Annotated in this window: 44 protein-coding genes, 4 tRNA genes and 1 pseudogene (1 of these 49 cut by a window edge); 37 read left to right on the forward strand and 12 right to left on the reverse strand. The window is 62.9% G+C overall.

Features of this window, described 5'->3' with window-relative positions; all coding sequences use genetic code 11:
• Nucleotides 1–713 carry the 3' portion of a hypothetical protein gene (locus ONR57_RS05855; protein WP_265122087.1) on the forward strand. The gene continues 67 nt to the left of window position 1, outside the view, so the window shows 713 of its 780 coding nt (coding positions 68–780); the start codon falls outside the window, past its left edge; its stop codon occupies nucleotides 711–713.
• A 26-nt stretch (nucleotides 714–739) separates the two neighbouring features.
• Here ONR57_RS05855 and ONR57_RS05860 read toward each other — a convergent pair whose 3' ends face one another.
• A complete protein-coding gene (locus ONR57_RS05860) occupies nucleotides 740–2080 on the reverse strand; it encodes a lipase family protein (RefSeq protein ID WP_265122088.1) in 1341 nt (446 codons plus the stop codon).
• A 112-nt stretch (nucleotides 2081–2192) separates the two neighbouring features.
• Nucleotides 2193–3788 carry an AMP-binding protein gene (locus ONR57_RS05865; protein WP_265122089.1) on the reverse strand — a complete coding sequence of 532 codons (1596 nt, stop codon included), beginning with the start codon at nucleotides 3786–3788 and terminating at the stop codon, nucleotides 2193–2195.
• 97 nt (nucleotides 3789–3885) lie between these two features.
• Between ONR57_RS05865 and ONR57_RS05870 the strand changes: the two genes are divergently transcribed.
• The gene (locus ONR57_RS05870) at nucleotides 3886–5112 is read left to right on the forward strand and encodes a CdaR family transcriptional regulator (RefSeq protein ID WP_265122090.1); all 1227 of its coding nucleotides are present in this window, start codon (nucleotides 3886–3888) and stop codon (nucleotides 5110–5112) included.
• 101 nt (nucleotides 5113–5213) lie between these two features.
• A pseudogene (locus ONR57_RS05875) lies at nucleotides 5214–6692 on the forward strand (phytoene desaturase family protein); the annotation flags it as partial.
• 11 nt (nucleotides 6693–6703) lie between these two features.
• Here ONR57_RS05875 and ONR57_RS05880 read toward each other — a convergent pair.
• Genes ONR57_RS05880 through menE form a run of 3 tightly spaced genes read right to left on the reverse strand, consistent with a single transcriptional unit; the run spans nucleotide 6704 to nucleotide 9108 of the window.
• Nucleotides 6704–7066 carry a YrdB family protein gene (locus ONR57_RS05880; protein ID WP_265122091.1) on the reverse strand — a complete coding sequence of 121 codons (363 nt, stop codon included), beginning with the start codon at nucleotides 7064–7066 and terminating at the stop codon, nucleotides 6704–6706.
• Between the two features lie 11 nt (nucleotides 7067–7077).
• On the reverse strand, nucleotides 7078–7947 hold the full coding sequence (locus ONR57_RS05885) for a 1,4-dihydroxy-2-naphthoate polyprenyltransferase (protein WP_265122092.1): 870 nt from the start codon (nucleotides 7945–7947) through the stop codon (nucleotides 7078–7080).
• A 12-nt stretch (nucleotides 7948–7959) separates the two neighbouring features.
• Nucleotides 7960–9108, reverse strand: a complete 1149-nt coding sequence (gene menE, locus ONR57_RS05890; RefSeq protein WP_265122093.1) for an o-succinylbenzoate--CoA ligase — start codon at nucleotides 9106–9108, stop codon at nucleotides 7960–7962.
• 45 nt (nucleotides 9109–9153) lie between these two features.
• Here menE and ONR57_RS05895 point away from each other — a divergent pair, with 45 nt between their 5' ends.
• Nucleotides 9154–10491 (forward strand): hypothetical protein, encoded by a 1338-nt coding sequence (locus ONR57_RS05895; RefSeq protein ID WP_265122095.1) that lies wholly within the window; start codon nucleotides 9154–9156, stop codon nucleotides 10489–10491.
• A gap of 10 nt (nucleotides 10492–10501) precedes the next feature.
• Here ONR57_RS05895 and ONR57_RS05900 read toward each other — a convergent pair whose 3' ends face one another.
• Genes ONR57_RS05900 through ONR57_RS05910 form a run of 3 tightly spaced genes read right to left on the reverse strand, consistent with a single transcriptional unit; the run spans nucleotide 10502 to nucleotide 12631 of the window.
• Nucleotides 10502–11287 (reverse strand): LmeA family phospholipid-binding protein, encoded by a 786-nt coding sequence (locus ONR57_RS05900; protein WP_265122096.1) that lies wholly within the window; start codon nucleotides 11285–11287, stop codon nucleotides 10502–10504.
• A gap of 3 nt (nucleotides 11288–11290) precedes the next feature.
• Nucleotides 11291–11683 carry a VOC family protein gene (locus ONR57_RS05905; protein WP_265122097.1) on the reverse strand — a complete coding sequence of 131 codons (393 nt, stop codon included), beginning with the start codon at nucleotides 11681–11683 and terminating at the stop codon, nucleotides 11291–11293.
• Between the two features lie 18 nt (nucleotides 11684–11701).
• Nucleotides 11702–12631, reverse strand: coding sequence for a 1,4-dihydroxy-2-naphthoyl-CoA synthase (locus tag ONR57_RS05910; protein ID WP_265122098.1), 930 nt, complete (start codon nucleotides 12629–12631; stop codon nucleotides 11702–11704).
• 145 nt (nucleotides 12632–12776) lie between these two features.
• Between ONR57_RS05910 and ONR57_RS05915 the strand changes: the two genes are divergently transcribed.
• The 3 genes from ONR57_RS05915 (at nucleotide 12777) to ONR57_RS05925 (ending at nucleotide 16496) form a co-directional block, all read left to right on the forward strand.
• Nucleotides 12777–13676 carry a hypothetical protein gene (locus ONR57_RS05915; protein WP_265122099.1) on the forward strand — a complete coding sequence of 300 codons (900 nt, stop codon included), beginning with the start codon at nucleotides 12777–12779 and terminating at the stop codon, nucleotides 13674–13676.
• Between the two features lie 64 nt (nucleotides 13677–13740).
• Nucleotides 13741–15438, forward strand: coding sequence for an FAD-dependent oxidoreductase (locus ONR57_RS05920; protein ID WP_265122100.1), 1698 nt, complete (start codon nucleotides 13741–13743; stop codon nucleotides 15436–15438).
• Nucleotides 15435–16496: an o-succinylbenzoate synthase gene (locus ONR57_RS05925; RefSeq protein WP_374116402.1), complete on the forward strand. Its 1062-nt coding sequence runs from the start codon at nucleotides 15435–15437 to the stop codon at nucleotides 16494–16496. Before ONR57_RS05920 ends, ONR57_RS05925 begins: the two co-directional genes overlap by 4 nt.
• Here the strand turns inward: ONR57_RS05925 and ONR57_RS05930 are convergent.
• A complete protein-coding gene (locus tag ONR57_RS05930; protein WP_265122101.1) occupies nucleotides 16459–17055 on the reverse strand; it encodes a flavin reductase family protein in 597 nt (198 codons plus the stop codon). The genes ONR57_RS05925 and ONR57_RS05930 overlap by 38 nt on opposite strands.
• 89 nt (nucleotides 17056–17144) lie before the next feature.
• Between ONR57_RS05930 and menD the strand changes: the two genes are divergently transcribed.
• From menD to ONR57_RS05955, 5 genes are all read left to right on the forward strand, one after another.
• A complete protein-coding gene (gene menD / locus ONR57_RS05935) occupies nucleotides 17145–18794 on the forward strand; it encodes a 2-succinyl-5-enolpyruvyl-6-hydroxy-3-cyclohexene-1-carboxylic-acid synthase (RefSeq protein ID WP_265122103.1) in 1650 nt (549 codons plus the stop codon).
• Between the two features lie 63 nt (nucleotides 18795–18857).
• On the forward strand, nucleotides 18858–19292 hold the full coding sequence (locus tag ONR57_RS05940; protein WP_265122181.1) for a DUF3592 domain-containing protein: 435 nt from the start codon (nucleotides 18858–18860) through the stop codon (nucleotides 19290–19292).
• Nucleotides 19293–19372: 80 nt separating this feature from the next.
• The gene (locus tag ONR57_RS05945) at nucleotides 19373–20512 is read left to right on the forward strand and encodes a glycosyltransferase family 1 protein (protein WP_265122105.1); all 1140 of its coding nucleotides are present in this window, start codon (nucleotides 19373–19375) and stop codon (nucleotides 20510–20512) included.
• An 87-nt stretch (nucleotides 20513–20599) separates the two neighbouring features.
• Nucleotides 20600–21286, forward strand: coding sequence for a demethylmenaquinone methyltransferase (locus ONR57_RS05950; protein ID WP_265122183.1), 687 nt, complete (start codon nucleotides 20600–20602; stop codon nucleotides 21284–21286).
• An 82-nt stretch (nucleotides 21287–21368) separates the two neighbouring features.
• Entirely contained in the window at nucleotides 21369–22511 is a 1143-nt protein-coding gene (locus ONR57_RS05955; RefSeq protein ID WP_265122107.1) for a CaiB/BaiF CoA-transferase family protein, read from the forward strand.
• A 37-nt stretch (nucleotides 22512–22548) separates the two neighbouring features.
• Here ONR57_RS05955 and ONR57_RS05960 read toward each other — a convergent pair whose 3' ends face one another.
• Nucleotides 22549–23283 (reverse strand): TetR/AcrR family transcriptional regulator, encoded by a 735-nt coding sequence (locus ONR57_RS05960; RefSeq protein ID WP_265122109.1) that lies wholly within the window; start codon nucleotides 23281–23283, stop codon nucleotides 22549–22551.
• A 364-nt stretch (nucleotides 23284–23647) separates the two neighbouring features.
• Between ONR57_RS05960 and ONR57_RS05965 the strand changes: the two genes are divergently transcribed.
• Both ONR57_RS05965 and htpX read left to right on the forward strand, forming a co-directional pair.
• Nucleotides 23648–24625: a polyprenyl synthetase family protein gene (locus ONR57_RS05965; RefSeq protein WP_265122185.1), complete on the forward strand. Its 978-nt coding sequence runs from the start codon at nucleotides 23648–23650 to the stop codon at nucleotides 24623–24625.
• 144 nt (nucleotides 24626–24769) lie between these two features.
• The gene (gene htpX, locus ONR57_RS05970) at nucleotides 24770–25633 is read left to right on the forward strand and encodes a zinc metalloprotease HtpX (protein ID WP_265122111.1); all 864 of its coding nucleotides are present in this window, start codon (nucleotides 24770–24772) and stop codon (nucleotides 25631–25633) included.
• A 9-nt stretch (nucleotides 25634–25642) separates the two neighbouring features.
• Here the strand turns inward: htpX and ONR57_RS05975 are convergent, their stop codons facing one another.
• A complete protein-coding gene (locus tag ONR57_RS05975; protein WP_265122113.1) occupies nucleotides 25643–26134 on the reverse strand; it encodes a YajQ family cyclic di-GMP-binding protein in 492 nt (163 codons plus the stop codon).
• A 163-nt stretch (nucleotides 26135–26297) separates the two neighbouring features.
• On the opposite strand from ONR57_RS05975, the gene ONR57_RS05980 reads away from it, so the two are divergent.
• The 12 genes from ONR57_RS05980 to rplA all read left to right on the forward strand — a co-directional run bounded on the left by ONR57_RS05980 (nucleotide 26298) and on the right by rplA (nucleotide 32066).
• Nucleotides 26298–26379, forward strand: a tRNA-Tyr gene (locus tag ONR57_RS05980).
• 198 nt (nucleotides 26380–26577) lie between these two features.
• Nucleotides 26578–26650, forward strand: a tRNA-Thr gene (locus ONR57_RS05985).
• Nucleotides 26651–26710: 60 nt separating this feature from the next.
• A tRNA-Met gene (locus ONR57_RS05990) sits at nucleotides 26711–26783 on the forward strand.
• A gap of 73 nt (nucleotides 26784–26856) precedes the next feature.
• Nucleotides 26857–27021 (forward strand): 50S ribosomal protein L33, encoded by a 165-nt coding sequence (rpmG, locus tag ONR57_RS05995; protein ID WP_265122115.1) that lies wholly within the window; start codon nucleotides 26857–26859, stop codon nucleotides 27019–27021.
• Nucleotides 27022–27120: 99 nt separating this feature from the next.
• On the forward strand, nucleotides 27121–27546 hold the full coding sequence (gene hadA / locus ONR57_RS06000; protein WP_265122117.1) for a (3R)-hydroxyacyl-ACP dehydratase subunit HadA: 426 nt from the start codon (nucleotides 27121–27123) through the stop codon (nucleotides 27544–27546).
• Nucleotides 27546–27974 (forward strand): (3R)-hydroxyacyl-ACP dehydratase subunit HadB, encoded by a 429-nt coding sequence (gene hadB / locus ONR57_RS06005; protein ID WP_265122119.1) that lies wholly within the window; start codon nucleotides 27546–27548, stop codon nucleotides 27972–27974. The genes hadA and hadB overlap by 1 nt, the downstream gene beginning before the upstream one ends.
• A 51-nt stretch (nucleotides 27975–28025) precedes the next feature.
• Nucleotides 28026–29165, forward strand: a complete 1140-nt coding sequence (locus tag ONR57_RS06010) for a calcium/sodium antiporter (RefSeq protein WP_265122122.1) — start codon at nucleotides 28026–28028, stop codon at nucleotides 29163–29165.
• 160 nt (nucleotides 29166–29325) lie between these two features.
• Nucleotides 29326–29398 (forward strand) — tRNA-Trp (locus ONR57_RS06015).
• A 32-nt stretch (nucleotides 29399–29430) separates the two neighbouring features.
• Nucleotides 29431–29808, forward strand: a complete 378-nt coding sequence (gene secE, locus ONR57_RS23280; protein WP_265122124.1) for a preprotein translocase subunit SecE — start codon at nucleotides 29431–29433, stop codon at nucleotides 29806–29808.
• A 120-nt stretch (nucleotides 29809–29928) separates the two neighbouring features.
• Complete coding sequence (gene nusG, locus ONR57_RS06025; RefSeq protein ID WP_265122126.1) at nucleotides 29929–30672, forward strand: transcription termination/antitermination protein NusG; 744 nt, start codon at nucleotides 29929–29931, stop codon at nucleotides 30670–30672.
• Nucleotides 30673–30784: 112 nt separating this feature from the next.
• Entirely contained in the window at nucleotides 30785–31219 is a 435-nt protein-coding gene (rplK, locus tag ONR57_RS06030; protein ID WP_265122128.1) for a 50S ribosomal protein L11, read from the forward strand.
• Between the two features lie 136 nt (nucleotides 31220–31355).
• Complete coding sequence (gene rplA / locus ONR57_RS06035; RefSeq protein ID WP_265122130.1) at nucleotides 31356–32066, forward strand: 50S ribosomal protein L1; 711 nt, start codon at nucleotides 31356–31358, stop codon at nucleotides 32064–32066.
• Between the two features lie 74 nt (nucleotides 32067–32140).
• On the opposite strand, the gene ONR57_RS06040 is transcribed toward rplA, so the two are convergent.
• Nucleotides 32141–33124 (reverse strand): alpha/beta hydrolase, encoded by a 984-nt coding sequence (locus ONR57_RS06040; RefSeq protein WP_308198654.1) that lies wholly within the window; start codon nucleotides 33122–33124, stop codon nucleotides 32141–32143.
• Nucleotides 33125–33558: 434 nt separating this feature from the next.
• Between ONR57_RS06040 and rplJ the strand changes: the two genes are divergently transcribed.
• From rplJ to ONR57_RS06095, 11 genes are all read left to right on the forward strand, one after another.
• Entirely contained in the window at nucleotides 33559–34113 is a 555-nt protein-coding gene (gene rplJ / locus ONR57_RS06045) for a 50S ribosomal protein L10 (RefSeq protein WP_265122132.1), read from the forward strand.
• 94 nt (nucleotides 34114–34207) lie between these two features.
• On the forward strand, nucleotides 34208–34594 hold the full coding sequence (gene rplL / locus ONR57_RS06050) for a 50S ribosomal protein L7/L12 (protein WP_265122134.1): 387 nt from the start codon (nucleotides 34208–34210) through the stop codon (nucleotides 34592–34594).
• A 673-nt stretch (nucleotides 34595–35267) separates the two neighbouring features.
• Entirely contained in the window at nucleotides 35268–36083 is an 816-nt protein-coding gene (locus tag ONR57_RS06055) for an ABC transporter permease (RefSeq protein WP_265122136.1), read from the forward strand.
• Nucleotides 36080–36946: an ABC transporter permease gene (locus ONR57_RS06060; RefSeq protein WP_265122138.1), complete on the forward strand. Its 867-nt coding sequence runs from the start codon at nucleotides 36080–36082 to the stop codon at nucleotides 36944–36946. The genes ONR57_RS06055 and ONR57_RS06060 overlap by 4 nt, the downstream gene beginning before the upstream one ends.
• Entirely contained in the window at nucleotides 36943–38250 is a 1308-nt protein-coding gene (locus tag ONR57_RS06065; protein WP_265122140.1) for an MlaD family protein, read from the forward strand. Before ONR57_RS06060 ends, ONR57_RS06065 begins: the two co-directional genes overlap by 4 nt.
• The gene (locus tag ONR57_RS06070; protein ID WP_265122142.1) at nucleotides 38247–39269 is read left to right on the forward strand and encodes an MlaD family protein; all 1023 of its coding nucleotides are present in this window, start codon (nucleotides 38247–38249) and stop codon (nucleotides 39267–39269) included. Before ONR57_RS06065 ends, ONR57_RS06070 begins: the two co-directional genes overlap by 4 nt.
• Nucleotides 39266–40321: an MlaD family protein gene (locus tag ONR57_RS06075; RefSeq protein ID WP_265122143.1), complete on the forward strand. Its 1056-nt coding sequence runs from the start codon at nucleotides 39266–39268 to the stop codon at nucleotides 40319–40321. Before ONR57_RS06070 ends, ONR57_RS06075 begins: the two co-directional genes overlap by 4 nt.
• On the forward strand, nucleotides 40321–41436 hold the full coding sequence (locus ONR57_RS06080; RefSeq protein ID WP_265122144.1) for an MCE family protein: 1116 nt from the start codon (nucleotides 40321–40323) through the stop codon (nucleotides 41434–41436). The genes ONR57_RS06075 and ONR57_RS06080 overlap by 1 nt, the downstream gene beginning before the upstream one ends.
• Complete coding sequence (locus ONR57_RS06085) at nucleotides 41436–42461, forward strand: MCE family protein (protein ID WP_265122145.1); 1026 nt, start codon at nucleotides 41436–41438, stop codon at nucleotides 42459–42461. Before ONR57_RS06080 ends, ONR57_RS06085 begins: the two co-directional genes overlap by 1 nt.
• Entirely contained in the window at nucleotides 42458–43762 is a 1305-nt protein-coding gene (locus tag ONR57_RS06090) for an MlaD family protein (protein ID WP_265122146.1), read from the forward strand. Before ONR57_RS06085 ends, ONR57_RS06090 begins: the two co-directional genes overlap by 4 nt.
• The gene (locus ONR57_RS06095) at nucleotides 43759–44349 is read left to right on the forward strand and encodes a hypothetical protein (protein WP_265122147.1); all 591 of its coding nucleotides are present in this window, start codon (nucleotides 43759–43761) and stop codon (nucleotides 44347–44349) included. The genes ONR57_RS06090 and ONR57_RS06095 overlap by 4 nt, the downstream gene beginning before the upstream one ends.
• Nucleotides 44350–44747: the final 398 nt, after the last annotated feature.

Here is a 44747-nt window from a genome sequence, read left to right on the forward strand (position 1 = left end):
CCAACGGCACAACTCAAGAAGAGGCTGAGCTTACTGAGGCGCAATTAGACGCCTGCCAGGCCCTCATCGACCTCGGGATGTGGGAACCACCCGAGGAGGACGAACCCGCTGAAGCGGATCTCGTGCATTTCCGGTCGTTCTTCGAGCGCATCCAGGCGGGTGCGGAGGAGGAGTCACCTGAAGTCGCCGACGCTGCCGCATCGACAATTGCTGTGGTCAACGAGGTGATCGAGACTAGCAACTACGAGTTACTTGACGGTCCAGAAATCGGCGCGGGCATGGGGCAGGTTGGTTTGCTCGGCCGCGACGTCTGCGGCTACGACGAGATTGATTTGGGCGCCGAAGACACGCCTGAAGACGGGGAAGCGCCTGCGCGGTATGAGTTCACTGGAGTGCCAGACACGCTCGAGCCGGGCCGCTACAGCATCCAGCTCGAAAACGACCAGGAGAATTTTCACCTGGTGATCGTTGCAAAGGTTCCCGGCGACTACGAAGGCACAGTCGATGACTTTGCCCAGCTCGAAGAGGAAGCAGCGATTGAAACTGTGGAGTGGTACGCCGCCGGCGCGTTCGCGGAACCAGACGAGACCGCGTATCTCACGGTGGATCTCTCCGAGCCAGGGCGGTACTTCATTCTCTGCCCGGTGACGAGTGAGGACGAGGAGATTCCGCACCACGCGCTAGGCATGATCGAGGAAGTCACTGTCGGCTAGGTGCCAGATGCGTGACGTTCTGTAATTCAGGCACCAGGGAAGTCAGCGGGGAGTGGAGCGAAGTCTTCCTTGACTCTCGGTCCCGGTGGCAGCCCTCGCAGGATCTCGCTGATCCATACCAATGCAGGCGGGTGTCCGACGACGGCGTTCGTGATGTGTTCCGGTATTGGCGAGGTATAGAAACGCAAGTCCGCGCCGTTGTCCCAGTACTTTTGGACGGTCGGCAAGACAGTGGACTGCGGAACGAGTTCATCCCATACCGAGTGCCACCAGAAAACGGGACTGTCCGGAATGTGCTGGCCGAGGCTGTTCGCCCGAAGAACGTCAAGAACGGCTGGGGTAGCGGCGAGCGACTTTCCCGGCTGGAAGTACTCGTCGATCGGCCGGTACACACCGGTAAGGGCTGCTGTATACACGCAGCGGCTCTGCAGATCGGCTACGATCTGCTGGCCCTCGACAGTCAGAAGTTCGCTGGCGGCGAACGCATCCGGATAATGGTGCGAAAGGGCAGCGAACCCCAGCCACATCGTGAAGTTGGCGGTGCCAGTTAGTCCGGGCTGCGCCGTCGTGGCGAATTCGGCCAATGCCACGAGATCACCGGGAGTGCCCCCGATGGCGGTGCCATTCAAATGTACATCCGGTGCGTAGCTCTGCCGGAGTTCCGCGGCGCGGATCGATCCAGAGCCGCCACCGGAGTAGCCGTACAAAGCTATTGCTGAGTCCGACAGTCCTAACGTGGTGTCATTCTTTACCGCACGTAGGCTGTCGAGGACCATTTTTCCCTCGTCATATGTGTTAAATGTGTTGAACTTTCCGCCGAAGTCAGGAACGTTGATGGCGAAGCCCTGCGCTAGCCAACCGGCTAACAGCGGCATTTCCTTCATCGTGCCAACCTGGAGCGTATGCGAGGGGTTGCAGGACGAATCGGTCGAATCGATGGCTTCCTGAAACGACACAACTGGCCGAGGACTGCCGGTCCACGGAATGCCGGGAACGATAACCGACGTGGCGGTCACGATCGGATTGCCGTGCACGTCGGTGGAGCGAAACAACAGTTGTCGGGTGTGGACAGGAAACGGCACACCGAGTATCCGGGTTTGTACGTCCCGTGTTCGCACGATGTGGCCTGGAGCTAGTTCTGCCATATTCGGCGGGTCGGCGTACCACGGATCTTTGTCCGGGACCGGAATAGGGAGCACGTCGTAGAGCTCTGGTTCGGAGGGGAGCTGTGGCAGCTGATTCTGGCTGGGCGGGAATGTCGGAGGGAACTCCGGGTCGGCAGCGGCTACCCCGCCACCTGCCGCCACACCGATGACGGTGAGCAGGGCCGCCGTCCGTGTTGCACAGCGCCGACTCGTACGGATCATTTCGGGGTGTCTCCTATCTGTTTCCGAGTCCACCCTTCGGCGCCTCGCGTGGTGTGGATCGTTAGTGCGGGGGTTAGCGATCGGCAAAGAAATCGGTGACAGGGTCCGCTTCTCACGCATTTGGGATTTCGGCCGCGAGCGCAGACATCGCCCGACGATCGATCTTCCCGGTGGTGGTCCGCGGTATCTCGTCCACGAACACGACGTCGCGGGGAACCTTGAATCGCGCGAGTTCAGAGCGAATGTAATCGCGGACAGCGCGAGCATCCAGGTCTGGATTGGACCGGACAATCACTGCCGTCAAGCGTTGTCCGAACTCCTCGTCGGGCACCCCCGTGACGGCTGCCTCCGCGATTTCGGGATGCGCATATAGAGCGGCCTCCACTTCGCCCGGGAAGACGTTCTCTCCGCCGGAGACGATCATGTCGTCGTCGCGTCCATCCACGAACAGCAGTCCCTGTGAATTCCAATGCCCGACATCGCCGGTCGACATCAGGCCGTGAGCAACGCTCTTACTCCCGCCCGAGGAGTACCCCTGGAACGATATCGAGTTACCGACGTGGATGGTGCCTCTCTGTCCAGGTCTGTTAACGATCGTGCCGTCCACATCGATCAGTGCCACCGTGATGCCGAGCGGTGGCCGACCGACAGTTCCTGGCGCCGCGACCCAATCCTGGGGCGTAGCAATGGAGGCGGTGCCCGTCTCCGTGCACCCGTAGTAGTTGTAAACGACGGGTCCGAATTGAGCTATGGCACAGTCTCCGAGGCTTGGCGCTAGGGCAGCTCCGGCTGTGAATATGACTGAGACACTGTCGGTGCGTCGGCGGTTGATGTCGGGGCAGTCGAGCATGCGTCGAAGCATCGTGGGAACCAGCACGACTGCGTCACATCGGTAGGACTCTATTTGTTCTAAGGCAAGCGCGGCATTGAAGCGCCCGTGAAGAACGATCGTGCAGCCGAGATTCACGGCGATAATGAATTGGGACAGCGCAGTGCCGTGAAAAAGTGGTGCACACAGCAGCACAGTCTGCGCGCTGCGAAGCGGGACGCGGTCGAGGAACTGCGCGGAGGCGAAGGTGGATTCGACCGTGCGAGGGGCTCCTTTGGGAGTCCCTGTCGTCCCTCCTGTGAGGAGAACGAATTGGCCCTGTCTCGACGGACGGGAAACGGGGGCGTCGCTGTCCTCGACATCTCGCGACGGGGGTACCGCAATACTCAGCCTGGTGATATCCGGCGGAAGCGCGGCGACCATGTCGGTGAACTCGTCGTCGGATACCACCGCTGATACGTGTTCACGAGCCGCCACATCAACAAACTGCCTAGAGCTGAATCCAGTGTTCATGAGTACCAGCCCGGATCCGACTTTCGCGGCGGCGACCATCGTTTCCACAAGTTCTCGGTGATCTCTGCACATCACCGCGATCACCGACGTTTCATCGAGGCCGAGGGCGCGCCATCGGTGCGCGATCCTGTTGGTGAGAAGATCAAGCTGCCTATTGGTGAGAGTGCCTTCCCTGTCAACCAGTGCGATTCGATCACCATGCCACCGGGCACCGGTCGTGATTCCACTCGCGATTGGGCCGAGAGTCTTGATCGCGATAGATTTTTGCCGCACCCGCAGCGGACGTTTGAGGTCGATGATTCCACTACGCTGCATCACGGCAATCTGTTGTGCTCGCAGGCGGGCTGAGCTGACGAACGTGCGCATTGAGACCAAAGTGTGTACTCCCTCATGCCTGCCGATATCAGTTGCGGGAACCGCCTCCTGTGCAACTGATCACACCTCAGCCCGGTTCGTTCGGGCAATGACGAATCGACAAACCTGCGAAGTCGTGGTTGTGCACATCGCCAACGGCTGCGAGTGTGCAGTGATGGAGGCGAATGCGATGGCAGTGCCGAACTTGACACTGCGTACACGGCTGAAAGCCGCAATTGATTGGTATGCAAGCCAAGGCGGGCCTGCCTACAGGCGCGTGCCGAGCGAGTTGGTCGTAAGTGACTTCTTCGACGGGATCGCATACAACGCCGACGCGCTGGTCACATTCCTCGAAACTGGGAAGCTTCCGACGGCACACGACCTGCGTGCCATCACCGACCTGGCAATGACCCGTCTAGCCAGCGGTGCCACGCTCGGCGAAGTCACCGGTGCCTACCAGGAAGTGTCCGCTGCTTTGTGGCGTCGCGTAGTGGCTGACTCGAGTCCTTCCGATCGCGCCGCCCTGGCGGATTTGATACCGCGGGTAGCCGAGTACATTTTCCAGGTCGTGTCCCTCATTGCCACCGAGGCTGCGCACCGATCCGGTGACCCGCTGTCAGATGTGCGCGAGCGGAACCGCGCCGCTGCCGATGAACTTCTGCGCTCGGGAGAAGCCACGGGGTTGTTCGACGTCGGTCCGGGCGCGAACTACACGATTGCAGTGTTTCAGATCGCGGGCTCCTCAACGGCGGGATCGGCCCTGGGGGACTTGAAGGCTCGGATTGAGGCCTTCGCACATACGTATGTGCGCCTCGATTTGAACGGGTGGGTAGTCGTGCACTGGTTCTGGGGGGACGTCGCCGCCGCGGTAGCTCGCTTCCGTGGGAAGCTCGAACATGCGCGTGCGCACACATCTGTTCAGTGCTGGGCCGGCATTGCCTCGTCCACAACTGCCTACGGCGTTCCCGGAGCTTACCGTAGGGCAGCCGGTCTTGCGGCTACCGCGCAGAAGCTCCGGCGAGCGGATTTCGTGGTCGATCTAGGGCAAGTGGCGATCGAGTACCTCAGTGCAACAGCCGGACCGGACATTCCTGCACTGGTGGAGATCGTGGAGCCGCTCTCTCACTCCGATCCAGTTTTCGGGGAAACACTGCGCGTCTTCTTCGATAAGAACTGCAACCAACTTGCAACCGCCAGGGCAATGCACGTCCATCGAAACTCAGTCACTTACCGATTGGCGAAAGTTCACACCCTGACTGGCCTGAATCCACTGAACTTCGCCGAAGCAGCATCGTTACATGCTGCCTTGATCGCGTTGCGAATGGTGCAGGAGTAGCCGACCCTGCACGTTGTTGCTGAAATGCACAACTCGCCGACTATGAAATCGTATAGCCCGGCGCTGCCTCGCACCCTCCTGCTCTTACACGCTACGTTCGGTGTATGGCCATTGCGGATGAGTGTGACGCTGTTGTCGTCGGGTCGGGGCCGAACGGCCTCGCAGCAGCCGTGATCCTCGGCCGTGCGGGACTGCGCGTGAAGGTGCTCGAGGCGCAAGCCACTATTGGAGGTGGATCGCGCACTCTCGATCTCGGCATGGTGCCGGGGATGCGGCACGATGTGTGTGCCGCGGTCCACCCGCTCGCCGTGGGGTCACCGTTTTTCGCTGAATTTGACTTGCCCGCACGGGGAGTGAAGCTGCTGCAACCGGGCGCGGCCTATGCGCAGCCACTCGAGGGACGGCCCGCGGCAGTTGCCTACCGCAGCCTCGACCGGACCGCTCGCGAGCTTGAGTCCGACGGTGCGGCGTGGCGGTCCTTCTTCGCCCCGCTCGTTGAGAACCACGATGCGGTCGTGGCGGCCGCGCTTGGTGATAAGCGCAGTATTCCCCGCGACGTCCTGAGTCTGGCGGGCATCCGGTTCGGGCTGCGCGTAGCGGAGCAAGGCGGACCAGCGTGGAACCGCCGATTCTCAGGGGAGGCGGCCCCTGCCCTTCTCACTGGGGTGGCTGCCCACACCATCACGCCGATGCCGTCGCTCGCCTCGGCAGGCACCGCAGTCCTGCTAGGAACCCTCGCGCACAGCGCGGGATGGCCAATACCTGAAGGTGGCAGTCAAGCGATCGTCGACGCGTTGGTCGCCGATCTCGCCCGCCACGGGGGCACGATCGTTACCGACTGTCCCATCACCTCGGCTGACCAGCTCCCGAAGGCGAACACGTACCTTTTCGACACCACGCCTGCCGCGATCGGGCGGATCTACGGGCGCCAGTTGCCCCTCCGGTACCGGCGCCTCGCACGTCACTTCCGCTTCGGTAATGCCGCGTCGAAAGTTGAGTTCGTGCTCTCCGCTCCGGTGCCGTGGGCAGACCCGCGCGTGAGCGCCGCCGGGACGGTCCACGTCGGCGGCACGCGGGAAGAAATGGCGCTCGCGGAACACGCTATTGCGGAAGGCCACCACGCGAAACGCCCCATGACGCTGCTTTGTCAGCCCGCAACGATCGACCCGACACGCGTCGGCCCAGGGGGTGAACTCCCGTTGTGGACCTACGCGCACGTTCCGTCCGGCTCAACCGTCGATGTCACCGACGCGATCACGGCACAGATCGAACGGTTCGCACCGGGCTTCCGGGACGTGATCGTCACGTCGAAATGCACGACCGCTGCAGAAATGTCGCGGCACAACGAGAATTATGTTGGCGGCGATATCGCGGCCGGAGCGGTCAGCATGTACCGGATGGTGGCCCGGCCTGCGCTCAGTATGAACCCGTACCGCGTGCCGATTCCGGGTGTGTACCTGTGCTCGGCATCGACGCCTCCTGGCCCTGGTGTTCACGGCATGTGCGGCTATTTTGCAGCGAAGCGCGTTCTCCGTGAGCGATTTGGGATTCGGCAACTACCGAAACTCGCGCCAACGTGACGTGAAGCCGCTCAACTCTCTGCGGGCAGGATCCGCATCCCGGCGACCGCATTGACCACCACGGTCGTCACGAGGAAGGCAATCGACCACGCTGGTGAGAGGGTCAGCCACAACGCGTATGCGGCAGTACCGAAGACGAGGACCTTCACCAGCAGCCGCGCCGGTGGGTGATCGAAATAGGGGCGCTCCGCAGCGAAGAGGAACCACGCGGTCCCGGCGACAGCAACAGCGGCGAGCGTGAGGCCCGCGGCACCTGGGTAGCCTGCCAGGTCTGCGCCGAAGGACCAGGCCAGTGCGCCAATCGCGACGAGCGCAACTAGTTCGAGAAGAAGCAGCACGGCGAGAAGCGCGCCGACAGCAGCGGTGAGCAGCATAGTCCGTTCCTTCAGGTGAGGTTCAGGCCGACTGCGGCGAGAATGGACCAGGCCAGCATGGCCAGGCCCGTATCTCGGAGGACAGGGATGAGGGCAAGCCCCGACTTCCCCGTGCGTACGGGCATGTGGGCCCGAACCGCTATGGGTGCCGTGACGAGCGCGAGCAGGGCCCCGGCCCCGTCGAATGCCAGGGCCAGCGTGAGTGCGTATGGCACGGCCAGCAACGCTAAATGCAGCGTGCGTGTGCGTGTATCACCAAGCCGAACAGCGAGGGTGATCTTGCCGGAATCTGCATCGCTTTCTCTGTCGCGCAGGTTGTTAGCCACAAGCACCGCGCTCGAGAAACAGCCGACACTGATCGCCAGGAGCAAGCCGGCCCACGTCACCGTGTCCGCTTGCACGAACTGCGTGCCGAGCACCGCGACCAGACCGAAGAACACGAAAACCGCGACCTCGCCGAAACCCAGGTACCCGTAGGGCTTACGGCCGCCCGTGTAGTACCACGCGCCGGCGACACACGCCGCGCCGACAAGGAGTAGCCACCACGCGGACGTGAGCGCCAAAACCACACCCGCCGCGCCCGCGACTGCGAAAGCGGCAAACGCTGCGTTTTTGACCGCCGCGGGCGTAGCTGCCCCGGAGCCTACGAGCCGCATCGGGCCGACACGTTCATCATCAGTACCGCGGACACCGTCCGAGTAATCGTTGGCGTAGTTCACCGCGACGATCAGCGCGAGCGACACCACGAGGGCGAGGAGGGCCTTCCACCACACGAACGAACCAATCGCGGCGGCAGCCCCGGTGCCTGCAATAACGGGAGCTACCGCGTTCGGCAGTGTGCGCGGGCGCGCCCCCTCGATCCACTCTGCTGTCGTCGCCATGCGCTCATCTTCTCAGTTCCCCAGCGACATACGCAGCGCGGCACGGTCCACTTTTCCGGAAGGCAGCAGTGGCAGCGCGTCGACGATGAACAATTCTCGTGGCGCAGCTGCGCGCCCAAGCTGGTCAGCGACGGTTTCACGCACATCGGCAAGGGAGAGCGAACCCGGTTCGGCTGTGACGAGTGCCGCAGCGACACGCTCACCGAGCCGGGCATCGGGCAGTCCGAAGACGGCACATTCGCGCACGCCCGGAAGGGCAGCGAGAACAGCCTCCACGACTTGCGGCACGACTGTGAGCCCGCCGCTCGAGATCGCTTCGTCGAGGCGGCCGCGCACAGTCAGGACACCGTCGGCAACCGATCCGGCGTCGTCCGTGCGGAACCAGCCAGCTTCCGCGAAGGCGGGGTGATCCGGGAAATTCCGGTAACCGCTCGCGAGCATGGGTCCCCCCAGGATCACCCGGCCATCGTCGATGCGGACGCGTGCCCCGTCCAGCGGTACGCCGTCGTAGACGCAGCCCCCGCACGTCTCGCTCATCCCGTACGTTCTGGTGATCCGCACCCCAAGTGAATTGGCCCGCTCACGCACGGCTTCGGGCAAAGCCGCACCGCCAATGAGTACTGCACGGTAGGCGAGCAGCGCCTCGGCGCTGGCCTCGTTCTCGAGCGTCTTGCCGAGTTGACCAGGAACCAGCGACGTGTAGAGGGGCGCATCGGCGCGCGCCGCATGTGCGGTCACTGCGGCGAAAACTTGTGGTTCGAAACCAGCGGTTACGTCGATGACCGCGGGCGTTGTGCCCGCAACCAGGCTGCGCAGCAGCACTTGCAAGCCGGCAATGTGATGGGCGGGCAGCGCGAGCACCCACTTTCCCGGGCCGCCGATTCGCTGGTACGTCGCCGCGATGCTCGCGTGCAGGGCTGCTGCCGAGAGCATCGCACCTTTCGGCACACCCGTCGTCCCAGAGGTCGCGACGACGAGGCTGGCGGTCGGGTGGATAGCCTCGCCGGGCCGCAGTGTGTCCGTGAGCCGCTGCGCCTCGTGGCGGTCGTGGGCGGGAACGGGCAGCCAGGACGCTTCACCGTTCAGCGCTTTCTCGAGCTGCGGCAAAACTTCAAGAACCGCCTTTCCTGCTGGTACTGGCAGTGGGGCGAGGACAGTCACGTCAACGATGCTCCCATGCCGCCGGGAAATCGATACAGTGGCGGCGTGGACGAGACCGTTGCGGCAGCACTCAGCGCGCTGGATGCCGAGGATCCGGCCGTCGCTGCTGACGCTGTTCACGCCTGGGAAAAACTCTGCGAAATCTCCCCGCCGGAGGGCCCCACGCAGGCGAGCGTTCAGCACCTGTGCTGGGCGGCGCTGCGCGACGAGCATGAGGATGATCCGGATCGCGCTTGGGCCCAATGTTGCGCGCTGGCGGAACTGCTCCGGCGCCTTGGCCGCGCGCGCTACGCGGCGATCGCGCGCAGTGAAACCACCCGCCGTCTGATCTTCACCACGGACCCGGACGAATGGTCTGAGGCGTATCGCACGTCGCTCGAAGCGTCCGGCGTGGAGCCACCAGATACCGATGAAGTGACGTGGCAGCACATGTGCACGTCGGACGAGCTCGCAATCGTTGAACAGATCGCCTCCACGCTGGAGGTTGCCGCGGTGGCGGGGGAGTTCGGCACCGGGGAGCGCAAGAGTGAGACTGCTGCCCGCCGCGCACAGCTGACGCACGCGGTGCTGACGACGGAGCGGAAGGGGCAGTCGCTCCTTGAGGCCGTCCTCGACTGCCGCATTGACCTGTGGTCAAGCCTGTCGGAAACACGTGCGGCGATGTATGAGGGGCTGCTAGACGGACTGCACTCCGCCGCGGTGGTGCCGCATCGGGTTGCGCGGCGGGTACACCGATTTCTCGCGCAGCTCGGCGACGGCACCGTCGTCCTTCCGGATGGCGCGCTGCCCAGGGAGTTCAACCAGGTAATCGAGGACTCGGAACCGGACACGCCAGTTGGCGAACCATGGTGGAGCGAGCCGCACACCTCCACTGGCGAGCAAGTCATCGAGCTGTGGAAGCTGTTACAGCGCATGCGGATTGTGCGGCGGGTGCGGGGCCGGCTGGTGCCTGCCGCGCGGGTCAGGGATGCGGGCGCCGACGAAGCACTGCGCATTCTTCTGCGCGATTGGCTGGGCTCTGGGTACACGGCGGAGACGATCGCCGCGGAGGCGCTCCTCGCAGTCATTGCCCGCGGGCAAGGGATGACGTTCGATCCGGCTGGACCGGTGACACACGACGACGACGTCGACCCGACGATTCTCGCCGCGACCATACTCGCTGATGAAGGATGGACTACCGACGGCGATGACATCGAACCGTACTCGGTCGCGCCGCTCGTCGAGCGGGCGATCGGTGACTTGCGGGTTCTCGGTGTCGTCACCAAACCGGGGCTCGCTCCCGGCGCGCTCACTGATGATGTTGTGACCTTCTCACTCGGCGTACTCAGGCAGCGGCTGCTGCACGCGCGATTCCCGATTCACACGCGTTTTCGCCAGTGGTGACTCTTCTGGGTCAGGTGAATTGCTCGATGAGCCGCAGCAGCATCGTCAGCATGTCCGCGAGCGGCATACTCGAAATACGTTCCCGGACGCGGTCCGTCACCCCGTGCAAGATGAGTTCTTCCGGGCCAGTTTCGATACCAGTCAACTGCAACCCGTGGGGCAAGTCAGGCACGGTGATGACAAAAGGTTTCATCCGGTGCGCCACGGGGAGGCTGCGTTGCCAGATCTGCACGCCCGTGGGATCGAGGTAGATCACCGAGTCGCCCGCACTGGCCCGCAACTCGATGTGTCCGAGCATCGGTGCCCGCGCCCAGCTGGCGCGAATCTTTCCGTCCTTCGTGATGTCTACGTGGACATCGGGCGCGACCTGTTTAACCCAGTGCCGCACCTCGGTGCTCGTGACGGTGATGCGCACGGTGACCAAGCCGACCACCAGGTACGGCGCGGGCAGTGACCGAAGACGAGTGTCGGTGAGCGTGACTTCCACACGCTGCAACGTTGTTCGTTCCCACCGCACATGGTTCGCTACGAACTTGATGGTGGCGATCTGCCCGGTGGCGAGCCCGAGAGTGCGGAAGTCACTGTTGATTTCCACGGGTGTCAGTGACACGTCAGTGTCGCCGGTGCGTATGGTGATGCGCCGTCCCAGCAGCCGTTCGGACGCGACGCGCAGAATGAGCTGCACCAAACCCGCGGGGCTTGTCGGAACGGCTGGGCGCAGCGACTTACCCAGTGCCAGCAGCCGGTCGACCTCCCGCCAGGGAAGCCACTCACCGAACAGCCGCTGGTTACTCACCGACTAAGTATGCGCGGGCCGGACATCGCGGCGCAGCGGGTGGTCTGGAGGGATCTCCACGAAGACAATCGGTATGCCGTCCGGGTCTTCCACCCACATTTCTACGAGGCCCCACGGCTCCTTGCGTGGTTCGCGCACAATCTCAACGCCCTGCGCACGCAGTTCTTGCTCAGCGGCCGTGACCTCGCGCACCTGGAGCCACAGGGCTCCGGTGAAACTCTTGTGTGGCGAGGTTGTGCCGTGGGCTGCGATTTCGATCAACCCTTGCCCGGCCCACAGGACGGTTCCGCCGGGATACTCCCGGTAGATAGGAAGGGTGAGCGCATCCCGGTAAAACCGCACCGTGGTGTCATAGTCCGTCGGCCGGAGGATCGTCCGGCTGCTGATCACCTGCATCGCCGCTCGCTTCCGCTGCTAGTAGTACCAGGGATAACCCGACCAGTCAGGTTTGCGCTTCTCGAGGAACGAGTCACGCCCCTCCACGGCCTCGTCAGTCATGTATGCGAGGCGTGTGGTTTCGCCCGCGAAGATCTGCTGACCCACCAGGCCGTCGTCGATGGCGTTGAAGGCGTATTTCAGCATCCGTATGGCTTGCGGTGATTTACCGAGAATCTCCTCGCCCCATTCGATGGCGGTGTTCTCAAGGTCGGCGTGGTCGACGACCGCGTTGACGGCACCCATGTGGTGCATCTCCTCCGCGGTGTAGGGACGGCCGAGAAAGAAGATTTCGCGCGCGAACTTCTGGCCGACCTGCCGGGCCAGGTACGCGGAGCCATAGCCAGCATCGAAGCTGCCAACGTCAGCATCAGTCTGTTTGAAGCGGGCGTGCTCGCGGCTGGCGAGGGTGAGGTCGCAGACGGCGTGCAGGCTGTGCCCACCGCCCGCGGCCCAGCCGTTCACCAGGCAAATGACCACCTTCGGCATGAACCGGATGAGCCGTTGCACTTCGAGAATGTGCAAGCGGCCCGCGCGCGCCGGGTCGACAGTGTCGGCGGTATCGCCGGACGCGTACTGATATCCGCTGCGTCCGCGAATACGCTGGTCACCGCCAGAGCAGAAGGCCCAGCCGCCATCTTTGGGGCTTGGTCCGTTGCCGGTAAGAAGGACTACGCCCGCATCGGATGTCATGCGGGCATGTTCGAGCGTCCGGTACAACTCATCGACCGTGTGCGGGCGGAATGCGTTACGAACCTCAGGGCGGTCGAAAGCGATCCGCAGAATGCCGTTCCTGCGCCCGTCTTTGACATGCCGGTGGTAGGTGATGTCGGTGAGGTCCTCGAAGCCGGGGACCGGTTCCCAGAGTTCAGGATTGAAAGGGGCGGGGGAGACGGCGTCGGAAGTCACGACCTGAGCATATCCACGCCCCAGCCCCGGTGCGATCGCCGGCCGAAATGCGCGATTCTGCAGACAGGGTGTTACTTACCTGCCTAGTCTGTGGGCACGATGCCAAGATCACACCTGGTGTTCCTGCCTTCCGTCGGAGGTATAGATGACGCTTCTGATCCGCGCTAGTTCACTCGCATTCACGACTGTCCTCGGGGCCAGCGCTGTTGTGCTGGGGGCCAGCGGCGCCGCAGCCGCCGCGACGCCAGAATGTTCGTCCGGCATTTGCACCGTGACATTCGATTCCGCTGGCACCGAAGATTTCGAGGTGCCGGACGGGGTCACCGTCATCAATGTCACGGCGGTTGGCGCTCGTGGCGGCCAGGGTGGTGGCACAGCGGGTGGTATCGGCGGTGACCCGGGCCGAGGCGCACTCGTCAACGGCATCATCGGTGTGACTGAAGGCGAAGTGCTCACCGTCACCGTGGGTGCGGTTGGCGCGAGCGGAAACGCCGATCGCGCGGGCGGTGCCGGCATTGGAAGTGGCGGCGATGGCGGTTCGCTCCGCGGCGGCGGCGGCGGTGGCGCTTCCGGAGTGATCCAGAGCGGCCTGCGCGTCGTCGTCGCCGGTGGCGGCGGCGGTGGTGGCGGCTTGACCTCGCTCGGTCCGCCCGGGGCTGGCGGTGACGGCGGTCAAGATGGAGCTCCATCTGGCACAGCGTCCGAAGGTGGCGGTGGGGCAACCGGTACCGTTCCTGGTACGGGCGGAGCGGGCAATAACGGCAGCGGAGCTGCGGGCGAGTCGAACGGAACCGGCGGCACCGGGGCAAACGCTCAGGCCGGCGCTGCAAACGGTGGCGGCGGTGGCGGCGGTGGTCTCGTCGGCGGGGGCGGCGGCGGGTCCGCCACGTTCGCGGCAGGTGCCGGTGGCGGCGGCGGATCGTCGACCGGCCCAGCGGTGCCAGCGGACGAACCAGCCCGGGTGACACTGACGTACGTGGATCCAGACTTCGTCCCGATCACTCCTGGGCCAGACTTCGGCTCCATCGTTGACATGTTCTCGTGACACTGGCCTGATGTCCGGAGGGAAGTACAGCTAGCCGCGGGGCAGCAGGCGTACTGTCGGGTGCATGGCGTATGTCATCACCCAGGCCTGTTGCAACGATGCGTCGTGTGTCCCGGTGTGCCCCGTCAATTGCATCCACCCCACACCAGAAGAGCCTCAATTCGCCACCACCGAGATGCTCTACATCGAGCCTGACGTGTGCATCGACTGCGGTGCGTGTCTTGACGAATGCCCCGTGAGCGCGATTTTTCCCGACGATGCGCTGCCCACTCAGCTCGGCCGCTACGCGGAGATCAATGAGCAGTACTACCGCAAGTACCCGATCGATCCATCGCTGCCGCCGTACGTGCCAGAAAAGCCGCTGCGCAGCGATCTCGGCACGCTGCGGGTGGCGATCGTGGGCTCTGGGCCGGCTGCTATGTATGCCGCGCGTGACCTTCTTACCCATTCCAACGTCGAGGTCGAAGTTTTCGATCGGCTGCCGACACCGTTTGGGCTCGTTCGCGCTGGCGTTGCACCTGACCACCCGGGAACCAAAGAAGTCGCGGACATGTTCCGCTGGACTTTAGGGAAGCCGGCGTTCCGGTTCCACCTGAATGTCGAGATCGGCAACCACCTGGGCCACGACGACCTGCTCGCCCATCACCATGCGGTGGTCTACGCCGTCGGTGCCGCTACCGATCGGCACTTGAACATTCCCGGTGAAGAACTGCCCGGCAGCCACGCCGCAACCGAATTCGTCGCCTGGTACAACGGCCATCCTGATTACGCGGATCGTACGTTCGATCTGTCGGCGGAACGCGTGGTCATCGTCGGTAACGGCAATGTTGCGCTCGATGTCGCTCGCATCCTCACGCTCGATCCGGAACTGCTCGCCCAAACAGACATTGCCGATCACGCGTTGCAGGCGCTGCGCAAGAGCAACGTTCGGGAAGTCATCTTGCTTGGCCGCCGCGGACCCGCGCAGGCCGCCTACACCGTCCCTGAGTTCCTCGCGCTCGGTAGTCTGCCTGGTGTTGACGTGGTCATCGACCCTGCAGAAGCGGCGCTCGACGAGTTGAGTGAGCAGGACGTCGCGGCGTCTGCACAACCCATGGCGGCCTACAAGGCGAAGCTTGCACAGGAGTTCGCTGCCGCATCCGCGCAACGGCAGCCTGACCCCGAGCGGCGCCGCATCGTGTTTCGCTATCTGTTGTCCCCCCAGGAAATTCTCGGACCTGACCGTGTCACCGGAGTGCGTGCGGTGCGCAATGAACTCGTCGCAGGTGAACGCGGGTTGCAGGCGCGCGCTATTGATGCGGTAGAGGATTTCGAAACGACGCTTGTCTTGCGCTCGGTGGGCTACCGGGGCACGCCGATCCCAGGCGTGCCGTTCGATGAGAACCGGGGTGTGCTCCCGAACGAGGGTGGACGCGTGCTCGATGCGCCCGGTGGGAAGCCGTTGCCCGGGGTTTACGCCGCAGGGTGGATAAAACGGGGGCCGACCGGTGTTATTGGCACGAACAAAACTGATGCGGGCGAGACAGTGCAGCACATCGTGGATGACTTCAACAGTGAGAAATTGTTGCGGCCCGTCGGTACTCGGGACGACCTTGCGAACCTTGTCCGTGACCGACAGCCGGGCGCGGTCGATCTGCGCGGCTGGAAGGCGATCGACGAGCACGAAACCGCCGCTGGCAAGAAGGCAGGCAGGCCAAGGGTTAAACTCATCGACGTCGCGGACATGCTCGAGGTGAGCAGAAAGCGGGGCCTGTTTCGGTGACCACACGCCCCGGTGGTCCTGGCGGCGCGTTGCCCGGGCTCTCTGCTTTACCTCCACTGCCCGATGTGCTTGCGGCCACCTGGGTTGTCACCGTCCCGCTGCGTGTTCGCTTCCGCGGCATCATGGCCAGAGAAGCGATGCTCATCCGCGGGCCTGCCGGCTGGAGCGAGTTCGCACCCTTCCCTGAGTATGACGATCGGGAGGCCGCCACGTGGCTGATGGCCGCGATCGATGCAGCCTGGAACGGGCTGCCGCCCGCACGCCGTGACGTGGTTCCCGTTAACGCGACAGTGCCTGCGGTACCTGCGGCACGAGTTGGTGAAGTGCTCGCCCGATACGAGGACACACACACCGCGAAGGTCAAAGTGGGCGAGGCAGGCCAGACCCTCTCCGACGACGTGGCACGTGTTAATGCGGTGCGAGAGCGCATCCCGAACGTCCGTGTGGACGCCAATGGCGCGTGGACGGTCACGGAAGCGGAAGCGGCGATTACCGCGCTGACCCGCGATGGCCAGCTGGAGTACGCAGAGCAACCGTGCCGCACAGTCGCGGAACTGGCGGAACTGCGCCGCCGACTCGACGGCCGTGTCCGGATCGCGGCAGACGAAAGCATTCGCCGCGCTACTGATCCTTTTCTGGTTGTCGAGGCGGGGGCGGCAGACGTTGCAGTCGTCAAAGTCGCCCCGCTCGGTGGCCCACGGCGAGTCCTGCACATCGCACATGAGCTGGAAGCGGCTGGGATTCCCGTGGTGGTGTCGAGCGCGCTCGACACGGCCGTCGGCATCGCGTGCGGCGTGAGCGTGGCGGCCGCGCTGCCACGGCTTGATTTCGCTTGCGGGCTCGCGACGTCGCGATTGCTCGCCGACGATGTCGGATCGCCGAGTGAGTGGTCGGCGGGTGGCCTTCGTGTGCATGCGCCGGTGGTCGATACCGAGGCTGCACATCGCCTCTCCGCGCCGGATGCGCGGCGCCAGTGGTGGCGAGCCCGCCTTGCGCGCTGCTATCAGGTGCTCGCGAGTGTCACTCCGGAACCACTGGGCGAGCGACCTGGCGGGTGAGCGGGGTGACCCCCCACTCGGTGCGCCCGAAACGGCTGAGTGGGGCCAGTGCTTTCGTCGCGGGCAGCCCGTCCTCGTCGAGCAAGCTGCTGTTCGCGGTCATGAAAACTACGCGCCCGAGCACCAGATGCGAGTCACCGACGCTGATCACGCGTTCTAGAACGCACTCGAAGCTCATCGGCGCGGCTTTTGCCCGCAGTGGCTGCACCCGCACGCTCGGGGCCGACACCACACTCATTGCATCGAATTCGCTCACACTCGGCCCGAACGCGGCTGAACTGCCGTTCACCTGATCAAGCAGTGGCTCCGAAGTGAGGTTGACGACGAACTCACCCGTCTCCTCGATGTTGGTGAGAGTGTCTTTCCTGCCGACGGACGTGAACTGAACGACCGGCGGATCGACGCTTGCGATAGTGAAGAAACTATACGGAGCCAGGTTGTCAACGCCGCCTGCGGACCTGGTGGACACCCAGGCGATCGGCCGCGGAACGACACTCGACGTAAGCAGTTGGTAGACACGATCGTGGTCCATTAACGCCGGATCGAAGTGGGTTCGCACGACTGCTATGGTCGCACCCGGCGCGGTCGACTTCCTATTCGGACAGCAGTGTCGGCGCATTCCCGCGCGGAATCTGACACTCTGGTCTGGTGAACCCGTCCACTGCTCAGGCCCGCGCGGTCGTCGACGAAATGATCCGCGGCGGCGTCCGCGATGTTGTTCTGTGCCCGGGCTCTCGAAATGCACCGCTAGCCTTTGCCCTGCACGCAGCGGAAACCGCGGGCCGACTGCGGCTGCACGTCCGGATCGACGAGCGCACCGCAGGATTCCTCGCGATCGGCCTGGCGCTCGGTGGAAAGCAGCCGGTGCCGGTGGTCATGACTTCCGGGACTGCTGTGGCGAATCTCACTCCCGCAGTGTATGAGGCGAACTATGCGCGGGTGCCGCTGATCGTGCTGAGTGCGAACCGGCCATACGAAATGCTGGGCACCGGCGCCAACCAGACGGTCGAGCAACTCGGGATGTTCGGTGCCCAGGTGCGGGCAGCCATAAGCTTAGGCATCGCGGAAGCGGACCGTGACCAGAACAGTCAGTGGCGCTCAGCTGTGTGCCGCGTACTTGCAGCGGCTCGCGGTGATCGCACGGGCAACGCGGGCCCAGTCCAGTTTGACCTGCCGCTGCGTGAACCACTCGTGCCCGGCGACGATGTCACTGACGAGCCGCCGGGACGGCCCGATGGTGCACCATGGACGGAGACGCCCCACACGCTTTTCGATATTCCGCTCCCGATCGACCTGTCCCGCGACACGATCGTCGTCTCCGGGCACGGTTCGGGCAACCACCCCGAACTCGCAGGTCTCCCAACCGTGGCCGAGCCAACAGCACCCCTGCACGGCTTCCCGGTGCACCCCTACGCGCTGGCTGAGCTGCGGCCGCAGCAGGCGATTATCACCGGCCGGCCCACGCTGCACCGGTCGGTTTCTGCGGTCCTCGCGGATCCACGCGTCACTGTGTATGCGTTGACAACTGGTCCGCGCTGGCCGGACGTATCGGGGAATCTCACTGCTGCGGGCACGCGCGCGATCGTTTCTGGGACGCCGCGCGCCGAATGGCTGGATAACGCGCGCGTGCTGTCGCGAGCTGCGTTCGATGTGATGGGCCGAGAACTTGCGGCGCACCCCAAGTCGACCGGTTTGCATGTTGCAGCCGAGATCGTCGATGCTGCTCGCCCCGGTGACCTCCTGATCCTCGGGGCTTCGAATCCTGTTCGTGATGCAGCGCTCGCCGGTACTGTGCCCGCTGGCGTGTCGGTGGTGTCGAATCGTGGCGTTGCGGGTATCGACGGCACTGTGTCGACCGCTATCGGCGCCGCCGCCGCCCACCAGTCTGAAGGTGGGCGAGCGGTAGCCCTGCTCGGCGATCTCACTTTTCTGCACGACAGTTCCGGACTGCTGCTGGGCCCGCAGGAACCGCGGCCGCGAGACCTCACCATCGTGGTGGCGAATGACGATGGCGGCGGGATATTCGAACTGCTTGAACAGGGTGACCCGATGTATGCGGGCGCGTTCGAGCGGATCTTCGGCACACCGCACGGCGTGAACGTCGCCGCCGTATGCCACGCGTACGGCATTCCGTACGTCCAGTCGGACGTGGAGCGTCTCCAGGGTGTTCTCGAGTCCGGCGCCGCCGACGGTGGGGGCCTACGGGTCGTTGAAGTGCGTACAGACCGTTCGGGCCTGCGTGAACTGCATGCGGCAGTCCGTAGCGGAATCGCCGCGAGCGCCCGCAGAATCCGCTGATACTGCCCTGGAGGAGCTTCGGCGGGGCGCGCCTCGGATACGCTCGGTACCGTGAAATTTCGGATGCTCCGGCGCGCGACGATCGCGGTATGCCTCGTCGCGGGCGGCATCTCCCTGCTGGCAATCATTCTGGTAATCGGTTGCTGGCGCAATGACATGATTATCGAAGCAGATATGGGCACCGCGACGGCGGAGGTCCTTTCCGCAGGTGTGCGCCGTTCGGCGATCCTCTTCAGCACCCCCGATGGCGTGCTGCACAACCCGAGGCTCGGTGTTCTCTATCCCACTGACCTCACCGCAGGTCAGCGCATTGCAGTGGAATACGCCCGCAGCGATCCCGATCTGGTTCGGGTCGCAGGCCGCGACGCGCGTGTCGCAGTAGTGCCCGCGCTGTCGGTCATCCTCGTGACATGGGCTGTGGCGGGCCCGCTTCTGGTTCTGATGCGGCGCAAGCTGCGGGAACTTGCAGATCACTCACAGTCACGTGAGTCAATGTAAACGAGAGATTCAGCTACGGTTCTCCGGACTGTCACGCGAACATTCCCGTGGCGACCGCTAGGTGCGCAACTCTCTTGAGTATGCGAGTAGCGATCGTGTCCGAATCTTTCCTGCCGAATGTCAATGGGGTGGTCAACTCCGTCTTGCGTGTGCTGGAACACCTGAAGCGCTGCGGCCACGACGCAATTGTTATCGCGCCCGGTGCGATTGGCAACCAGCGCGACGTCCATGAATATGAAGGCTTTCCGGTATACCACGTGCCAGCGTTGATGGTGCCGATGGTCACCTCGCTTCCGGTAGGGCTCCCGCAGCCATGGATCACTGACGTGATGCGGCGATTCGACCCTGACGTCGTGCATCTCGCGTCGCCGTTTCTGCTCGGCGCTGGCGGACTTGGTGCAGCGCGGCGGCTGCATGTGCCCACGGTCGCGGTCTTCCAGACTGATGTGGCTGGTTTTGCCGAAAGCTATGGCCTGGGGCTGACCGCGCGTGCAGCATGGCGCTGGACGCGGAAACTGCACCGTGGCGCGTCGCGCACACTGGCTCCATCGACAGCATCGGTTGCTGACCTGGAGCGCCACGGCATTCCGCGCGTGCACCGCTGGGGCCGCGGAGTTGACACAGAGCGTTTCACTCCCGGTCGGCGCAGCGGCGAGCTCAGGGAGCGCTGGACACCAGAGGGCAAGCTGATCGTTGGCTTCGTGGGACGCCTTGCGCCGGAGAAACACGTTGAGCGGCTTGCTGTTCTGAATGACAACCCAGATGTTCAGCTCGTGATTGTGGGCGAAGGCCCCGACCGCGCAAAGCTGCGGTCGCTGATGCCGAGCGCGATCTTCACTGGTCAGCTGGGCGGACTGGAACTCGCGGAGGCTTACGCGAGTTTCGACGTCTTCGTGCACACTGGCGAGCATGAAACGTTCTGCCAGGCGGTGCAGGAAGCATTGGCGAGCGGAATTCCAGTAATCGGACCGGATGCGGGCGGCCCAAAGGATCTGATCGCGCACGCACGCACCGGCTTCTTGCTGCCTGTCGCGCATTTCGGGGAGCTACTCCCAGGCGCGGTAGGAGCGTTCGCCCAGCCAGCGGCACGCGCGCAGTTCGGCCGTGCTGCGAGGAAGTCAGTGGCGCGGCGCAGCTGGCCTGCGCTCTGTGACGAGTTGCTCGGGCATTACGCTGCGGTGGCAGCGCTCGACTACGGTGAGCTCGCCGCCTCCGCATGACCGCGGTGACTGTACGAACGTTTCGCACCGGGTAGTTTCGATGCCGTGACGAGTACTGAACCTGCCCCGCCGCCGGGACGATCTGAATTGCAGCGTGCGACGCTCGACAAGGACCCACACGATGTTGCATCGATGTTCGACGGGGTTGCGAAGCGTTATGACGTGACCAACACGGTGTTGTCGTTTGGCCGCGACCGGGCGTGGCGGGCTGCGACGCGACGTGCGCTGCGCCTGCAGCCGGGCGAGACTGTGCTCGATCTCGCTGCGGGCACCGGCGTCTCGACGGTGGAGTTGACGCGTTCGGGAGCCTGGGTGGTCGCGGCCGATTTTTCAACGGGCATGCTGCAGGCTGGGAAGTTTCGCCGGGTACCCATGGTCGCGGGCGACGCGCTGCATCTGCCGTTCACCGATGCGGTGTTCGATGCGGTCACGATCTCCTTCGGGTTGCGCAACGTGGCAGATGTGGAGGCCGCGCTGCGTGAATTGCATCGCGTCACGAAGCCCGGCGGGCGCATGGTGGTATGCGAGTTTTCCACCCCGGTCATTCCGGTCTTCAGCACCGCGTATATGGAGTACCTGATGCGGGCGCTGCCGGCCGTAGCACGTGCGATGAGTTCGAATCCGGATGCGTACGTTTACCTCGCGGAGTCGATCCGGGCCTGGCCTGACCAAGAGGGACTGGCCCGGCGTATCGCCGCCTGCGGATGGGCCGATGTGCAATGGCGGAACCTTTCGGGCGGCATTGTCGCGCTGCACCGTGCGGTTCGCCATTAGCGGGCCTGCGGTTACGCACCAACATTGATGTGACAGACTGTCGCACGTAGTGCCGTTCGCGGGAAAGAAAAGGAGACAGCATATGCCGGGACCTCTTGAAGGCGTGCGTGTCGTCGAAATGGCTGGCCTCGCGCCGGGCCCCTTCGGCTGCATGCTGCTTGCTGACCTCGGGGCAGAGGTACTCCGCATTGAGCGTGCCGGTGGTGGTGGCGGAATCGTGCCGCCGCAAGGTCCGATGGATCGCGGGAAGCGCTCTGTCGCAGTTGACCTCAAGTCGGCTGCGGGCCGGGAACTCGTACACAAGCTTGCGGCCGAAGCGGATGTCTTTGTGGAGGGCTACCGGCCGGGGGTGGCAGAACGATTGGGCATCGGACCTGAGGACTTGCGCGGCGTCAATCCGCGCCTGATCTACGGGCGCATCACGGGCTGGGGACAGGACGGACCGCTTGCACCCCGTGCTGGCCACGACATCAACTACGCGGCAATCTCTGGTGGGCTGGACCTGCTGGGCCGCGCTGGTGAACCCCCGACACCGCCGGCCAACATCCTCGCGGACTTTGCGGGCGGTGGCATGCTGCTCGCGCTGGGCATCCTTGCTGCGCTCCACGAGCGTCAGACGTCAGGCACGGGGCAGGTTGTAGACGCTGCGATGGTCGACGGCGCAGCCGTTCTCACGACCTTTATGCATGGCATGCACGCCCATGGATTGTGGAACGGCGAGCGCGGTACCAATCTGCTTGACGGTGGCGCGGCTTGTTATGGGACATACGAAACCGCGGACGGCGGATTCATGGCGGTCGGTGCGCTCGAACCCCAGTTCTGGGCAGAACTCGTGGCAAAGCTCGAGCTAGATGCCGAGGAACTGCCATTCCATCTCGATCTGAGCCAGGCGGAAAAACTACGCGAGATCCTGGCCGAAAAATTCCGTACCCGCACGCTGGCCGAATGGAGCGAACTGTTCGCTGACTCGGACGCATGTGTCACCCCGGTCGTCCCGGCCTGGGAAGCGCATAAGCACCCTCACAACGCCGCACGCAACACCTACATCGAAGTCGACGGAGTCGTGCAGCCCGCGCCCGCGCCACGTTTCAGCCGGACACCGGCGGGCACCCCAGCGGCGGCCAGCGGCGCCGCGGATGCCGAGGCCCAGTCGGCCATCCTCGCGGACTGGGGGCTGAGTACCGACGCGATTGCTGCAGTGCGCGACGGCGGGGGTCTCGGTTAGATCAATTCGGCTCAAGCCACCACGGACAGTTCGGCGCTCACTGGGCGATCAGCAGCGGCCTGATATCGCCCGTGAGCTCCGACAGTGGTGTTTCTGGGTCCAGTTCGATACCCAGGTCGCTGAGGCTTCCCTGGATGACGTGCCACACGCTGCGACTCACCAGCTCAGCGAGCTTCTCTTTCGGCGTTGATCGCTTGCGGTTGCTTAGCCAGCGGTTGACCGCCGCATCGACGAGACCGATCACAGCGAAAGCGATCGTTTCTGCTCCGGATTCATCTGCTTTGGCGCGGCGCAGTGCCGTCGCGAACACGTCGGTGATGTACAGCCCGATCGCCGTCTTCGTACCCGTGACGACTTTGGAGACCGTGGCTGGCTTGCGCTTTGACCCGCTGCCGAGGAAATGATGCAAGTTCGGGTGGTCCGCGATCCACGACACGTACGTATTGACGGCTCGCTCGATCGCGGACTGTGCGGTGCCCTCCGGCGCTAGCGCAGGCGCCAGCGACATCATCAGCGTGGAAACGATATGGCCGCGCACCTGTTCGTCGAGGTCACCACGCTCGCGGAATAGCCGGTAGACCACGGACCGCGGCAGGCCTGCGCGTGCCGCGATCTGCTGTACGCCGACGCCTGCGCCTTCCTGGTCGATGGCTGCCATAGCGGCGTCGAGCACTTGGTTACGGCGGGCAGCTTTATGGTCCTCCCACCGCACGCTGCGGCCGTCAACAGGCGCCTCGGCGCCTGGGCTACGGTTGCTCTTCTCTGCCGACACATCGTGAAGCTTACTGATTGTGTGCGCCATCCTTGCTTCCGAACCGGTTTCCGTCGTGGAAAAAGTGGTGTTAAGCCCAATCGGTGCAGTCGCCACGGTGTAGATGGCCGCCATTCGCTACGGTGTTTTCGTGGCAGGAGTGCATTCTGGGGGCAGCATCGCGCGAGGCGCCCCGGAACACGCCACCGAAACGGTCCACAGACAACCGAGCTGCGGAGAATTCCGGCGCTCTGACAGGACGGGTGCGCACATCGTGAATCGCGACGAGACAGTGCACAAGGCGAGTAGTGGGCCTGGTGCCGGCAGTGCCCGCGCGGAGAGCCCGGCGGTCAGCAGCCCCGGGGCGGGCAGTACAGTCGCCGGAATCGACGTCGGGGACGCAGTGTTCGCAGCGCAGGTCCGGACCGCGCTTGGCGAAGTGGAGAAGCTGCTGATCGACGAGCTTTCCGCAGGGGAAGAGTTTCTGACCGAGACCGCGCTGTATCTCGCGCGTGCAGGGGGAAAGCGTTTCCGGCCGCTGTTTACGGTTCTCTGTGGAAAGCTGGGGCCCGAACCTGACAGTCCGTCGTTGATCACGGCGTCCGCGGTGGTGGAGATGGTTCATCTCGCCACGCTTTACCACGATGATGTGATGGACGAAGCGACGATGCGCCGGGGTGCAGTGAGCGCGAATGAGCGCTGGAGCAATAGCGTTGCGATCCTCGCTGGCGATTACCTCTTCGCCCACGCGTCGCGTCTGCTCTCTACATTGGGTCCGGATGCTGTCCGGGTCATTGCGGAAACCTTTGCTGAACTCGTCACCGGCCAGATGCGTGAGACGGTCGGAGCGAAGTCCACCGACGATCCAGTGGCGCACTATCTAACCGTCATCAGGGAAAAAACGGCATCGCTGATCGCGGCGTGCGGAAAGTTCGGCGGAACATTCTCCGGTGCTGATGCGGAACAGGTAGCCCGCCTGGATCGTCTCGGCGATGCGGTGGGCATGGCTTTTCAGATTTGTGACGACATCATCGACATCTCGTCTGTCTCAGAGAAGTCCGGCAAGACACCGGGGACAGATCTGCGCGAGGGCGTGCGTACCCTCCCCATGCTTTACGCGCTGCAAGACGAAGGGACTGATGCCGAACGGCTGAAGTCGCTCCTCAGTGGGCCGATCACCGACGATGACGAGGTGGCCGAAGCGCTGACGCTGTTGCGCGCCGCGCCGGGGATGAAGCGTGCATACGCGACGCTGCAAGACTATGCCGACCGTGCGCGTGCGGAACTTGAGGCACTCCCGCCGGGCCCCGCCAACACCGCGCTGAGCCGTTTGATCGAGTACACGATCGCGCGGGTCGGTTAAGCGCCAGTGCCCGGGTGCGTGGGGAACTGCGCACCCCGCCCGAGGCGTTGAATGGGTGCGAGCGCAACGGCGGCTGGAGCATCCTGCGCCGCTGACGGCAGGACTTGGTGAGCGTAACGTTCAGGCAGAGATCGGAGATGAGTGATGACCGGTCATGCGAATGGGCTGAAGACTGCGGTGCTTCTCGGTGCGATGTCCGCGCTGATCATTTTCGTGGGGTCACTGTTCAATAGCCCCACGGCACTGTGGATCGCGATTGTGTTCGCGCTGGGTATGAACGGCTACGCGTACTTTTTCAGTGACAAACTTGCGTTGCGTGCGATGCGGGCGCGGCCGGTTTCGGAACTCGAGGCGCCGGCGATGTATCGCATTGTCCGCGAACTCGCGACGCTTGCGCACAAGCCGATGCCCCGCCTGTACATCAGCCCAACTAACGCGCCCAACGCATTTGCGACTGGCCGGAACCCGCGCAACGCGGCGGTGTGCTGCACTGCGGGCATCCTGCAGCTTCTCGACGAACGGGAGCTCAGGGCTGTCCTCGGCCATGAGCTTGCGCACGTCTACAACCGCGACATATTGATCTCCTCGGTTGCCGGAGCTATGGCCTCGGTCGTTTCGGGCCTTGCGAACCTGGCTCTGTTCACTTCAGTGTTCGGAGGGCGTGATGGCGACCGGAACCCGTTGGTGCTGTTGCTGATCGCGATGCTGGGCCCAATCGCGGCGGGAATCGTTCAGATGGCGGTTTCGCGTTCGCGAGAGTTCCAGGCCGACGCGTCGGGAGCGAAACTCACGGGTGATCCGCTTGCACTCGCATCGGCGCTGCGCAAGATCGAGCGTGGAGTGGCGCGGGCGCCGCTGCCGCCGGAGCCGCGCCTCGCTGCCGAATCGCACTTGATGATTGCGAACCCCTTCCGGCCTGGGGAGCGGTTCGCAGGCATGTTCGCGTCGCATCCGCCGATAGCGGAGCGAATTGCCCGCCTCGAGCGGATGTCGCGCGAGGGACTGTGACTCCGGGGCTTACCGGTAGTTGACGAATTGCAGGGCGACGTCGAAATCGGCTGATTTCAGAAGCTGGATAACCCCCTGCAAGTCGTCGCGTTTCTTGCTGGACACCCGCAGCTCGTCACCCTGGATCTGAACCTTGACTCCCTTGGGGCCTTCGTCCCGGATCTTTTTCGAGATCTTCTTGGCATGTTCTTGATCGATGCCCTGTACCAGGCTTCCGGTGATCTTGTGCGACTTGCCAGACGCGATGGGGTCGCCGGGCTTGAATGCCTTCATTGAGATATCGCGGCGCACGAGCTTCTCGCGGAAAACGTCTAGCGCCGCCTTCACTCGATCTTCGCTGTCGGCAGTAAGAACGATGTTCTCGGTGCCCGACCATTCGATCCGCGCATTCGTTCCGCGGAAGTCGTATCGAGTCGAGATTTCCTTCGCAGCCTGGTTCAGAGCGTTGTCGACCTCTTGACGGTCCACTTTGCTGACGATGTCGAAGGATGAATCTGCCACTGTCTCCTCGTTCCGTGCGAAAGGTCAGGTTGTGTCGCGGCGCCGCCAAGACGGCTGCTCCACTCTCGCATACGCCGGTGAACGGCTGCTGTCCTGGCCGATTTGCATCAAGGGGCACCTGACGATGTATTGTGCCTTCACGCCCAAATTACATGCGGGCTACGGCAGGTTGCCCGAGCGGCCAAAGGGAGCGGACTGTAAATCCGTCGGCATCGCCTACGTAGGTTCGAATCCTACACCTGCCACACCGAAAGGCCCCCGGAGCGATTCGCAACCGGGGGCCTTTTGCTTGTTGTGCAGCGGGGGCGGGGCCAATATTTCGTGCTTACGACCTGCGGGTTTGTCAGCGGCCTCGGTTCCTGTGTAACCTCTTGAAGGCTTGAGCGCGAATGCTGCCGTACCGGTTCCCTGGGGAGGCGGACAGCAGCGTGAGTGCAGGTTGTGCCCCCTTAGCTCAGTCGGCAGAGCGTTTCCATGGTAAGGAAAAGGTCAACGGTTCGATTCCGTTAGGGGGCTCGCTTTAACAGCTAGCGAGCAGATCGGCATCCACTGGCACGCCAGTGGGCACCGGTTTAAGGCGGTGTAGCTCAGTCGGTAGAGCAAGCGGCTCATAATCGCTGTGTCGCCGGTTCAAGTCCGGCCACCGCTACTCAAATATGTGAGAAAGACATCTGAAGGTTTATCCAAGGGATTCCTTCAGCGAGACCGAAGGAAGGCAACCCGTGGCCGCCACTGACGTTCGCCCGAAGATCACGCTGGCCTGCGAGGAGTGCAAGCACCGGAACTACATCACTCGCAAGAACCGGCGCAACGATCCAGATCGTCTGGAGATCAAGAAGTTCTGCCCCAACTGTGGCACCCACCGCTCGCACCGCGAGACTCGCTGATTACAGTCAGAGTGTCACCGTCCCGGTGACGGCTCGGCGACAGTGAGGTGGTGAGAGCCGGTGGGGTTTACCGCTGACAGCGTGGGTATGCGCTTTCGGATGTCCGATTACTATGAGGTCGGGCGCGAAAAGGTGCGTGAGTTCGCGACTGCAGTCAAGGATGACCACCCGGCTCATTATTCTGAGCAGGCTGCTCAGAAGCTCGGCCATGAAACGCTGCTCGCCCCCCTGACCTTTGTGTCGATCATCGGCATTCTCACCACCAAAGAGATGTTCGAGGCGCACGGCTGGTCATCTGACCTGCGCAATATCATGCAGACGGATCAGCGTTTCATCTTTCACCGGCCGATTGTGGCGGGTGATCGTCTGACCGGTGAAGCGTACGTCGAATCGTTCCGGCACAGCGCGGGCACCGACATTATTGTTACTCGCAACACGGTCCTAGACGACAAGGGTGAAGCGGTTCTCACGGCTTACACCACGCTCATTCGCCGGGACGACATCGAGATCGACGGGCTTGGCTGATGACGGCGCGCGCATTCGAAAGCGTTCATGAAGGGCTTGAGCTGCCACCTGCCGAGTACACGCTGACCCGTGGCGATCTTGTTCAGTATGCGGGCGTGTCCGGCGACCTCAACCCGATCCACTGGAGCGATGCCGTCGTCCGGGCAGTGGGACTCAAGGACGTCGTAGCGCACGGGATGCTCAGTATGGGTCTCGGCGCCACCTATGTGACGTCCTGGCTGGGCGATCCTAGCGCGGTCCGCGAATATAGCGTCCGCTTCACAAGTCCCGTCTACGTGCCTGACGATGGAGTAGGTGGCCGCGTCGAATTCACGGGCCGGATCAAGTCCGTCAACTCGGACGAGCGAACAGCCGTCATCGCTCTCGTCGCGAAGTCGGAGGGCAAGAAGATCTTTGGTCGTGCCCTCGCGACGGTTCAGCTCACGTAGCTTGGCTTAAGTGAGATATGTGATTCACCTCCGCCCGCCGGAGGCAGTGGCATGAGCGCACTGACGATCGCCGTTCTGGTGGCGGGCTTCGTCCTTCTGATCCTGGGTGGCGAGACGCTAGTCCGCGGGGCAAGTTCGCTCGCCCGGATCTTCGGGATGTCCCCACTGATTGTGGGCCTCACGGTGGTTGCCTTCGCCACGTCGACGCCCGAGCTTGCCGTCAGCGCGGGAGCGGCTCTCAGCGGTTATCCGGGCATCGCTGTCGGGAACGTCGTGGGAAGCAACATCGCGAACATACTTCTCATCGTCGGACTGACAGCCCTGCTGGCGCCGCTGATCGTGAAATCCCGAATCGTTCGCGCCGACATACCAGTGATGGCGGCATTTTCCGTAGTCCTGCTTGTGATTGCGCTCGACGGTACGGTCAGCCGCCTCGACGGCGCCATACTGCTGGTCGCGCTGGTGGCTTACCTGACGGTCACCGTGGTGACATCGCGGCGGTCCCGGGCTCCAGTTAGCGGCCCGGAATCGCCAGCAGCCAACGCTCCGGGCGAATCAGCGGGTGCCACGTCACGCACCCGCTCACTCCTGGTCAGCTCGGGCCTCGTCGCGCTCGGAGTTCTCCTGCTCGTGGTCGGTGCGCGGTTGCTCGTCAGCGCGGCCAGCGAGATCGCTTCTGCACTCGGCGTGAGCGACCTGATTGTGGGGCTCACGGTTGTCGCGATTGGCACCTCGCTGCCTGAGCTCGCGACCAGCCTGATTGCCGCTGCACGTGGCGAGCGCGACATGGCTGTGGGGAACATCGTTGGCAGTAATGTTTTCAACATCGGTGCCGTCCTGGGTGTCACCTCGCTGATTACCCCGATTGAGGTCGCTCCGTCTGCGGTGCGGTTCGACCTGCCGATCATGGTGGCGGTGGCGTTAGTACTTTTGCCCGTCGCCTTCACTGCGATGGCTATCAGTCGATGGGAAGGCGCCCTGTTCGCGGGGTTCTACGTCGCATATATTGGGTACCTGGTACTTCAGGCTGCAGGTCACGATGCGCTCGAGCCGTACAGCGCCGCCATGCTGTGGTTCGTGATCCCGATCAGCGCGCTTTGGCTAGTCTTGCTTGCGACATACGAACTCGGGGTGCGGCGGGGCCGGCGGCAAGCTTTCAGGCACAAGCATGCCCGCTCCCGCCCAAGCTAGCGGTGACGCGGGACCGGCGCCATGATTGTGACTGCACGGCGATCGTGAAGTACACTGAGGGACCTGTGACCGCTACAGCGTGCGCGCCGCCCGTCGGGTGGCGCGTGATTTGTGGTCACGATAGGTAGGGTGGTTACTGGCCGACGGTAGCTTCTACCGAAGGGGCGTAGCTCAACTGGCAGAGCAGCGGTCTCCAAAACCGCAGGTTGCAGGTTCAAGTCCTGTCGCCCCTGCTGCGAACGTCAGCGACGGAAGGATCCATTGGGTGAGTGAGCAGCGAGGCCACAATGCCGGCGAGGGCGGAGAACCCCCGGGCTCCGCTGACTCGGCAGCTGGTGGCGCCGCCCCGCGCCCGGCCGGTAAGCGCTCGAGTGGATCGGCCCCAATCCCGTCAGGATCACCCGCCGCTGCGGCTCACGCAGGACGGGACGTAGCCGCTCTCGGTCAGCGTGAGAACCCGATCCAGGCGATCTTCCGATTCGTCCGCGAGGTCATTTCCGAACTCCGTAAGGTGATCTGGCCGAACCGGAAGCAGATGATTACCTACACCATCGTGGTGTTCGTCTTCCTCATCTTCATGGTTTCGCTGATCTTCGGGCTGGATCAACTCTTTGCCCGCGGCGTACTTTGGCTTTATGGGTGATCTTCACTGCTGAGGCCGAGCGAGACCGCCGGACTGTGGAGTGAACGTGGTTGCTTGAAACGAGCCCCGGTAAGTCAGGGGAACCGATACGTGCGTGACAGAGAGGAAGCGAGTAGTCCAGTGAGTGCCCCGGAGAACGATGCAGTGGACCTCACCGAGGAAGACGCGGTGAACGGCGAAGGGGCTGCCGCCGTCGAAGCCGACGCTGACGCCGCGGCTGCTGGTGCTGAGCCGTCCGAGGTGGACCCTGCTGAGGAACTGAAAGCCAAACTCCGCCGCGCAGAGGGCGACTGGTACGTCGTGCACTCGTACGCGGGTTACGAGAACAAGGTCAAGACGAACCTCGAGACGCGTATCCAGAACCTTGATGCGGGCGATTACATCTTCCAGATCGAGGTACCGACCGAAGAAGTCACCGAGATCAAGAATGGCCAGCGAAAGCTGGTCAACCGGAAAGTTCTTCCCGGCTACATTCTGGTCCGGATGATCCTCAACGACGAGTCATGGGGCGTGGTCCGTAACACGCCAGGCGTGACGGGTTTCGTTGGCGCGACGTCGCGTCCATCTCCGATCTCGATCAACGAGGTCGTCAAGTTCCTGCTCCCACCGCAGACACGGAAGAAGGCTCCTGCCGGCGCCGCTGCTGGTGGTGCACCGCAGGAAACCGGAGTCGCGGCGAAGCCCGCTATCGAAGTAGACTTCGAGGTTGGCGAATCGGTCACCGTTATGGATGGTCCGTTCGCGACCCTTCCGGCCAGTATTTCGGAGGTCAACGCCGAGCAGCAGAAGCTCAAGGTGCTGGTTTCGATCTTTGGTCGGGAGACCCCGGTGGAACTCGGGTTCAACCAGGTCTCGAAGATATAGCTTCATACCTCGTGCGCTCGCGAAAAGAGTGCTGACAGGGCGGCGCAGGGCCATTCCGGCCAGGTGCCGCCCGAGGTGTGAGAAACAGGAAACACTGAACAGGGAAGTTGAGATGCCCCCCAAGAAGAAAAAGAAGCTGTCTGGAGTCATCAAGCTCCAGATCCAGGCCGGTCAGGCCAACCCCGCGCCGCCGATCGGTCCGGCGCTCGGCCAGCATGGCGTCAACATTATGGAGTTCTGCAAGGCGTACAACGCGGCGACGGAGTCGCAGCGCGGCAACGTCATCCCGGTTGAGATCTTCGTTTACGAAGATCGCTCCTTTGACTTCAAGCTGAAGACCCCGCCCGCTGCCAAGCTGCTGCTCAAGGCCGCTGGTGTGCAGAAGGGTTCGCCGACTCCGCACAAGGACAAGGTCGCGAAGATCTCCTGGGATCAGGTGAAGGAAATCGCGAAGACCAAGCAGGAAGATCTGAATGCCAACGATGTCGATCAGGCGGCAAAGATCATCGCTGGTACCGCACGCTCGATGGGCATCGTCGTCGAGTGATCTGGCGCACGCCGCGCCGCGCTGAGCGGGTTATCGGCCGCTCAGACCCCAGAAAGTAAGAGTGGAAGGGCCAAGCGCTGGTCCGTACCACAACTGACCTGGCCACTGCTTGTCAGTGGTGAAAGATTGGACAGAAATGCCAAAGCGCAGCAAGGTCTACCGAGCAGCTGCTGAGAAGATAGACCATTCAAAACTCTACGCACCCGTCGAGGCGATCCGCCTCGCGCGTGACACCGCTTCCAAGAACTTTGACCCCACCGTTGAGGTAGCACTTCGCCTGGGCGTCGACCCGCGTAAGGCTGACCAGATGGTTCGCGGCACCGTGAACCTTCCACACGGTACCGGTAAGACCGCACGTGTCATCGTGTTCGCTGCCGGTGAGAAGGCAAACGAAGCCGAGGCCGCTGGCGCCGACGCCGTGGGCGCTGAGGACCTCATTGAGCGTATCCAGGGCGGCTGGCTGGACTTCGATGCAGCGATCGCGACCCCGGACCAGATGGCGAAGGTTGGCCGTATCGCCCGCATCCTTGGCCCGCGTGGCCTGATGCCGAACCCGAAGACCGGCACCGTCACCATGGACGTCACCAAGGCTGTGAACGATATCAAGGGCGGCAAGATCAACTTCCGTGTTGACAAGCAGGCTAACCTGCATCTCATCATCGGCAAGGCGTCGTTCGATGACCGTCAGCTGGTGGAAAATTACACCGCTGCGCTCGACGAAATTCTGCGTGCCAAGCCGTCAGCTGCGAAGGGCCGCTACCTCAAGAAGGTGACTCTGACGACGACCACCGGCCCGGGCATCCCGGTGGATCCGAACCGTACCCGGAACCTTCTCGACGAGGAGTGATCCTCGGGTGGACACCCTAAAGCCCCGCCTGCGCTGAACGCAGGCGGGGCTTTGTCGTGCATCACTGCAAGCCCTCACGCAGTACGTATGGTTGCGAGGATTTCGTCAGCGAGCGTGGGTACGACGCTGGTGGGGAGATCGTGCCCCATGCCATCGATCATCACGAGGCGCGAGCCAGGGATCGCGCGAGCCACTGCGCGCCCGCAGGCCGGCTTGAGTAGCGGGTCATTCGTTCCGTGGATGACGGTGGTCGGCGCTTGAATCCGGGCAGCGTATGGCCGCAAACTCCCTGACCCGAGGACTGCGGCCAGCTGGCGAACCATGCCCTGTGGGTAGTAGCTGCGCTCGATCTGAGTGCGGGCGAGCTCACGCAATTCATCGTGCTCCCGCGGAAATGCGGGCCCGCCGAGCATGTGGAAATTGCGCGCGGAGTGCTCGATAAGGTCTTCGGTTGTCGCATTCCTTGGGGGTGGGCGAAGTAGAGCCCTGATGGCAGCAGGAGTAGGCGGAGGCAGGAAACGCTCATTGGTGCTCGAGAAGACGATCGAGGCCGATGCGACTCGTTCTGGATACGTAGCAGCAACTAGCTGGGTGATCATGCCGCCCATCGATGCTCCAACGAGATGGGCGCGCTCAATGCGTAGTGCGTCCAGGAAGTTACGGGCGTCCGCCGCCATGTCGTGCAGTGTGTAGGGGACCTCGCTCGCCAGGCCCAGTTGGCTCCGGAGGAGCCTGGCGATGAATGAGCCGCCAACCTGCATGCCTTCGAACTTTGTGGAGAGCCCGATGTCCCGGTTGTCGTAACGGATCACGCGATAGCCGGCGGCGGCGAGCTGTTCGCACAATTCGGTCGGCCAGAGGATCAACTGGGCGCCAAAGCCCATAATTAAGACGATGGGCGGGCGGGAATCGGGGTTGCCGCCCGGTGGGGGTACGAACTCTTCATACGCCACCCTGATTGACCGTGTGCGGACGATACCTTCCGTCTGCTCAACGGTGGTGTGCGGACTGCCGTCCGGCCCGGTGCGTTCGCTGGTTTCTGTGGGACGATCAGTCACCCATCGCTCCTTCTTATCGTCAAGACCTACGTCCAGTGTGCCGGAAGCTGAGTAATCGAGACGGCCTGTGATTAATCCGCGCCGAGTTGTTCAGCGGGCAATTTTGGATTCGGCAGGCGACGCGCTATCCTTTTCTCGGACTTATGTCTGATGGGCCCACGAGCTGTGGGCCAATCTACCCGAGTATGAAGTTCACCGAAGACCGTTGGTCACTGCGCGCGCTGGCGCGTGCAGTCGAAGGACCGGAATTTCCGGCGGCCCACGCAGGAGGACGAGGCTGCGGGTGGTTCACCACGGAATGTGGGCAAACCACGCGTGTGTGTGCCCCGGCTTCTGCGCCGGGGTTTTGTTGTATCGGGCCTATGAGGGCCCGTGCTTCGCGGAGCCCTCCTGCTAGCCGTGGTCTTCGGCTGAGTGAGGAGAGGAGGCGAAGCATGGCAAAGGCTGAAAAGGTCACTGCGGTAGCGGAGATCAGCGAGCGGTTCAAGAACTCGACCGCCACAGTTGTGACGGAATACCGTGGCCTCAGTGTTGCCGGCCTGACCGAACTGCGCCGCGCACTCGGCGCGGAGACCTCGTACTCCGTCGCCAAGAACACCCTCGTGAAGATTGCAGCCCAGGAGGCTGGAGTCGAGGGACTCGACGACCTTTTTTCAGGTCCGACCGCAATTGCGTTCATCTCGGGCGAGCCCGTTGACGCTGCGAAGGCGCTGAAGAAGTTCGCGAAGGATAACAAGGCACTCGTCATCAAGGGCGGCTACATGGATGGCCGTCCGTTGTCGGTGGAGGAAGTCGACAGGATCGCAGACCTCGAGTCTCGCGAAGTTCTGTTGGCCAAGCTCGCTGGCGCGATGAAGGGCAACTTGGCGAAGGCTGCGGGCCTGTTCAACGCACCTGCTTCGCAGGTCGCGCGTCTGGCTGCTGCATTGCAGGAAAAGAAGAGCGCAGAGGGCTCGGCGAGCCCAGAAAGCGCGCCAGCGGAAAGCTGAACGCGCCTGCGTTCTTCACCCGCGTACAACACACCACCCGCACCCAGCGCCGTCGCTTGACGGGCCGGGGACAAAGTTAGGAAGGACCGCCATCATGGCGAAGCTCACCACCGACGAGCTGATCGATGCTTTCAAGGAAATGACCCTCCTCGAGCTCTCTGAGTTCGTCAAGGTCTTCGAGGACACCTTTGAGGTGACCGCTGCTGCTCCTGTGGCCGTGGCTGCTGCTGGCGCTGCCCCTGCTGCTGCCGAAGCTGTGGAGGAGAAGGACGAGTTCGACGTCGTTCTTGAGGCTGCTGGCGAAAAGAAGATCGGCGTCATCAAGGTTGTCCGCGAGATCATCCCGGGCCTGGGCCTGAAGGAAGCCAAGGAGCTCGTCGAGGCTGCTCCGAAGGCGATTCTTGAGCACGTCGCCAAGGACCAGGCTGATGCCGCCAAGGAGAAGCTCGAGGCTGCGGGCGCCAAGGTCAGTGTCAAGTGACCAAGCTCTAAACCTGTGAGGGCCTTCCCCTAGCGGCATCTGAGTGCAGTTGCGATAGCTGCGCTCGCGCCATTTGCGAAGGTCACGAAGAGGCTGCCTGGTACGCGTAAGCGTACCGGCAGCCTTTTTGCATTGAAGGGCAAAATTTTCACTAGCAACGATTAACATCACGATTTGACAAATGTTCGCCCATTGTCTTTCATAATCAGGACAAGCTACGCACGCCACCAGCGTGCGGCCAGTATTCAAATCGTGTTCGCGACTGCCTTACGCGGGCGGCTGCCGCTGATTTGACTCTAATTCTGCATCTGCAAGTGAATCTGTGGACGAATTTCGCCACATAGTGTTGCAACAGCGTGGATTAGGGGATTTCCCCGAATTTGCAGGATTCACGGCACGTTCGGCGAGCGCGTTACGTTACAGTAACGCAACCCATATCAAGAAGCGGTGTGGCTTAGCTGGGAGGGTTTCCGTGGGAATTGAGGCAGCTGTCAGCGCTCGTGCGCGGCTGGCACGCAACTCTGCTCTAGAGCGAACGAGCCCGAGGTCGCTTCACGCGCATCGCTGATTTCGCTGCGGACAGCCGCGAGTCCAGAACGGCGGCTCTGCGCGGTTATGCGTCCGCAATTTCACCTCGAGTGTCTTCCTGCTCCCTCCGAGATGAGGCAAGGCGTTGACTGTTCAAGTCGAATCCACCAAGAAGGGCCTGATTCCCGACGCGATCAATGAGATCGGCGGTCTGGTCACCTTCGCTGCGCAAACTTTTCTCACTGGCCTGGCGGCTATCCTCAAGCGACGCTTCCCGCTGGCCGAGTTCGTAAGTCAGACGACATTTCTCGTCCGGGTGTGCTTCTGGCCGTCGCTGCTTCTGATGCTGCCGATCGGTGTCGTTATCGCCGTCATGATGGGGGGACTCGCCGGACGCATTGGAGCGGCGCAGTATTCCGGTGCTGTCGTCTCCTTCGTGATCATCGGCCAGGCGGCTGCGCTCGTCACAGCCCTGATCGCCGCCGGAGTCGGTGGAGCCGCGATTTGCTCGGACCTCGGGGCTCGAACGATCCGCGAAGAAATCGACGCGCTGCAAGTCATGAGCGTTGATGTAGTGGAACGGGTTGTCGTTCCGCGTGTATTCGCGCTGGTCTTCGTTGCGCTCTCGATGTGCACGATCGTGTCTTTCGCAGGCATCTTTTTCACCTACACCTACCAGGTGGTTGGGGTGGGGGAGTCGCAGGGCGGATTCCTGCTGACACTCCAGGCTTACGGGCGGACGTCGGACTTCGTCATGGCCCTCTTTAAGTCGTTTTGTTTCGGTGTCGCCTGCTCGATCATCGCGGCATACAAGGGGACGCAGACGCGCGGGGGTTCCGCCGGAGTGGCTAACGCCGTGAACGACGCAGTGGTGATGATGTTCATCGCGGTCTTCGTGATCAATGTCGTTTTGACTCAGATGTACATCGTGGTGGTTCCGGCAGTTGGAGACTACATATGATCTTGTCGCAGACTGCCACAGCGCGGCTGAAGAAGGTCTCGGCCGGAACGACGGGACGGCTTAAAAGCAGCTTCGCGGCGCTCGACGGCCACGTGATGTTCGGCGTCAAGATGATCGCTGGTATTCCGCTTGCTGTCATGCGGTACCGCACGCACATTCTTCGTGAAGTCGGAAACATCAGCTTCGGAAAGGCGTCGCTGCTTTCGGGCGGCGGCACAATCGGTGTTGTCGCTGGCATGGCCATCGTGGCCGCGGTGATGGTGTCGATCGAAATTCACCGCGCGCTCGGTCTACTTGGCTTCACCGCGCTTTCGGGGCTGGCTGCGTCAATCGCCAACACGCAGGCGCTGGCACCTCTTATTGCTGCACTCGCGATCGCGGCGAAGGTCGGTACCGGATTCACCGCGCAGCTCGGTTCGATGCGGATTTCGGAGGAGATCGATGCGCTCGACACCCTGGGTGTCCCATCGGTGACGTTCCTCGCAACCGTGCGGCTGATCGCGATGCTGATCGTAATCACGCCCGTGTACATGGTGGGCCTGCTCGGTGCGTATCTCGCGTCGCGATTCGTCGTTGTGGGAATGCTCGGAGAATCGTCCGGAACATACGATTATTATTTCCGGCAATCAATTACGCCGGAAACATTCGCTTACTCAATACTCATGACGGTCGTTTTCTCGGTGATTATCGCGGTGATCGCGTGCTCCTACGGCTATAACGCGAGTGGCGGCCCGGAAGGGGTCGGCCGCGCGGCAGGCACGGCGGTCCGAACGACAATTCTTACTGTCGCCATCGCAGCGATGGTGCTGATCTTCGGCTTGTACGGCCTCACCCCGACGGTGCCTGGAATGGGGCTCGAATGATACTGCGCTCAATTCGCGGTGTGATCATCGCGGTTCTCTTATTCGTCGTCTCAGCATTGCTGATCGCGCGCGGCGCAGGTGCGCTGGACCGCTCCCCCCGGGTCTATGTCGACGTACCCGCCTCAGTCGAAGTGGTGGGGGAGACTACCCCTAGGGAATCTGGGCTATTGCTCGGATCGGACAACGCGGTCCGGTACGAGGGGGTGATCGTTGGCCGCGTCAGCAATATCGAAGTGGGTATTGTCGGCGCGGCGGGCGAGGAACTCTCACGGGTGGAGCTGCAGGTCGCGCCCTCCGTCCTGCATGAGATACCCAACGACGCGCTTGCCCGGATCGTGCCCCGGACGATCTTCGGTGATAACGAGATTCACCTCGTCGCGCCATACGACCGGCCGACGGCCGAGCGCTCTACTGTCAACCTCTCCGCCGGTGACACGCTTGCGCTGGACACAGGTCCGGATGCCCGCGAACTGTATGACGTCTACGAAAAGGTCATGCGTGCGGTATACGACCTGAACATCGAAGCGTCCGTGGAAGGACTTCGCGAACTGCGAATCGGTGTCGAAGGGCGGGGTGAGGACCTCGGAAACTTGATCACCAGAGGCGCAGATCTGCTCGATTCCGTATCGCCGCTGATCGAGGGGGAAGTCATCCCCGACCTGCGCCGCACTCTGGAGAACCTTGATACCGCGCTGCCGGACATCGTGGAAACACTCGAGAACGCCACCGACCTCGCTGATCTCTTCAACCGGAGAAGCGAGGGTATCCGAGAGGTTCTCGTCGCGGGTGCGGCCTTCGGCCGCGATGCCGAGAACTTCTTCGGCGCGATCGCCAGCGATACGGTCGTTTTCCTCGATGGCGGAACCACAGCCGTCTCTGCTCTTAATACTGGGCAAGGCGCTGGCGGCGTCCTGCAGAGCATTCGCAACGTCGGGGCGGGCCTCGGGCCAGCGCTGCGGACCGGCCGGCTCAATATCCAGGCGCTCGCTACGTTTAGTGAGCCGATGCCGTACACACCGGCCGATTGCCCGGAATACCCTGGGCTGTCATCTCCCACCTGTGGTCCCGCGCAGCCGCGGTCGTCGGTGAATATGTCGCCAGAAGATCTTTTCCCCGGACTGCGCGGACTGTTCCAGGGGGCTGCGAATGCTCAGGAGGTACAGGGAGATCCGCTCGCCGTTCTGGAGCGAGAATTACTGCGCGGTGGGGCCGCACAGGTGGCCGGCCGTGAAGGCCGACCCAGCGCAGCGACAACGATGCTGCTCGGACCGCTCGTGCGCGGAACCGTGGTGGAGGTTCAATGAAGCTGAGTAAAGGTTCACTCGTCGCGCTGGTGATCTTCCTCGTCCTCGTGCTGTTCACGTCGGTGAGCGTGTGGCAAACCCTGAGCCCGCCGGTAGACGGCCGCGCTGCGACGTATTCCGCCGAGTTCACTGACGCAACGAGTCTCAAAGCTGGCGACGACGTCACCCTCGCCGGTGTCCGCGTCGGCAAAGTGCGTGGCACCGGCTGGGAACGGCAGGATAATGGAACTAGCCGGGCCGTCGTCACTTTCGCCATCGAACGACACATCGAACTCACCGAGAATGCACGCGCAGGGGTGAAGTTCGCGGACATGCTGGGTGTTCGATACTTGGGGCTTATTGACCCAGGCGGTGCGCCGGTACTCGACCAGGGCGATCGGCTCCCGATCGCGGGCAAGCCGCCGACTGACGTCACGGAACTGTTCAATGGATTCCGGCCGGTTTTCAGGCTTCTGGACCCACCCCGGCTCAACCAGCTTTCCGCCTCACTAGTGGCGGCGCTAGACGGCAACACCGATGTTTTCGAGGCTGCGCTCACCGGGATGCTGGATGTATCGAACGTCATGCTCGCGCGCCAGGCGGAAATCGAGCGGATTGCGAATACGCTGCCGGAAGCCTTCGATGTTGTGATCGAGCGTCGCGATGACGTCGAAGCAGCAGTCGAGGGACTTACCGCGCTCACTGAGAACCTCGCTTCCCGCAACGCGGACATCATCGCACTGCTCGAGCAGGGTGGATCCACCATGGCGAAGTTTGCGACATTGCTCGACACGACAATGCCTGACCTGCGGCGAAGTGTGAATTCGGCAATCGCGGTCAGCACCGAGTGGAGTCAAAACACGGAGGAGTACGCAGCCTTCCTTGCCTCATTGGAGCGAGGCGCGGCGGCGGTCAACCACTATGGCGGCTACGGCTCCTGGCTCACGCTGTACTTCTGCACGCTGACAGTCGAGGCTGGCCCGCTGTTGGGTGATCCCTTCGCTGCGGTCGGCGCCACTCATTCGGAGGTGTGCCGGTGATTCGCTGGATCAGAAACCTCAATCAGCAGCTTGTCGGGTCGGGAATATCCAAGGTCTACGTCACCCGGCCCGGCTTGATCGGCGCCGTTGCGACGGGGGTTGTGGTCGCGGTGCTGGCGATCGCAGCTGTCCTCCCGACCGGTGTGTACCACCTTCGTACCGCCGGCTTCAGCGTTGTGCTGCCGAGCGCCGGAGGCCTCTCTGCGGGCGACCCCGTCTACGTGGCCGGATTGCCGGCTGGACGGGTGGAAAACGTCCGCATCGAGGGCGACGAGGTGGTCGCCGACTTCCGCGTTGACCGGTCACAGCAGCTGGGTGATCAAACCGAAGCTGAAGTCAAACTGCGCACGGTACTTGGCGCCTATTACCTCGATGTCCGTCCGAAGGGGTTAGGTGACCTCGAAGGTGGGGTGATTCCAGTCGAACGAGCGGCTGTTCCATTCCATTTCGACGAGATCGCACGTGCCGCGTTCGACGCCACCAGAACGGACGACCCCGACCGTGAAGCGATCGACTATGAGCAACTCGAATTACTCGCTGACCTGGCGTACGAGTCGATCCCGGACCGTCAGCTTGCCGACGAGGCAGTGACAGCGCTGGCTGATGCTGCCGGGATTATCAACCGGAACAGTGAGCAGATCGAGGAGCTTCTGGTCACGGGTCGCGAACTCGCAGAGATCGTGGATGCTCAGGAAGCGACGTTGGAGCGGCTATTCGAGCACGGCGCACTGGTGTTCGGGATTCTCGGCACTCGTGCTGAACTGCTCAGCGGCTTGATCGTGGACCTGGAGACCGTCTCAGCGCGGATGACCGAGTTACTCGCGGGTGAGCCAGGCGAATGGGACCGGCTACTCTCCGGGATGAGCGACGTCACCCAGATGCTGGCGGCGGAATCTGACCGTATCGACCGGAGTCTCGCTGAACTGGCCCCCGCTTTCCGGACATTGGTAGACGCAACGGGTAATGGGCCGTGGATCGACATCAACGCGCCGGCCGCGATTCTGCCTGACAACATGCTGTGTCTGCTCGGTGCGATGGAGGGATGCCGGTAATGGCGACGACAACGAGCGGCCGCGGTGCAGGCAAGATCATAGCCATAGCGCTGGTCCTGCTTCTGATCGCGGCGACGATATGGCTCGTGCTGATCCGCGACACCCGCACTACGCTGTACGCGGAATTCCCGGTTGCGACCGGGCTGTATGTCGACAACGAGGTGCGACTGCTCGGCGTCGAGGTCGGCAAGGTCAGTGAACTCGAGCCGTCGGAGACCGGTGTTCTCGTCGAAATGAAGATCAATCGGGATGTCGCGCTGCCTGAGAACGTCGGCGCGTTCATCACCAACCGAACGCTGGTGGCGGACCGTTACGTCGAACTCGTGCTGCCGCCGCGCGGTGAACGGCTTGGCGTCATGCCCGACGGCGGGACCATCTCGCAGGAACGCACGGATGTACCTGTCGATTACGACATGCTCCTCACCTCCGCCAAGGATCTAGCTGGCGCATTGGCCGGCAACGAAGAATTGGGGAACGTGCGCGAAACCGTCGAACGGATGGGGCAGGCTTTCGAGGGGATGGGTCCGGAGGCGAACCGCGCGATCGAACAGTTCGCTGGCGCGACACGTGTTCTCGCTGGCAACGCAGATGAGATCGACCAGCTGCTTGAGGCCTTCGGCAACATCGCCCGCATGGTGTCGTCACGTGACACGGAAATCAGAGAGTTCACCACGGCGCTGACGGTGCTCGCGGCGGAGGCTGGACGGCAAGATGTCGATCTTGGGCAGATGATCAGCCAGCTACGCACGATGTTTGATGAAGCCGATCGCCTCGTAACCGAGCGGGGCGGAGAGATCAGCCAGATCATCTCTTCCACCGATGTTCTCGCGAACACTCTGGCCTCCCGTCCGGCCGAACTGGCCGAGGTACTCGACCTTGCCGGATTGCTGGGGCAGAACCTCGATCGGGCGATTACCGCGGACGGGGCCCGAATCCGGCTCAACGTTTCGACGGACCTGCAGCAACTGCCGCGACTTGCGCCGCTGTGCGGTCAGCTCGGGGCAGCGCTTTGCGCCGGCGCCGGTTTCACGAACCCGATTTCTATCCCGCCGAGCGCCGCGGACCCCCTGGGCGTGGGTGCTTTGTTGCAGAACTCGGTGAGGGGAGGCCGCTAATGAGTCGCATCCGGAACGGCATTGTCGCTGCGCTTCTCGTCATACCCATCGGACTGGCAGGAGCTGGGTGTTCTCTTGGTATGCAGAACGTGTCGTTCGACATCATCGAAGGGCGCGCCACCTACCCGCTCGAGGTCGAACTCGAGACCGCGGATCTCGTGATGGTCGGCACTGAGGTGCGGCTCGGACAGCGGCTGCTTGGGCGGGTCTCCGACCTGCGCACCGACGTGGCTGCGGATGGCCGCCGCATTGCGGTTGCAACGCTGAGCCTCGACGCGGACGCGGAGTTACCGCGTGATGCGACGATCACAGTGGAACTGCCAAACACGCTGGGTAACCCGTATCTGCGAGTACGAATACCAGATGACGCCTCGGCAGAGGTCTTTCAGGCAGGCGAGCGCGTGACTGAGGAGCAAACCTTCCGCGGACCCGATCTGGAGAACGCGCTCGCCAGTCTCTCGCTTGTTCTCAGCGATGGCGGTGTAGGCAGTCTCGAAGTGATCGCCAACGAAATGGAATTAGCCATTGGTGATCGTGGCGAGGAAATCAACCGTTTAGTGTCGTCGCTGCGCAGTACTGCCCAGTTGCTTGGCCAGCAGTCAGACAGCATCGACCGAGCTCTGACCGCAGCCGCGAGCGCATCTGAACAACTCGCAGCGCAGCGCGCGACATTCGAGCGAGGTTTGGACGCGGCGAACCCGGTCTTCGATCAGCTCAACGAGCAATGGTCAGAAATAGCGGATTTGATGTCCAGCGTCGCGGGACTTTCCGGTGAACTCGACGTGATTATGACGGGCGCCGAGAGTGACCTCTTGGCGCTGCCTGCCGAACTCGCGACGCTGCTGGAGTCGTTGAGCAGCGTTGAGATCCGCAGCGTACTCGTGGCAATCTCCGACTTCCTTGATAGGGCGGCAGACGCGCGCCGCGGGGATTACCTCGCGGTTGACATCAACTTGAACATTCCAGATGCACTGGCCTATCTCTTGATCGGCGAGCGCATCGCGCAGGCAGGAGCGGGCCGGTGAGGGGCAGTACGAAGATTCAGCTCCTGCTGTTCGCAGCGCTGGCGATCGTCATCATTCCGCTGGGGACGAGGTACGCCCTGGGCGCGCAGTTTTTGAGCCTCAGTACGGTGGGACTCGGCGACCGGCCCGTCACAGCGACCGCATATTTCGATGACGGTCGCGGGCTGGGACCGGGCACCGTGGTCACGTACCAGGGCGTCGTCGTCGGTGAAATCCACGAAGTCAAGCCCATTCCGCCAGCGCTCATGCAATACGTGGAGACCGAGGATGGGCCCGTGGGCCTGCCGATAGAGGTGAGGTTTCAGCTAGACCCCGGCGTCCAAATCGCGCGTGCAGTCACCCCAGTCTCGACGATGCTGAACGTTGCCGGGCTGGTAAACCTCGAATTGCGGCCCACAGAGGGCGCTGAGCCAGGTGTGTACCTCGAAGATGGCGCGGAACTTTACGTGGACCCAGCCCTGCAGCGCGCGAACTTCAGAGAGGTCCTTGTTGCCGTCAACGAGGTGGTCGAGAATCTGGACGTCGAGTCGGTGAGCTCCTTGCTGGCGGCGCTCGGTGACACCTTCCGTGGTCGCGGCGAAGACATCGGCGACATAATCGACAACGTCGGCATCATCTCGGACGTTTTCGACAAGCATGCGGACACTGTCGAGTGGCTTGGTCTCGAAGGGCCCGCGACCATGCGATTGATCGCGGACGCGTCCGACGCACTGCCGTCATCGTTCAGCACTTTCAGGGTGTGGACGAGGCAACTGGTGGAGAGCACGCCGGACTTGGAAGCGCTGATCGATACCGGGCCGGGTGGCATGCGGCGAATAGCGGATCTGCTTGTTGAGAATCAAGACAACGCGGAAAGCATGCTGGCGGGCCTGGCCGACATCGCACCAATTCTGGGTAACCGGGGACCTGCGATTCGGGCGCTGGTTTCCGACTTCCCCCGCGGCGTGGACGCCGCTGCCCGGCTCGGGCGGGGAGGGGTGGCGGATTTCATCCTCGTCGCAACGCAAGGACCGGTGTGCTACTACGAGACGACGCGACAGCCAATTGGTGATGTGGCTGACCGCGCACCGAATCGCGGCGTATTCTGTCCACCCGCACAAGATCTCGCGCAGCGCGGTGCTGTTACGGCGCCACGTCCCGATGGGTTAGGACTGGTCAACTACACATCGCCGGGAATGCAAACGGGCCCAGCGATGGTCAGTGACCCGCTACTGCTTGCGCCAAGCGCCCGGACGGCCCTCGAGGCGGTCAACGAGGCGGCACGAGCGGCGGTCACAGACGGCGGTGACGGTGCGCCATGACCAACAGCGAAGGGGTACCCGCGCACGAGGAAAGGCAGAGAGAAGCGATGTCGCAGGGCGATGAGACTGGTGAGGGTGCACCGGACACGTCTGCGTCACGGGGCAGAACGAAGGTCCTTGCGCTCACAGCCGCTGCGCTGGCAGTAATCAGCGTGGTACTCGGCTTTCTGTATTGGGATGCGGCCCGCGGCGAGCGTGCCCTAGCGCATACGGAGAATCTGCGTCTGCAGGCGGTCCGTGACGCATCGATGTACTCCGAACTCATGGGGACCTACGACCACGAAAACCTCGACCAGAGTTTTTCGGACGTAGTTGAGGTATCGACGCCCGAATTTGCTGCAGAGTATGAGAGTGTCGCGAATGAGTTGCGTGACGCTGTGAGGGAAAGTCAGGGCGTCTCGCGGGGCAGCGCAATCCATGCTGCCGCGCAATCTGTCGACGACAACCAGGCGACCGTCTTGGTTTTCCTCAATCAAGAAGTAACAAACGTGCTCCGGCCAGATGGTGCGCGGGAAGCGAGTCGTCTAGTGGTCACGCTACAGCGTGACGGTGATCGTTGGCTCTTGGCCGACGTGCAACCTATGTAGCTCAAGCGAACACAACCTGAGGACCGGCTGAAGGCTTCCTGTGAACGGGAGCAGGTCACGGCAGTGAAGTCTCTCACGATTGAGGCCGTGTCAACTTACTGTACACGCCGTGTTCGTCCCTTAGATACTGGTTCGTTGTGAGCGAAAACTATTGTCCTGCACTGCATTACCGGCGGCCGGTGCCGCGGGTGCGGAGTGCGCCGGAGTTCGCTGGCTCCAAACTTGGGGCCGCTGTAAAGCGGATTTCGAACCTGAAGTAACGTTCGGGGTCATACGCGTCCCATCAGTGGGTTAAAGTGACGCAACCCACATGTAATAGAGATGTGGCCTAGCTGGGAGGTTCGGTGGGAGTCGAGGTCGCTGTCGAGGGTCTGACGAAGACCTTCGGTTCGCAGAAC

Origin of the sequence: Hoyosella sp. YIM 151337 (assembly GCF_026041215.1) — a bacterium.
Lineage (GTDB): Bacteria > Actinomycetota > Actinomycetes > Mycobacteriales > Mycobacteriaceae > Hoyosella.

Excerpts from the sequence above, each read along its gene's own strand:
- htpX (WP_265122111.1), top strand. The coding sequence starts at position 24,770 with ATGACCGGTCATGCGAATGGGCTGAAGACTGCGGTGCTTCTCGGTGCG.
- ONR57_RS06065 (WP_265122140.1), top strand. The coding sequence starts at position 36,943 with ATGATACTGCGCTCAATTCGCGGTGTGATCATCGCGGTTCTCTTATTC.
- ONR57_RS05905 (WP_265122097.1), bottom strand. The coding sequence starts at position 11,683 with ATGCAGGTGATCAGCAGCCGGACGATCCTCCGGCCGACGGACTATGAC.
- rplA (WP_265122130.1), top strand. The coding sequence starts at position 31,356 with ATGCCAAAGCGCAGCAAGGTCTACCGAGCAGCTGCTGAGAAGATAGAC.
- ONR57_RS05920 (WP_265122100.1), top strand. The coding sequence starts at position 13,741 with ATGGCGTATGTCATCACCCAGGCCTGTTGCAACGATGCGTCGTGTGTC.
- ONR57_RS05880 (WP_265122091.1), bottom strand. The coding sequence starts at position 7,066 with ATGCTGCTCACCGCTGCTGTCGGCGCGCTTCTCGCCGTGCTGCTTCTT.
- ONR57_RS05865 (WP_265122089.1), bottom strand. The coding sequence starts at position 3,788 with ATGCGCACGTTCGTCAGCTCAGCCCGCCTGCGAGCACAACAGATTGCC.
- ONR57_RS06060 (WP_265122138.1), top strand. The coding sequence starts at position 36,080 with ATGATCTTGTCGCAGACTGCCACAGCGCGGCTGAAGAAGGTCTCGGCC.
- ONR57_RS06085 (WP_265122145.1), top strand. The coding sequence starts at position 41,436 with ATGAGTCGCATCCGGAACGGCATTGTCGCTGCGCTTCTCGTCATACCC.
- hadB (WP_265122119.1), top strand. The coding sequence starts at position 27,546 with ATGACGGCGCGCGCATTCGAAAGCGTTCATGAAGGGCTTGAGCTGCCA.
- ONR57_RS05860 (WP_265122088.1), bottom strand. The coding sequence starts at position 2,080 with ATGATCCGTACGAGTCGGCGCTGTGCAACACGGACGGCGGCCCTGCTC.
- ONR57_RS06010 (WP_265122122.1), top strand. The coding sequence starts at position 28,026 with ATGAGCGCACTGACGATCGCCGTTCTGGTGGCGGGCTTCGTCCTTCTG.
- ONR57_RS06080 (WP_265122144.1), top strand. The coding sequence starts at position 40,321 with ATGGCGACGACAACGAGCGGCCGCGGTGCAGGCAAGATCATAGCCATA.
- ONR57_RS06095 (WP_265122147.1), top strand. The coding sequence starts at position 43,759 with ATGACCAACAGCGAAGGGGTACCCGCGCACGAGGAAAGGCAGAGAGAA.
- ONR57_RS05870 (WP_265122090.1), top strand. The coding sequence starts at position 3,886 with ATGACGAATCGACAAACCTGCGAAGTCGTGGTTGTGCACATCGCCAAC.
- ONR57_RS05945 (WP_265122105.1), top strand. The coding sequence starts at position 19,373 with ATGCGAGTAGCGATCGTGTCCGAATCTTTCCTGCCGAATGTCAATGGG.
- ONR57_RS05955 (WP_265122107.1), top strand. The coding sequence starts at position 21,369 with ATGCCGGGACCTCTTGAAGGCGTGCGTGTCGTCGAAATGGCTGGCCTC.
- rplJ (WP_265122132.1), top strand. The coding sequence starts at position 33,559 with ATGGCAAAGGCTGAAAAGGTCACTGCGGTAGCGGAGATCAGCGAGCGG.
- ONR57_RS05885 (WP_265122092.1), bottom strand. The coding sequence starts at position 7,947 with ATGGCGACGACAGCAGAGTGGATCGAGGGGGCGCGCCCGCGCACACTG.
- hadA (WP_265122117.1), top strand. The coding sequence starts at position 27,121 with ATGTCCGATTACTATGAGGTCGGGCGCGAAAAGGTGCGTGAGTTCGCG.
- ONR57_RS05915 (WP_265122099.1), top strand. The coding sequence starts at position 12,777 with ATGACGCTTCTGATCCGCGCTAGTTCACTCGCATTCACGACTGTCCTC.
- rplK (WP_265122128.1), top strand. The coding sequence starts at position 30,785 with ATGCCCCCCAAGAAGAAAAAGAAGCTGTCTGGAGTCATCAAGCTCCAG.
- rplL (WP_265122134.1), top strand. The coding sequence starts at position 34,208 with ATGGCGAAGCTCACCACCGACGAGCTGATCGATGCTTTCAAGGAAATG.
- ONR57_RS06070 (WP_265122142.1), top strand. The coding sequence starts at position 38,247 with ATGAAGCTGAGTAAAGGTTCACTCGTCGCGCTGGTGATCTTCCTCGTC.
- ONR57_RS05940 (WP_265122181.1), top strand. The coding sequence starts at position 18,858 with ATGCTCCGGCGCGCGACGATCGCGGTATGCCTCGTCGCGGGCGGCATC.